This is a genomic window from Winogradskyella sp. MH6, assembly GCF_022810765.1.
Classification (GTDB): Bacteria; Bacteroidota; Bacteroidia; order Flavobacteriales; family Flavobacteriaceae; genus Winogradskyella.
This window is the reverse complement of sequence record NZ_CP094494.1, coordinates 1-57,671: the sequence shown is the minus strand read 5'-3', so window position 1 is coordinate 57,671 and position 57,671 is coordinate 1. Positions and strand designations below refer to the sequence as shown.

54 protein-coding genes, 4 tRNA genes and 3 rRNA genes (1 of these 61 running past the window's edge) are annotated in these 57,671 nt (G+C 34.7%); 30 read left to right on the top strand and 31 right to left on the bottom strand.

Going from position 1 to position 57,671, the window contains the following annotated elements; all coding sequences use genetic code 11:
- From MST30_RS00305 to MST30_RS00275, 7 genes are all read left to right on the top strand, one after another.
- Nucleotides 1-864, top strand: the 3' end of a protein-coding gene (locus MST30_RS00305; RefSeq protein WP_243472419.1) for a peptidylprolyl isomerase. The gene continues 1,083 nt to the left of window position 1, outside the view; only the last 864 of its 1,947 coding nucleotides appear in the window; its start codon lies beyond the left edge, outside the window; its stop codon occupies nucleotides 862-864.
- A gap of 6 nt (nucleotides 865-870) precedes the next feature.
- Nucleotides 871-1,722 (top strand): peptidyl-prolyl cis-trans isomerase, encoded by an 852-nt coding sequence (locus MST30_RS00300; RefSeq protein WP_243472418.1) that lies wholly within the window; start codon nucleotides 871-873, stop codon nucleotides 1,720-1,722.
- Nucleotides 1,685-3,127 (top strand): peptidylprolyl isomerase, encoded by a 1,443-nt coding sequence (locus MST30_RS00295; protein WP_243472417.1) that lies wholly within the window; start codon nucleotides 1,685-1,687, stop codon nucleotides 3,125-3,127. Before MST30_RS00300 ends, MST30_RS00295 begins: the two co-directional genes overlap by 38 nt.
- A gap of 3 nt (nucleotides 3,128-3,130) precedes the next feature.
- A complete protein-coding gene (locus MST30_RS00290) occupies nucleotides 3,131-4,084 on the top strand; it encodes an AAA family ATPase (RefSeq protein WP_243472416.1) in 954 nt (317 codons plus the stop codon).
- Nucleotides 4,085-4,334: 250 nt separating this feature from the next.
- Entirely contained in the window at nucleotides 4,335-6,602 is a 2,268-nt protein-coding gene (locus tag MST30_RS00285; RefSeq protein ID WP_243472415.1) for an aconitate hydratase, read from the top strand.
- A 128-nt stretch (nucleotides 6,603-6,730) separates the two neighbouring features.
- Nucleotides 6,731-7,402 carry a Crp/Fnr family transcriptional regulator gene (locus tag MST30_RS00280; RefSeq protein ID WP_243472414.1) on the top strand — a complete coding sequence of 224 codons (672 nt, stop codon included), beginning with the start codon at nucleotides 6,731-6,733 and terminating at the stop codon, nucleotides 7,400-7,402.
- A gap of 11 nt (nucleotides 7,403-7,413) precedes the next feature.
- Nucleotides 7,414-7,977, top strand: coding sequence for a TlpA family protein disulfide reductase (locus MST30_RS00275; protein ID WP_243472413.1), 564 nt, complete (start codon nucleotides 7,414-7,416; stop codon nucleotides 7,975-7,977).
- A gap of 1 nt (nucleotide 7,978) precedes the next feature.
- Here MST30_RS00275 and MST30_RS00270 read toward each other — a convergent pair whose 3' ends face one another.
- The 6 genes from MST30_RS00270 to MST30_RS00245 all read right to left on the bottom strand — a co-directional run bounded on the left by MST30_RS00270 (nucleotide 7,979) and on the right by MST30_RS00245 (nucleotide 12,021).
- Complete coding sequence (locus MST30_RS00270; RefSeq protein ID WP_243472412.1) at nucleotides 7,979-8,425, bottom strand: sterol desaturase family protein; 447 nt, start codon at nucleotides 8,423-8,425, stop codon at nucleotides 7,979-7,981.
- 17 nt (nucleotides 8,426-8,442) lie between these two features.
- Complete coding sequence (locus MST30_RS00265) at nucleotides 8,443-9,282, bottom strand: phytoene/squalene synthase family protein (RefSeq protein WP_243472411.1); 840 nt, start codon at nucleotides 9,280-9,282, stop codon at nucleotides 8,443-8,445.
- Between the two features lie 23 nt (nucleotides 9,283-9,305).
- Nucleotides 9,306-10,766, bottom strand: a complete 1,461-nt coding sequence (locus tag MST30_RS00260) for a bifunctional phytoene desaturase/3,4-desaturase (RefSeq protein ID WP_243472410.1) — start codon at nucleotides 10,764-10,766, stop codon at nucleotides 9,306-9,308.
- Nucleotides 10,766-11,668: a MerR family transcriptional regulator gene (locus MST30_RS00255; RefSeq protein ID WP_243472409.1), complete on the bottom strand. Its 903-nt coding sequence runs from the start codon at nucleotides 11,666-11,668 to the stop codon at nucleotides 10,766-10,768. Before MST30_RS00255 ends, MST30_RS00260 begins: the two co-directional genes overlap by 1 nt.
- 143 nt (nucleotides 11,669-11,811) lie before the next feature.
- Nucleotides 11,812-11,896 (bottom strand) — tRNA-Leu (locus tag MST30_RS00250).
- 52 nt (nucleotides 11,897-11,948) lie between these two features.
- A tRNA-Lys gene (locus tag MST30_RS00245) sits at nucleotides 11,949-12,021 on the bottom strand.
- 136 nt (nucleotides 12,022-12,157) lie between these two features.
- Between MST30_RS00245 and MST30_RS00240 the strand changes: the two genes are divergently transcribed.
- Entirely contained in the window at nucleotides 12,158-12,679 is a 522-nt protein-coding gene (locus MST30_RS00240) for a shikimate kinase (RefSeq protein WP_243472408.1), read from the top strand.
- Here MST30_RS00240 and MST30_RS00235 read toward each other — a convergent pair.
- Genes MST30_RS00235 through MST30_RS00225 form a run of 3 tightly spaced genes read right to left on the bottom strand, consistent with a single transcriptional unit; the run spans nucleotide 12,671 to nucleotide 14,153 of the window.
- A complete protein-coding gene (locus MST30_RS00235) occupies nucleotides 12,671-13,174 on the bottom strand; it encodes a phosphoribosyltransferase family protein (RefSeq protein ID WP_243472407.1) in 504 nt (167 codons plus the stop codon). The two genes, MST30_RS00240 and MST30_RS00235, sit on opposite strands and share 9 nt — an antisense overlap.
- A gap of 33 nt (nucleotides 13,175-13,207) precedes the next feature.
- Nucleotides 13,208-13,798, bottom strand: a complete 591-nt coding sequence (locus tag MST30_RS00230) for a methyltransferase (protein WP_243472406.1) — start codon at nucleotides 13,796-13,798, stop codon at nucleotides 13,208-13,210.
- Entirely contained in the window at nucleotides 13,785-14,153 is a 369-nt protein-coding gene (locus MST30_RS00225; RefSeq protein WP_243472405.1) for an Hsp15 family ribosome-associated heat shock protein, read from the bottom strand. The genes MST30_RS00230 and MST30_RS00225 overlap by 14 nt, the downstream gene beginning before the upstream one ends.
- Before the next feature lie 135 nt (nucleotides 14,154-14,288).
- Between MST30_RS00225 and MST30_RS00220 the strand changes: the two genes are divergently transcribed.
- The gene (locus MST30_RS00220; RefSeq protein WP_243472404.1) at nucleotides 14,289-15,326 is read left to right on the top strand and encodes a beta-barrel assembly machine lipoprotein BamM; all 1,038 of its coding nucleotides are present in this window, start codon (nucleotides 14,289-14,291) and stop codon (nucleotides 15,324-15,326) included.
- Nucleotides 15,327-15,408: 82 nt separating this feature from the next.
- On the opposite strand, the gene MST30_RS00215 is transcribed toward MST30_RS00220, so the two are convergent.
- The 3 genes from MST30_RS00215 to MST30_RS00205 are packed head-to-tail and all read right to left on the bottom strand — an operon-like array spanning nucleotide 15,409 to nucleotide 17,882.
- Nucleotides 15,409-16,008: an outer membrane beta-barrel protein gene (locus MST30_RS00215; RefSeq protein WP_243472403.1), complete on the bottom strand. Its 600-nt coding sequence runs from the start codon at nucleotides 16,006-16,008 to the stop codon at nucleotides 15,409-15,411.
- A gap of 54 nt (nucleotides 16,009-16,062) precedes the next feature.
- Nucleotides 16,063-17,016, bottom strand: a complete 954-nt coding sequence (locus MST30_RS00210) for a transketolase family protein (protein ID WP_243472402.1) — start codon at nucleotides 17,014-17,016, stop codon at nucleotides 16,063-16,065.
- Between the two features lie 20 nt (nucleotides 17,017-17,036).
- Entirely contained in the window at nucleotides 17,037-17,882 is an 846-nt protein-coding gene (locus MST30_RS00205; RefSeq protein ID WP_243472401.1) for a transketolase, read from the bottom strand.
- 166 nt (nucleotides 17,883-18,048) lie between these two features.
- On the opposite strand from MST30_RS00205, the gene tgt reads away from it, so the two are divergent.
- The 11 genes from tgt (at nucleotide 18,049) to MST30_RS00150 (ending at nucleotide 28,750) form a co-directional block, all read left to right on the top strand.
- Nucleotides 18,049-19,179, top strand: coding sequence for a tRNA guanosine(34) transglycosylase Tgt (gene tgt, locus MST30_RS00200; RefSeq protein ID WP_243472400.1), 1,131 nt, complete (start codon nucleotides 18,049-18,051; stop codon nucleotides 19,177-19,179).
- 3 nt (nucleotides 19,180-19,182) lie between these two features.
- Nucleotides 19,183-20,259, top strand: a complete 1,077-nt coding sequence (locus MST30_RS00195) for an LptF/LptG family permease (RefSeq protein WP_262914435.1) — start codon at nucleotides 19,183-19,185, stop codon at nucleotides 20,257-20,259.
- The gene (locus MST30_RS00190; RefSeq protein WP_243472399.1) at nucleotides 20,246-21,154 is read left to right on the top strand and encodes a DMT family transporter; all 909 of its coding nucleotides are present in this window, start codon (nucleotides 20,246-20,248) and stop codon (nucleotides 21,152-21,154) included. Before MST30_RS00195 ends, MST30_RS00190 begins: the two co-directional genes overlap by 14 nt.
- 49 nt (nucleotides 21,155-21,203) lie before the next feature.
- Nucleotides 21,204-22,157, top strand: a complete 954-nt coding sequence (locus MST30_RS00185; RefSeq protein WP_243472398.1) for an acetyl-CoA carboxylase carboxyltransferase subunit alpha — start codon at nucleotides 21,204-21,206, stop codon at nucleotides 22,155-22,157.
- A gap of 169 nt (nucleotides 22,158-22,326) precedes the next feature.
- Complete coding sequence (gene dnaB, locus MST30_RS00180) at nucleotides 22,327-23,856, top strand: replicative DNA helicase (protein ID WP_243472397.1); 1,530 nt, start codon at nucleotides 22,327-22,329, stop codon at nucleotides 23,854-23,856.
- A 72-nt stretch (nucleotides 23,857-23,928) separates the two neighbouring features.
- Complete coding sequence (locus MST30_RS00175) at nucleotides 23,929-24,963, top strand: AI-2E family transporter (protein WP_243472396.1); 1,035 nt, start codon at nucleotides 23,929-23,931, stop codon at nucleotides 24,961-24,963.
- Nucleotides 24,964-25,022: 59 nt separating this feature from the next.
- Nucleotides 25,023-25,940: an aminotransferase class IV gene (locus MST30_RS00170; protein WP_243472395.1), complete on the top strand. Its 918-nt coding sequence runs from the start codon at nucleotides 25,023-25,025 to the stop codon at nucleotides 25,938-25,940.
- Nucleotides 25,933-26,664, top strand: a complete 732-nt coding sequence (locus tag MST30_RS00165) for a sulfotransferase-like domain-containing protein (protein ID WP_243472394.1) — start codon at nucleotides 25,933-25,935, stop codon at nucleotides 26,662-26,664. The genes MST30_RS00170 and MST30_RS00165 overlap by 8 nt, the downstream gene beginning before the upstream one ends.
- 139 nt (nucleotides 26,665-26,803) lie before the next feature.
- Nucleotides 26,804-27,988, top strand: coding sequence for an asparagine synthetase B (locus MST30_RS00160; RefSeq protein WP_431111203.1), 1,185 nt, complete (start codon nucleotides 26,804-26,806; stop codon nucleotides 27,986-27,988).
- A 54-nt stretch (nucleotides 27,989-28,042) separates the two neighbouring features.
- The gene (locus MST30_RS00155; protein WP_243472392.1) at nucleotides 28,043-28,321 is read left to right on the top strand and encodes an EF-hand domain-containing protein; all 279 of its coding nucleotides are present in this window, start codon (nucleotides 28,043-28,045) and stop codon (nucleotides 28,319-28,321) included.
- Between the two features lie 6 nt (nucleotides 28,322-28,327).
- Complete coding sequence (locus MST30_RS00150) at nucleotides 28,328-28,750, top strand: secondary thiamine-phosphate synthase enzyme YjbQ (protein ID WP_243472391.1); 423 nt, start codon at nucleotides 28,328-28,330, stop codon at nucleotides 28,748-28,750.
- A 75-nt stretch (nucleotides 28,751-28,825) separates the two neighbouring features.
- On the opposite strand, the gene MST30_RS00145 is transcribed toward MST30_RS00150, so the two are convergent.
- From MST30_RS00145 to thrS, 5 genes are all read right to left on the bottom strand, one after another.
- Nucleotides 28,826-29,911, bottom strand: a complete 1,086-nt coding sequence (locus tag MST30_RS00145; RefSeq protein ID WP_243472390.1) for a hypothetical protein — start codon at nucleotides 29,909-29,911, stop codon at nucleotides 28,826-28,828.
- Between the two features lie 295 nt (nucleotides 29,912-30,206).
- Entirely contained in the window at nucleotides 30,207-30,551 is a 345-nt protein-coding gene (rplT, locus tag MST30_RS00140) for a 50S ribosomal protein L20 (protein ID WP_208155216.1), read from the bottom strand.
- Nucleotides 30,552-30,654: 103 nt separating this feature from the next.
- A complete protein-coding gene (gene rpmI, locus MST30_RS00135) occupies nucleotides 30,655-30,852 on the bottom strand; it encodes a 50S ribosomal protein L35 (protein WP_243472389.1) in 198 nt (65 codons plus the stop codon).
- A gap of 68 nt (nucleotides 30,853-30,920) precedes the next feature.
- Complete coding sequence (infC, locus tag MST30_RS00130) at nucleotides 30,921-31,472, bottom strand: translation initiation factor IF-3 (RefSeq protein ID WP_262914441.1); 552 nt, start codon at nucleotides 31,470-31,472, stop codon at nucleotides 30,921-30,923.
- A gap of 37 nt (nucleotides 31,473-31,509) precedes the next feature.
- Nucleotides 31,510-33,447, bottom strand: a complete 1,938-nt coding sequence (gene thrS / locus MST30_RS00125; protein ID WP_243472388.1) for a threonine--tRNA ligase — start codon at nucleotides 33,445-33,447, stop codon at nucleotides 31,510-31,512.
- A gap of 479 nt (nucleotides 33,448-33,926) precedes the next feature.
- Here thrS and MST30_RS00120 point away from each other — a divergent pair.
- The 5 genes from MST30_RS00120 (at nucleotide 33,927) to rrf (ending at nucleotide 38,899) form a co-directional block, all read left to right on the top strand.
- Nucleotides 33,927-35,452, top strand: a 16S ribosomal RNA gene (locus MST30_RS00120).
- Between the two features lie 95 nt (nucleotides 35,453-35,547).
- A tRNA-Ile gene (locus MST30_RS00115) sits at nucleotides 35,548-35,621 on the top strand.
- A 78-nt stretch (nucleotides 35,622-35,699) separates the two neighbouring features.
- A tRNA-Ala gene (locus MST30_RS00110) sits at nucleotides 35,700-35,773 on the top strand.
- Between the two features lie 127 nt (nucleotides 35,774-35,900).
- Nucleotides 35,901-38,712 (top strand): 23S ribosomal RNA (locus MST30_RS00105).
- A gap of 79 nt (nucleotides 38,713-38,791) precedes the next feature.
- Nucleotides 38,792-38,899 (top strand): 5S ribosomal RNA (gene rrf, locus MST30_RS00100).
- Together the 16S, 23S and 5S rRNA genes with 2 tRNA genes alongside form the textbook arrangement of a ribosomal RNA operon.
- A gap of 78 nt (nucleotides 38,900-38,977) precedes the next feature.
- On the opposite strand, the gene MST30_RS00095 is transcribed toward rrf, so the two are convergent.
- The 10 genes from MST30_RS00095 to MST30_RS00050 all read right to left on the bottom strand — a co-directional run bounded on the left by MST30_RS00095 (nucleotide 38,978) and on the right by MST30_RS00050 (nucleotide 49,419).
- Nucleotides 38,978-39,217, bottom strand: coding sequence for a DUF6095 family protein (locus MST30_RS00095; protein WP_243472387.1), 240 nt, complete (start codon nucleotides 39,215-39,217; stop codon nucleotides 38,978-38,980).
- The gene (gene murQ / locus MST30_RS00090; protein ID WP_243472386.1) at nucleotides 39,192-40,016 is read right to left on the bottom strand and encodes an N-acetylmuramic acid 6-phosphate etherase; all 825 of its coding nucleotides are present in this window, start codon (nucleotides 40,014-40,016) and stop codon (nucleotides 39,192-39,194) included. The genes MST30_RS00095 and murQ overlap by 26 nt, the downstream gene beginning before the upstream one ends.
- An 85-nt stretch (nucleotides 40,017-40,101) precedes the next feature.
- Entirely contained in the window at nucleotides 40,102-42,321 is a 2,220-nt protein-coding gene (locus MST30_RS00085) for an NADP-dependent isocitrate dehydrogenase (RefSeq protein ID WP_243472385.1), read from the bottom strand.
- A 151-nt stretch (nucleotides 42,322-42,472) separates the two neighbouring features.
- Nucleotides 42,473-43,045 (bottom strand): pentapeptide repeat-containing protein, encoded by a 573-nt coding sequence (locus MST30_RS00080; RefSeq protein WP_243472384.1) that lies wholly within the window; start codon nucleotides 43,043-43,045, stop codon nucleotides 42,473-42,475.
- A gap of 739 nt (nucleotides 43,046-43,784) precedes the next feature.
- Nucleotides 43,785-44,135: a 50S ribosomal protein L19 gene (rplS, locus tag MST30_RS00075; protein WP_243472383.1), complete on the bottom strand. Its 351-nt coding sequence runs from the start codon at nucleotides 44,133-44,135 to the stop codon at nucleotides 43,785-43,787.
- Nucleotides 44,136-44,263: 128 nt separating this feature from the next.
- Complete coding sequence (gene trmD / locus MST30_RS00070; protein WP_243472382.1) at nucleotides 44,264-44,941, bottom strand: tRNA (guanosine(37)-N1)-methyltransferase TrmD; 678 nt, start codon at nucleotides 44,939-44,941, stop codon at nucleotides 44,264-44,266.
- Nucleotides 44,942-45,023: 82 nt separating this feature from the next.
- A complete protein-coding gene (locus MST30_RS00065; protein WP_243472381.1) occupies nucleotides 45,024-45,485 on the bottom strand; it encodes a hypothetical protein in 462 nt (153 codons plus the stop codon).
- Between the two features lie 109 nt (nucleotides 45,486-45,594).
- A complete protein-coding gene (locus MST30_RS00060) occupies nucleotides 45,595-46,221 on the bottom strand; it encodes a tRNA (guanine-N1)-methyltransferase (RefSeq protein ID WP_243472380.1) in 627 nt (208 codons plus the stop codon).
- A gap of 204 nt (nucleotides 46,222-46,425) precedes the next feature.
- Complete coding sequence (locus MST30_RS00055; RefSeq protein ID WP_243472379.1) at nucleotides 46,426-47,874, bottom strand: glyceraldehyde-3-phosphate dehydrogenase; 1,449 nt, start codon at nucleotides 47,872-47,874, stop codon at nucleotides 46,426-46,428.
- A gap of 138 nt (nucleotides 47,875-48,012) precedes the next feature.
- Nucleotides 48,013-49,419: a trypsin-like peptidase domain-containing protein gene (locus tag MST30_RS00050; RefSeq protein ID WP_243472378.1), complete on the bottom strand. Its 1,407-nt coding sequence runs from the start codon at nucleotides 49,417-49,419 to the stop codon at nucleotides 48,013-48,015.
- Between the two features lie 150 nt (nucleotides 49,420-49,569).
- Between MST30_RS00050 and dapF the strand changes: the two genes are divergently transcribed.
- The 5 genes from dapF to MST30_RS00025 all read left to right on the top strand — a co-directional run bounded on the left by dapF (nucleotide 49,570) and on the right by MST30_RS00025 (nucleotide 53,597).
- Complete coding sequence (dapF, locus tag MST30_RS00045; protein WP_243472377.1) at nucleotides 49,570-50,349, top strand: diaminopimelate epimerase; 780 nt, start codon at nucleotides 49,570-49,572, stop codon at nucleotides 50,347-50,349.
- Complete coding sequence (locus tag MST30_RS00040) at nucleotides 50,343-50,867, top strand: GNAT family N-acetyltransferase (protein WP_243472376.1); 525 nt, start codon at nucleotides 50,343-50,345, stop codon at nucleotides 50,865-50,867. Before dapF ends, MST30_RS00040 begins: the two co-directional genes overlap by 7 nt.
- Nucleotides 50,868-50,870: 3 nt before the next feature.
- Nucleotides 50,871-51,914, top strand: coding sequence for an endolytic transglycosylase MltG (gene mltG / locus MST30_RS00035; protein WP_243472375.1), 1,044 nt, complete (start codon nucleotides 50,871-50,873; stop codon nucleotides 51,912-51,914).
- Nucleotides 51,915-51,917: 3 nt separating this feature from the next.
- Nucleotides 51,918-52,823 carry a DUF2279 domain-containing protein gene (locus MST30_RS00030; RefSeq protein ID WP_243472374.1) on the top strand — a complete coding sequence of 302 codons (906 nt, stop codon included), beginning with the start codon at nucleotides 51,918-51,920 and terminating at the stop codon, nucleotides 52,821-52,823.
- Between the two features lie 117 nt (nucleotides 52,824-52,940).
- Nucleotides 52,941-53,597, top strand: coding sequence for a peptidoglycan-binding protein LysM (locus tag MST30_RS00025; protein ID WP_243472373.1), 657 nt, complete (start codon nucleotides 52,941-52,943; stop codon nucleotides 53,595-53,597).
- Here the strand turns inward: MST30_RS00025 and MST30_RS00020 are convergent.
- The 4 genes from MST30_RS00020 to dnaA form a co-directional block, all read right to left on the bottom strand.
- Nucleotides 53,594-54,310 carry an SAM-dependent methyltransferase gene (locus MST30_RS00020; protein WP_243472372.1) on the bottom strand — a complete coding sequence of 239 codons (717 nt, stop codon included), beginning with the start codon at nucleotides 54,308-54,310 and terminating at the stop codon, nucleotides 53,594-53,596. The genes MST30_RS00025 and MST30_RS00020 overlap by 4 nt on opposite strands.
- A 1-nt stretch (nucleotide 54,311) precedes the next feature.
- Nucleotides 54,312-55,703 carry a PQQ-dependent sugar dehydrogenase gene (locus MST30_RS00015; protein ID WP_243472371.1) on the bottom strand — a complete coding sequence of 464 codons (1,392 nt, stop codon included), beginning with the start codon at nucleotides 55,701-55,703 and terminating at the stop codon, nucleotides 54,312-54,314.
- A 69-nt stretch (nucleotides 55,704-55,772) separates the two neighbouring features.
- Nucleotides 55,773-56,231: a low molecular weight protein-tyrosine-phosphatase gene (locus MST30_RS00010; RefSeq protein WP_243472370.1), complete on the bottom strand. Its 459-nt coding sequence runs from the start codon at nucleotides 56,229-56,231 to the stop codon at nucleotides 55,773-55,775.
- Between the two features lie 12 nt (nucleotides 56,232-56,243).
- Nucleotides 56,244-57,671, bottom strand: a complete 1,428-nt coding sequence (gene dnaA / locus MST30_RS00005) for a chromosomal replication initiator protein DnaA (protein WP_243472369.1) — start codon at nucleotides 57,669-57,671, stop codon at nucleotides 56,244-56,246.

Here is a 57,671-nt window from a genome sequence, read left to right as displayed (position 1 = left end):
CGTTATGAGATTTCATATAATTCAGAAGCTAAAAAATATTTTACACCACTTTTAGATAACAATTACTTTACGCGTTCTTGGAGATTACCAGAAGACTTTGATAAAGACAAAATTGTTTTCACTATAGGCAATCGCTCATTTACTTACGGAGAGTTTGGTCATCACCTTATGTCTGCTCAGCGTAACTATGCAAATAAAAAAGGTGATTTTTCCGTTATCGTAGATAATGAGTTTGATAAGTTTTTTGAGAATTCTATCCTTCAATACAGAGAAGATAATCTAGAACTAGAAAATGAGGATTTTGCTAATATTTTAAAAGAATATAGAGACGGTTTGTTGTTGTTTGATTTGATGGAAAAAGAAATTTGGAATAAAGCATCTAAAGATACTGTTGGTTTAGAAGCATTTTATCAAAAGCATAAAGCAAAGTACCAATGGAGTGACCGTGTAGATGTAGTAATAGCAACTTCTGCAAATGAGGATTATGCCAAAAAGGCTTTAAAAATGATGAAAAAAGGAAAATCTGAAGAAGAGATAAAGAAAGCCTTAGATACAGACAGTCAAAAAAACATCATTTTTACTAAAGGTGTTTTTAATACTAATGATCCCAAACTTCCAGCTAATCTTAAGATAGAACAAGGTGTATCTGAAATATATTCACACAACGATGCGTTTCATGTTATAGACGTTAAGTCTGTATTGCCAGCAGGAAACAAAACTTTAGAAGAGGCTAAAGGTAATGTGATAAATGATTACCAAACCGAGATTGAAGCTAATTGGATTAACAGTCTACACAAGCGTTTTAAGGTTGAGCTTAATGAGAAAGCGCTTGAGAAGGTAAAAACTAAAATTAAAAATCAATAAATTTTCTTGAAGAAGACGTTCTTTATACTGGTTGTTTGTTTGGGGTGTTTCAGCTGTGATTTTTTTAAAAAAACAGATGACAGAGAGCCTATAGCAAGAGTTAATGAAACGTATTTATACAAAGAAGATGTTGAGGGCTTAGTACCAGAAGGAACAAGCAAAGAAGATAGCTTGGTTATAGTAAATGGTTATATAAATAGATGGGCACGCCAATTACTGCTCATGGATGGAGCATTACTAAACCTATCTCAAGAAAAGCAAGAAGAGTTTTCTAAACTGGTAGAGCAGTACAAAAGTGATTTGTATACCAAAGCCTATTTAGAAGCCTTGGTAAAAAAGAATATTGATACAATAGTTAATACAGATGAGGCTGAAGTATTTTATGAAGCCAATAAAGAATCTTTCAAGCTTAATGATGATTTATTACAGTTACGATATATAAGTTTACCACTTAATCCCATAGATTTAGATACTATAAAAAATAGATTTAAACGTTATGAGGCTAAGGATAAGCGCTATTTAGATTCCATTTCAGTACAATTTAAATCGTATTCTCTTAATGATTCTCTTTGGGTAAAATTAAGTCAGGTTGTAGATAAAGTTCCTGTGGTAACTCAAGAAAGTAAAGACCAACTGTTAAAAAAATCTAATTTCTTACAGCTCAAAGATTCAATAAACCTATATTTGATGCATGTTAATGACATTCGTTTGCAGAATGATTATGCACCATTAGAGTATGTCGGCAAATCGATAAAACAAATTGTAATTAATAAGCGTAAACTAGAGCTTATTAAACAACTAGAAAAAGATATTTCAAAAGATGCAATTAAGAACAATAAATTTCAAATCTATAACTAAGACTTTAAGTCTTTGTTGTTTTCTGTATGTTGGTACCATTGGTGCTCAAGAGATTATTCAAGATGAAGTTGTAAAAGAAAAAGCAAAAGACTCTGTGGTTAATGCCACCAGAGTTAAAGCCGATGGTGTAGCTGCTGTTGTTGGAGACTATATTGTATTAGAGTCCGATTTAGACCGTGAGATTGCTCAGCTAGAAGCGCAAGGAGCAGACTTAAGTGGCGTTTCGCGCTGCGAACTTTTTGGTAGCCTTTTAGAGAAAAAGTTATATGCGCACCAGGCTATTCAAGATAGTATTATTGTAAATGAGTTGTATATTAAATCTCTTGTAGACCAACAAATACAAGGTATAATGGCACAAACCAGAGGCGACATGCAAGGTTTGTTGAATTTCTATAAAAAGGATTCTGAACAAGCTTTAAGAGATGAAATGTATGAGATAAATAAAAATGCTTACCTCGCTCAGGAAATGCAGAAAAAAGTAATTGACGATGTTGAAGTTACTCCAGAAGAGGTGAGAACCTTCTTTAATGACATACCAAAAGACGAAAGACCAACGTTTGGAACAGAACTAAAGGTTGCCCAAATTGTTGTAATACCAGAAGTTACAGAAGAAGCTAAACAAGCAGTAATTGATAGACTTAATGGGTTTAAGAAAGATGTAGAAAGCGGGTCATCTAAGTTTGCCACTAAGGCTCTATTTTATTCAGAAGATTCTGGTTCTAAGAACAATGGAGGTTTATTGCCAACCATGAACAGAAAGAAACCTAGAATGGTAAAAGAGTTTAGAGATGTTGCCTTTAATCTTCAAGAGGGTGAAATATCAGAGCCATTTGAAACAGATTTTGGTTTTCATATCATATACCTTGAAAAAATTAGAGGTCAAGAGTATGAAGTAAGACATATTTTATTGCGACCAGAATTATCTCAAGAGACCATTCAAAAAGCAAAAGAGGAAATTGAAAGAGTTAGAGATTTAATTGTTAGTGGCAAAACAACTTTTGCTGAAGCCGCAAGAGAGTTTAGTGATGAAGAAGAAACAAAGTATGAAGGAGGTAAATTAACAAATCCTACAACACAAGATTTCAATTTTGAGTTGACCAAAATGGATACGGAGATGTATACACAAATACAAAATCTTAAAGATGGTGAGGTGAGTCAAGTTATTCAAGATGAAGACAGAATAAACAATATTAAGTTTAAGATAATGACTGTAACAGATCGTATTGACGACCATGAAGCCGACTATGCTAGAGATTATTTAAAGATTAAAGAATTAGCACTTCAAGATAAGCAAGTAAGAGCCATAGAAAAATGGCAAAAAGAGGTAATCGCAGAGACCTATGTAAAGATAAATGGCGAATACAGAAATTGCGAATACCAGAGTAATTGGTTAAAAACACAATAGCCTATGTCTGATGTTGCTGTAATCGAAAACTTCGTAAACAAATACAAAACACTAAAGCAAGAAATAGCTAAGGTGATTATTGGTCAGGAAGATGTTGTAGACCAAATCTTAATTTCAATTTTTTCAGGTGGACATTCACTTTTAATAGGTGTACCAGGTTTAGCAAAAACCTTAATGGTAAATACAATTGCGCAAGCACTTGGCTTAGATTTTAAGCGCATTCAGTTTACACCAGATTTAATGCCTAGTGATATTTTAGGAAGTGAAATTTTAGATGAAGATCGTCACTTTAAATTTATAAAAGGTCCAATCTTCGCTAACATCATCCTCGCTGACGAGATTAACAGAACACCACCAAAAACTCAGGCTGCGCTCCTAGAAGCTATGCAAGAGAGAGCTGTAACTGTAGCAGGTCATCAATACAAGTTGAGTTTGCCTTACTTTGTGTTAGCAACACAAAACCCCATAGAACAAGAGGGAACTTATCCTTTACCAGAAGCACAGTTAGACCGTTTTATGTTTGCAATACGACTACAATACCCATCTTTTAAAGAAGAAGTTGAGGTTGTAAAAGCAACAACTACAGATATTCAAACTTCAGTTAATGCATTATTTTCAGCTCAAGAAATTATTGATTTTCAGAATGTGATACGTCGTATTCCTGTTGCAGATAATGTTATTGAGTATGCGGTTTCTTTGGTAGCTAAAACAAGACCAAATGAACAAACTGCCGCAGATATAGTAAAAGAGTTTGTAGATTGGGGAGCTGGTCCACGTGCCTCACAAAATTTAATTTTAGCAGCTAAAACTCATGCTGCTACAAAAGGAAAATTTTCACCAGATATTGAAGATATCCAAGCAGTTGCAATAGGTATTTTAAGACACAGAATTATTAAAAACTACAAAGCTGAAGCAGAAGGTGTAAGCGATGAGAAAATCATTGAAAGCCTTTTTTAATACCTTTTATTGTTCAAATTCTTTTTTAACTTTTAAAATTCAGAATTATTCTAAATAAGTCTAATTGTTAATTTTATATGTAAATGGCAATTAATGCGTTAATTTTTAGAATAATATATGTAAAAAAAGACTTTACGTGATTTATTTTCAGTGTTTTGCTGATTTCTTTACATATTTTCAAAAATCACTACTATTTTGTAAATTTGTGACACTTTAATTTAAAATAATTATCAACCTTTAAATATACTTTATGGCTTTTGACATTGATATGATAAAGAAGGTTTATGCTAACATGACTGAGCGCGTAGATGCAGCCAGAGATATTGTTGGAAAACCATTAACACTTTCAGAAAAAATATTATACGCTCATCTTTGGGATGGTAAACCTACAAAAGCGTTTACTAGAGGTAAGGATTATGTAGATTTTGCACCAGATAGAGTTGCTTGTCAAGATGCAACAGCACAGATGGCATTACTTCAGTTTATGCAAGCTGGTAAACCAAAAGTCGCTGTGCCAACCACTGTACACTGTGACCATTTAATTCAGGCAAAAGATGGTGCTGCTAGAGATTTAAAACATGCAAATAGTACTAGTAGCGAAGTGTTTAATTTCTTAGAATCAGTATCTAATAAATATGGTATTGGCTTCTGGAAACCAGGTGCAGGTATTATTCACCAGGTGGTATTAGAAAATTATGCATTTCCAGGTGGAATGATGATTGGTACCGATTCGCATACGGTTAACGCAGGCGGACTAGGAATGGTAGCTATTGGAGTTGGTGGAGCAGATGCCGTAGACGTAATGGCCGGAATGGCTTGGGAACTTAAATTTCCAAAATTGATTGGTGTAAGATTAACCGGAAAATTATCTGGATGGACAGCACCAAAAGATGTTATTCTAAAAGTAGCTGAAATTTTAACCGTAAAAGGTGGTACAGGTGCTATTGTTGAATATTTTGGACCTGGAGCAACATCGATGTCTTGTACTGGTAAAGGTACAATTTGTAACATGGGTGCTGAGATAGGAGCGACAACGTCTACGTTTGGATATGATGATTCAATGGAGCGTTACCTAAGAGCTACAGATAGAGAAGATGTAGCAGATGAAGCTAACAAAATTAGAGAATACCTTACTGCAGATGCTGAGGTTTATGCTAACCCTGAGCAGTATTTTGATCAAGTGATTGATATTGACTTGTCTGAATTAAGTCCGTTATTGAATGGTCCTTTTACGCCAGATTTATCAACACCTGCTGGTAAAGAAATGACAGAAAAGGCAACAGAAAATGATTGGCCTTTGGAGGTAGAATGGGGACTTATCGGTTCTTGTACTAACTCTTCATACGAAGATTTATCTAGAGCATCTTCTATAGCACAACAAGCTTTAGATAAAGGCTTAAAAACAAAAGCTGAGTTTGGTATCAATCCAGGTTCTGAGCAAGTACGTTATACAGCTGATAGAGATGGAATACTAGAAGTTTTTGAAAAATTAGACGCTAAGATATTTACTAATGCTTGTGGTCCTTGTATTGGGCAATGGGCTAGATATAGTGATCCAAAAAATGCACCTAAAAACAGTATAGTTCACTCGTTTAACAGAAACTTTGCTAAGCGTGCTGACGGGAATCCAAATACACATGCCTTTGTAGCATCACCAGAGATGGTAGCTGCTGTAGCTATTGCTGGTCGATTAGATTTCAATCCAATGACTGATAAGTTAATTAACGAGAATGGTGAAGAGGTAATGCTAGATGAACCAACAGGATGGGAATTACCACCAAAAGGTTTCGAAGTAAAAGAAAATGGATATTTAGAGCCAGTTGCTGATGGAAGTGGAGTAGAGGTTACTGTAAAGCCAGATTCTGAGAGATTACAATTATTAACACCATTTGAGCCTATTGGAGATTCTGTTACTGGTGCTAAATTGTTAATTAAGGCTTTTGGAAAATGTACTACAGACCATATTTCTATGGCTGGCCCTTGGTTACGTTTTAGAGGGCATTTAGATAACATTGCAAACAATACTTTAATTGGTGCTGTAAACGCCTTTAACAAGAAAACTAACTTTGTTAAAAACCAACTAACTGGTGAGTATGGTGGTGTGCCAGACACTCAGAGAGATTATAAAAAACATGGTATATGGTCTGTTGTTGTAGGAGATCATAACTATGGTGAAGGATCTTCTAGAGAGCATGCAGCTATGCAGCCTAGACACTTAGGTGTTGCAGCTGTAATTGTAAAATCTTTTGCTCGTATCCACGAGACAAACCTTAAAAAACAAGGTATGTTAGGTCTTACTTTTGCTAACGAAGCAGATTACGATTTAATTCAAGAAGATGATACATTTAACTTCTTAGATTTAAATGAGTTTGCACCAGATAAGCAACTACATGTTGAGGTTGTGCACTCAGATGGTTCTAAAGATGTTATTGCTTTAAACCATACATATAATGATGCACAAATTGAATGGTATAAAGAAGGTTCTGCACTTAATTTAATTAAGAAGCAAAATGCTTAAATAGCTAACTCTTTTGGAAATAGATAAAAACTCTCGGTTGTTAACTGAGAGTTTTTTTGTTTTTACTTTGAAAGGTATAGATAGATTTAACGACTTTTATTTTAACTCAATTAAATCTTTCTTTAGTCATGAATTCTATCTGGATACTTGAAGATGTGAATTTATTTAATTTGCTCTGCCCTCATAAGTTTAAACAGTATAAAGCGTGCCATACATTTGATGCTTATAAAAAAAGTGATTATATATATTTTGAAGAAGATGCTGCCAACAAGGTGTATTTAATAGAAAAAGGTAAAGTTAAGATAGGTTATTACAATGAGGATGGTACAGAAGTGGTTAAAGCAATTTTAAGAAAGGGAGAGTTGTTTGGAGAGAAAGCGATTTTAGGTGAAGAGAAGCGTGATGAATTTGCTCAATCTCTAGATAATCAAACCTCTATTTGTCCAGTTGGAGTAGATACAATGCATGATTTGATGAGAGATAACAAAACCTTTAGTCTGAGAATTTATAAGTTTATAGGTTTTAAGTTTAAAAAATTAGAACGTCGACTGCAGCTATTACTTTTTAAGGATTCTAAAACCAGACTATTAGAGTTTTTGAATGAGTTGTGTACAGATTATGGTTACGATTGTGAAAAAACAGGAGATCATGTTATTGATCATCCGTATACCCAAAAAGATATCGCATCACTAATAGGTGTTTCTCGTCCTACACTGAATATTTTAATGAACGAGCTAAAAGAAGCAGATGTCATTGATTTCAACCGTCGACAAATTAGGATTTTCAGTACTTCGGCTTAATTTTGTAATTGATGAAAAGAAAACTCAACAAAAGCAATATTGTTTTTTTAATAATAATATTGCTACTTATTATTCCACAGACAAGACAGCCTATACAGATATGGCTACATAAAGGATTAAGCTATATAAATCAATCAACTTTAATTGATAATGATGAAAGAGTGAAAATTACATATAGTAATTGGAAGCTGCAGTCAGATAATAATACAATTCTAGATTTTGAGTCTGCCAAAGGTGAAGTTGTACTCATTAACTTTTGGGCAACTTGGTGTCCACCTTGTATTGCAGAAATGCCAAGCCTTCAAGAGTTGTATAAAGATTATAATGATAAAGTGAAATTTTTGTTTGTGACTAATGACAATTTTGATGTTGTTAGTAGTTTTAAAATAAAAAAGGACTATACGTTCGAGGTTTATAATCCTATTAACAACGTTCCACATGCATTATTTACCAAATCTATTCCTCGAACTTTTATAATTAATAAAAAAGGTGAAATTGTTATAGATGAATCTGGTGCAGTAGATTGGAATAGTGATAATGTTCGCAGTCAATTAGATCAACTACTCTCAGAATAGACTATTTAAAGTATTTAAACGGAACAATGAGCATTCCAAAATTTTCACCATGCTCTTTGCCTAAGTGTTTGTGGTGAATTTTATGAGCACGTCTTACACCTCTTGCGTATTTATTGTCAATATTTCTTAACCATTTAAAACGTTGGTGAATAAAAATGTCGTGTACTACAAAGTAAGCGATACCATAAAATAATATGCCCAAACCTATGGGTAAGGTGTACCAAACGCCTTCGTAATTCCAAAGGTAGAAGCAGATCATACTTACAATAGCATAAAAAATAAAAAATGCGTCATTGCGCTCAAACCAGCTGTCGTGGTCTTTTTGGTGATGGTCTTTGTGTAAACTCCAAAGAAATCCATGCATAATATATTTATGGGTAAACCAAGCGTTAAACTCCATAATGAAGAATGTTCCAAAAAAGATTAAGATCCAATAAAAAGTTTGCATAATACTTTGGTTGTGAGTTATAATAAATTTAAATGAAATTTCACGTAACTGCGCGTAAGTAGCTCAATCTTTTTGTAATTAGGTACTCTAATTCTAGCCGATTTTATCTCTAAAGCAGGTGTCTGTTTTAATTTTTGAAGTAGTTTGTTGTAATAGCGATAAGCCATAAACACTCCAAAACGTGCTTCAAGAGGTAGACGTTTTATGCCCTGTAAACCTTTTGCGAAATCAGCTTCAATATCATCAATAATTGCTTTTTTTGAAGCTTCATCTAATTGATTTAAGTCTGTGTTAGGGAAATAGGTTCGACTCAAATCTTCAAAATCAGCTTTTAAGTCTCTTAGAAAATTTACTTTCTGAAAAGCGGAACCCAAACTCATGGCTGAGTCTTTAAGATCTTCATACTTTTCATTATCTCCTTTTACAAAAACTTTCAGACACATTAATCCTACAACATCAGCAGAGCCGTAGATGTAGTTTTTGTATTCTTCTTCGGTGAGATAGTCTTTTTTGTATAAGTCTAATCGCATGCTGTTCATAAAGGCTTCAACCAAATGCTTATCTATATTGTATTTGTGATAAGTGTCCTGAAAAGAGTTAAGGATTGGATTCAAGCTTATTCTATCCTGTAATGCAGCTTCTAAATCAGTTTCAAAATTGTTGAATAGCTTTTCTTTGTCGTAATCGTGAAACGTGTCTACAATCTCATCTGCAAAACGAACAAAACCATAAATATTGTAAATATCTTGTCTAATGCTATCTGAAAGCATCTTTGTTGCCATAGAAAATGACGTACTGTAAGCATTAGTTACTAACTTGCTACATTCTCTGGAAACACTGTCAAAAATTGATTTCATAATACGGTCTTTTTTCTATGCGATTAAACTTCGTTTTTAAGGATGAGATCAGAAACTAATTTTCCTGAAATTAAAGATGGAGGTACACCTGGACCAGGAACTGTTAATTGCCCTGTAAAGTATAATCCATCTACTTTTTTGCTTTTTAATTTTGGTCTTAAAAAAGCAGTCTGTCTTAAGGTATTTGCCATGCCATAGGCATTTCCTTTGTATGAATTGTATTCACTTATAAAATCGTTAACACAAAATGATTCTTTAAACAGAATACTGTCTTTTACATCTTGATATGTTAAGTTTTCAAAGCGATTTATGATGATATCAAAATATTGTTGTCTTAGTTCTGGTGTGTCCTCTAAACCTGGAGCGATAGGAATAAGAAAAAAACCTGTTTCACATCCTTCAGGCGCCATACTCTCATCCGTTACTGAAGGAAAGTTTACGTAAAACAGTGGGTTTTTAGGCCATTTTGGGTCATCATATATATCTTCTGCATGGTTTTCAAAATCTGTGTCAAAAAACAAATTATGATGTTCTATGTTTTTTAATTTTTTGTTGAAACCAACGTAAAATAGAAGAGAAGAAGGAGCAAAAGTGCGTTTGTCCCAATATGCTTCTGAGTATTGTCTATAGTTTTTATCTAATAAAGTTTCGGAATGATGATAATCTGCTCCACTCAAAACAACATTAGTGACTATCAAATTACCATTTACTGTGATACCTGTGGTTTTTCCGTTTTCGACATTAATTTTTTCAACATTACTATTGGTGTAAATTTTAACTCCTAAACTTTTCGCAAGACTTTCCATGGCTTTAATAATTTCATACATGCCGCCTTTTGGGTGCCATGTGCCTAAACCAAAGTCTGCGAAATTCATAAAGCTATAAAACGAAGGAGTTTGGTTGGGTTTAGCTCCTAAGAATAGTACAGGGAACTCTAAAGTGGAAACGAGTTTAGGATTTTTAAAGTTTTTTCTAACTTCAGAACTTATGGTTTTGAAAAAGCGATCAACTCTTGTAACTGTATCCTTAGTTACTAACTCAAATGGAGAAATGCCAGGTTTTAAGACTACTTTGTTAATTGCAATATCATAGTGGTCTTGGGCTTGAGCTATAAATTTACGGAGTGGTTTTGAGCTACCAGATTCTATGCGTTCAAATTCTTCGCAGATCTGATCCATGTGGTCACCAATCGTAATCACTTCATCAGAAAAGAAAATCTTATAAGCAGGACTTAATTTATCTAATTCATAATAATCACTAGTGCTTTTGTTAAAGTCATTAAAGAACTTTTCAAAGATATCTGGCATCCAATACCAACTAGGGCCAATATCAAAAGTAAAACCATCCTTAATGAGCTGTCTGGCTCTGCCACCCACACTATCGTTTTTTTCAAAAACAGATACATCATAACCAGCTTTTGCTAAGTAGCAAGCAGCAGAAAGAGAAGAAAAGCCTGAGCCAATTATGGATATTGTTTTACTCATTATTTGAGGTTACTTGTTAAGGATTTAATGCTTTTAAATGCTGATACGCCTTTAGGCAATTTTTCTATATCTAAGGCGTTCAGCATTTGACCTAAAATCCAAAGTTTTGTGTTTGAATCTTTAATTAATAATTGGTTAAAGTCTTCAATATATTTTTCGATGTCATCTTTTTCTGGTTTAACCGTAAAATAAGAGACGTAAATAAGCTCATCATAGTAATTTTTTAGATCAACCAAACTTTCAAGAGGAACGCTTAATCCCAGAAATATAGATTTATATCCCTTGCTAATTATTTGGTGATTTATAAATAATAGCCCTAACTCATGAATTTCATTTTCAGGTAAATAAAGGACAAATGTTTTATTAGAAATATTCTTTTGCTCAGACTGAGCTTTTTCTGTGTTGATTAAAATTTTTTGACGTATTAATGAGGACAGAAAATGCTCATGTGCTGGTGTAATAGTATCTGTTTGCCACAACAATCCTATCTCTGTTAAAAGTGGAATAAAAATATCATAGAATATATCTTCAAAATCTTTTTCATTTAGTAGAGCGTTGTATGTCTTGTAAAATAGAGCCTGATCAAAGTTTAGCATTGATAGTTTGAAAGCATTGATGGCGTGACTTTCCATATTGTTTTCTGAAGCAATCTCTCTAACTAACGTTGGTATTTTACTTTTTTCTATCGTGGCAATTTTAGAAATTTTGTAGCCATTATTATTCAAATAGCTAACATTTAATAATTTCTGAAAGCTAGCTAAGTCATAATATCGTATATTGGTATCAGTACGCTTAGGTTGTAATAAATTATAGCGTTTCTCCCATATTCTTATAGTGTGAGCTTTAATTCCAGTCAGGTTTTCTAAATCCTTAATACTAAACTGATCCTTAATATTGTTCATTGTTTTTTAAAAAAGTTTAAACAAAAATAAGCTTTTAACCAATAGTAAAAGCAGAATTAACAAAATTTAAATAAAAAATTGTTGTTAATAACCCTGAAATGGAGAAATAGAAAGAATATATTTAGGAAAATCGAAAGTAATTGTGCGCACGAGAAGACTCGAACTTCCACGACCTAAGCGGTCACTGGCCCCTCAAGCCAGCGCGTCTACCAATTCCGCCACGTGCGCAAAATGAAAAGTAAATATAAAAAAAAAGTTAAGCAATAACGCTTAACTTTTGTGACCGGGCTGGGGCTCGAACCCAGGACCCTCTCCTTAAAAGGGAGATGCTCTACCAACTGAGCTACCCGGTCTAACATTAAATGTGCTTCTCTAATGCGGGTGCAAATATATAATGTTTAATTAATAAAACAACACTTTTTTTATTTAAATTTTTGTTTTTTTGTGATGCACTAGCTTAGTTAATTAAAAATCAAAAAAATACGTCTTATGATAGTTGCTTTAATGGGATATATGGGGTCTGGTAAATCTACAATTGGTAAGAATTTGGCTACCATGTTGAATTACAATTTCTTAGACTTAGACGACTATATTTCTAATGAAGAAAATGCTCCAATTCCTGATTTATTTAAAAATAAAGGGGAGATCTACTTTAGAAAAAAAGAGACATACTATCTCAATAAAATTCTATATTCAAAAGACAATATTGTTTTAGCTTTGGGTGGCGGTACACCTTGTTATGGTAATAATATAGACCTACTTCTTAATGAGTCTAGTGTGAGATTGTTCTACTTAAAATTATCACTTCCGAATTTAGTAGAACGTTTATTTAAAGAAAAAAATAGCAGGCCTTTAATTAGTCATTTAAAAACTAAGGAAGACCTTACTGAGTTTATAGGTAAGCACCTGTTTGAACGTACTCAATATTACAATCAGGCTTCTTGTATTATTAACACAGATTATAAATCTGAGAAAGATATTGTTGAAGATATTTTAATGGCTTTAATCTAGATAAGCTTCGTAAGGTTGTTTGGATAGGTTGACATGTACATGTTCAAAAAGCGAAGTTGATAAAGAAATACCTTTAAAATCTGCTTTTACAGGATACTTTTTGTGGTTTCGATTAACCAATACCGCAGTTTTAAACTGTTTTAAAGGCACATCTAAAAAATGTTTGATACCATAAATTAAAGTACTGCCAGAGTTTAAAACGTCATCAATTAAAACAATAGACTTATTAGAGTAGTCCTCACTTTTTATTGACGTTTTAATTGGCTTAGTTGGTTCATCTTTATCAACTGTAACTTTGCAAAGTGTAGAGCTTATATCAGAAATCTTATCGAGTTGTGATTTAATTTTTTTAGCCAACACATATCCATTACTCTCAATACCAGCTATTATAATTTCAGTTTCATTTACGTTGCTTTCATAAATCTGATAAGCAATACGTCTTATTTTGTGCTCAATCTCTTTATGACTTAAAATGGTATTTTTAGTAAGTGCCATGGTGTGTGGTTTTGTTTTAATAAGTAAATTAAATTAAAGTCGTTCAAAGATAAAAAACAGTTCTTTACCTTGTCTTTCTTTGATAGAATTTGTTGCGCGTTGCAGTGTTTTAATTTTAAAGTATTTACTGAAGATAGCATTATATTCTTCTACACTTCCGCCAAAAGGTGGCCCAGATTCGGTTAATGGAAAATCGAAAAGCAAGCCAGCTAGTTTTCCATTAGGTTTTAATAGCTGAAACATTTTTTCTACATATTGCTTTCTCAAATCAGGATTTAATGCGCAGAAAAAAGTTTGCTCAATGATGAGGTCGTACTTTTGGTTAAGCTCAAAAAAATCGTCATGTAGCAGTTGTTCATCAGGAAAGCTCTCAACCCTTTTTTTTAAATTTTCTAGAGGTTGTTTGGCAATATCTAAAACAAAAGTATTTGCAAACCCTTTGTTCCATAACAATTCGGCTTCAAAACTATTGCCAGCACCTGGTATTAAAATAGAAGTCGATTTGTCTTTTAATTGTTCAATATATTCTTTTATCGGTGGTGATGCATATCCAATATTCCATCCGGTTTTATTCTCCTTATACCTATGATCCCAATAGGCTTTGTCAAATTTATTCTTCTTCATAAAAACTATCTATATCTCGTCTGTCTTTTTTAGTTGGTCGTCCTGTTCCTTTTTTACGGTAGTAATCTTTGCTATATTTCAAGAGTTCTTTGGCCTCAAAAGCTTCTTTTGGGGTCGTATCTGTTCTGTATATGTCCACAAGCTTTGCACCAACGCGATTAGGAGGTAGATCGTTAACCGTAAGCTGATAGGTAATCTGATCCTTTCTTAATTCTATTTTGTCGGTTGGGTAAATCTCTCTAGATGGCTTTGCTACAGCACCATTTATCTTTATTTGACCTTTTTTGCAAGCTTGGGTTGCTATACTACGTGTTTTGTAATAGCGCACACACCAAAGATATTTATCTATTCGCATATATTTTTTAACTAAAATCTACGTTAACCTTTTGGCATAAAAATATTAATTTAATGTATCTTGCGCCACATATTAAAGCAATAATGAACACTTGATAAGATTTGTGGTTAATCTTGTCAAAATAATAATTAGAATATGAAATCAATAAAGTTTATAGTTTATTTAGTATTTGTATCGGTTGTTGTAATTTCTTGTAAAGATGATGATGTTACTGTGCCGGATGTGGAAATTAGAGATAGAGGAGAGCAACAATTAGCGGATAGTGATTCGCTTATCGATTACCTGTCTACACATTATTACAATTCAGATTTTTTTCTGACAGGTATAAATCATAAGTATTCAGATATCATTATTACAGAACTGGCAGAAGGTGAGGATGTCCCTACAGGTCATACTTTACTTTTAGATGCTGTAGAAACGCATACAACGACTTATGAAGAAGAAGACTATGAATATTATGTTTTAAGATTGAATCAAGGAGGTGGCGATTCACCAAGATTTACTGACCAAGTTAGGGTAAATTATGAAGGGTCTTTAGTAGAGACAGGAGAGGTTTTTGATGGTGTTGTTACTCCTGTAGACCTTTTAATGCAAGGTGTTGGTTTTTCGGGAGGTGTTATAAGAGGTTGGCAATTAATCTTATCGCAGTTTTCAACATCTAGCGACTTTACATTGAATAATGGTATTGTAGAGTATAATGATTATGGTTTAGGGATGATGTTTTTACCTTCAGGATTGGCATATTTTTCAGGAACAGCCTCTGGAACTTTACCGGCTTACTCTAATCTAATTTTTAAGTTTGAGTTGTTGCAGTATAATGAAGTAGATCATGATGGTGATGGTATACCTTCTTACATAGAAGATATAGATGCTAACTTAGATGTTTTAGACGATGATACAGACGAAGATTTTGCTCCAAATTATGTTGATTTAGATGACGATGGAGATGGTGTTAATACTTTTGATGAATTAATGTCCAATACATATACAGTTGACACAAATATTAATGAAGAAGAGCCTGTCTTAGATGAAGGTGAATATGAGGTGAGTAGATCAGAAACGGCAGGTATCATTACAATTAATACTGTAAAGGTTGTAGATTCTGATAACAATGGTACACCAGATTATTTACAAGAAGATATCGCCATTAATTATAATGAAGAAAGCGAGTAGTAGAACTACAAATAAAAGCAATAAAAAAAGCCGCTAACTATAGCGGCTTTTTTTATTTAAAAGATTTTAAAGTTGTTTATACTTATAATGCAATAGATAGACTTAGTATCAATTGATCTGGTCTAGTATCAATCCTACTAGAAACACCTGAACCTAAATTATTATTAATGAATGTGGCTTCATTGTCATTAAAACCGCGTTCGTATCTCAAGTCTATTCCAATTTTGTTAAAGTTAAGTCCTATACCAAAGTTTAAGCCTACTGAGAAATCGTCTTCAACATTATCAATGTCAATACCTTCAAACTCGGTATCTAAAATGTATTGTAAAGAAGGACCGCCAAAGACACTAACAGGTCCTAAAACTTTTATTCCAACCAAAAGTGGAGCATCTATTTTCTTTATATTAAAGACATTATTATCGTAATCACTTTTGGTAGCTGTGTAAACGAGTTCTGGTCTAAAGTATAGTTGATTCCCAATTTTACCAAATAGGCCAATATGATAACCTATATTTCGGTCAGGGTTTTTAGCATTGTCACCAATAGACTCAAAATAATCTCCATTGGCACTATAATTTAAACCGCCTTTAAACCCAAAAGCACTTCCCTTTTGCGCATGAGCACTTAATCCAACAAATGCTAGAACTACAGCTAATAGAGCTGCTTTTTTCAAATTTTTCATAATGTTCGTTTTTAAGATTAGGTATCTAATATCAAAAACGCTGCCAAAATGAAGTTATTTTCTTTTAAGAACTTTTTTTGCGGCTTCTTGTATAGCAGAACTATTTAAACCGTACTTATCCATAAGCTGTGCAGGAGTACCAGATTCACCAAAAGTATCGTTAGTTGCAACAAACTCTTGTGGTGTTGGTTTGTGCTGTGCTAATACTCTGGCAACACTTTCTCCAAGACCACCTAAATAATTGTGCTCTTCTGCAGTAACAATACATCCTGTTTTAGAAATAGAGTCTAAAATAGCTTTGTCATCTAATGGCTTTATAGTGTGAATATTTATTACTTCAGCACTAATGCCATTATCATTTAAAGCTTTGGCAGCTTCAAGCGCTTCCCATACTAAGTGACCTGTTGCAACGATTGTAACATCGTTTCCATCGGTTAGTTTTACAGCTTTACCAATTTCAAATTTACCATTTTCTGGTGTAAAATTTGGTACTTTAGGACGACCAAATCTTAAATATACAGGACCGTTGTGTTTTGCAATAGCTAATGTAGCAGCCTTTGTTTGGTTATAATCACAAGTATTGATGACGGTCATTTCAGGTAGCATCTTCATTAGTCCAATATCTTCCAAAATTTGGTGTGTCGCTCCATCTTCACCCAATGTAACACCAGCATGTGAAGCACAAATTTTTACATTCTTATGTGAATATGCTACACTTTGACGAATTTGATCATAAACTCTACCAGTTGAGAAATTGGCAAATGTACCTGTAAAAGGAATTTTTCCTCCTATGGTCATACCAGCAGCCATACCAATCATGTTTGCTTCAGCAATACCAACCTGAAAGAAACGTTCGGGATGATTAGCTTTAAACTCATCCATTTTAAGCGATCCGGTGAGGTCGGCACAAAGTGCAACAACATTTTCGTTTGTTTGTCCTAACTCTGTTAAACCTGCTCCAAAACCAGAGCGTGTATCCTTATTTCCTGTATTTGTATATGTTTTCATTCTGTGATTTTGATTGCTGATTAATAATCTCCTAGAGTTTCTGCATTTTGAGCTAAACCTATAGCTAATTGCTCATCGTTTGGTGCTTTTCCGTGCCATGCGTGTGTGTGCATCATAAAGTCTACACCATTACCCATTACAGTTTTTAATAAGACGCACACAGGTTTACCATTTCCTGTTAAGGATTTTGCTTTTTGCATACCTTCTAATATGGCTTCAATGTTATTGCCTTTTTCTATTTCTAAAACAGTCCAACCAAAAGCTTCAAATTTTGCTTTAATATTACCCATTGGTAAAACGTTGTCTGTAGAGCCATCAATTTGCTGTCCGTTTAAATCTACAGTTGCAATAAGATTATCTACATTGTTTCCGGCAGCATACATTATAGCTTCCCAGTTTTGGCCTTCTTGTAATTCACCATCTCCATGAAGACTATAAATAAGATGATTGTCATTGTTTAATTTCTTGGTTTCTGCAGCACCTATAGCCACAGACATCCCTTGTCCTAAAGAACCAGATGCTATTCTGATACCAGGTAAACCTTCATGTGTGGTTGGATGACCTTGTAATCTAGAATCTATTAATCTAAATGTGTTCAATTCATCAACTGGAAAATAACCAGTTCTGGCAAGTACACTATAATATACAGGTGAAATATGACCGTTAGATAAGAAGAATAAATCTTCTCCTATGCCATCCATATCAAAACCTTCTTTGGTTTCCATTATTTCTTTGTAAAGGCAAACGAAAAATTCTGCACAACCTAACGATCCGCCTGGATGACCAGAATTTACTTTGTGTACCATGCGTAGAATATCTCTACGAACTTGAGTGGTTAAATCTTCTAATTGTTGAATATTAGACATGTTTTTGAGCTTAAATTAATGCTGCAAAAATAACTTTTTATAAGTCGCATTCAAAAGTCGAATACAGTCACTTATTAACGATTTTGATGAATTGCTAACAATTTTTGAATTTAATTAAGACTCCAATGTGTTAGAGTTAATTATATTTGCCACCAGACTTACTTTTATGAAATTTAATTGCTTAGCAAAAGATAAAGAAACCAAGGCAAGAGCTGGTGTTATTACGACAGATCATGGTGTTATTGAAACTCCTATTTTTATGCCAGTTGGTACGGTTGCCACTGTTAAGGGTGTACATCAGCGCGAGTTGAAAAATGATATTAATCCAGATATTATTCTAGGAAATACCTACCATTTATACCTAAGACCTCAAACACCAATTTTAGAAAAAGCTGGTGGACTTCATAAATTTATGAATTGGGATCGTAATATTTTAACCGATTCAGGTGGTTATCAGGTATATTCTTTATCGGCAAATAGAAAGATTAAAGAAGAAGGTGTAAAGTTTAAATCGCATATAGACGGAAGTTACCATGTGTTTACACCAGAAAATGTAATGGAAATTCAGCGTTCTATAGGTGCTGATATCATTATGGCATTTGATGAGTGTACACCTTACCCTTGCGATTACGACTATGCAAAGCGCTCTATGCATATGACGCATCGTTGGCTAGATCGATGTATATCGCATTTAGAAAAAGTACCATTTAAGTATGGATACGAGCAAACATTTTTCCCAATAGTACAAGGCAGTACTTACAAGGATTTAAGAATACAATCAGCCGAATATATAGCCAATGCAGGCGCACAAGGAAATGCTATAGGAGGCTTGTCTGTTGGTGAGCCAGCGGAAGAAATGTATGCCATGACCGAAGTAGTTTGCGATATTTTGCCAGAAGATAAACCACGATATTTAATGGGAGTGGGTACACCAATCAATATTTTAGAGAATATTGCGTTAGGTGTAGATATGTTTGATTGTGTTATGCCAACAAGAAATGCCAGAAATGGTATGTTGTTTACAGCGCATGGTACCATAAACATTAAAAATAAAAAATGGGCAGAAGATTTTTCGCCAATAGATGAAATGGGTATTACCTACGTAGATACAGAGTATAGCAAAGCATATCTTAAGCATTTATTCTCTGTAAATGAATTATTAGGAAAACAAATTGCTACAATTCATAATTTAGGATTTTATCTTTGGCTGGTAAGAGAAGCAAGAAAGCATATTTTGGAAGGAGATTTTAAAGCTTGGAAAGAAAAAATGGTAAAACAAATGGATAAAAGATTATAGTTAGTGAAAATCCTAGATTGGTACATACTAAAGCGCTATTTGTTAACATTTTTAATGATGTTGCTATTGTTTATTCCGATAGGAATTACGGTAGACTTGGCAGAGAAAGTAGGTAAGATATTAGAAAACAAAGCTCCATTTGGTGAAGTTACAGCTTACTATGTAGATTTTACGGTGTATTTTGCTAATCTTTTATTTCCACTTTTTTTATTTTTATCAGTTATATGGTTTACATCCAAACTTGCTAATAATACAGAGATAGTAGCTTTTTTAAGTTCAGGTGTGTCTTTTACTAGGTTTTTAAGGCCTTATATAATAGGAGCAACAATTGTCTCTACAGTGGCCTTGGTTTTAGGAATGTATTTATCTCCAATAGCAAGCCAAGGTTTTAATGAGTTTAAGTATAAATACTTAAAAAAGAACAAAAAAATTCAGGAAACCAGAGATGTATATCAACAAATCAATGATGACGATTATATATATGTTAGTAGTTTTATTCCTGAAAGTAAAACAGGAAGTAATTTCACCTACGAACATTTTGAAGGCAATGAATTGAAATACAAAATATTTGCTGATTACATTAAATATATAGAAAAAGATAGTAGTTACAGATTAACATCTTATGTTAAACGTACCTTTGATAATGGTACTGAAACTATAGAGAAGGAGAGAAGAAAAGATACCCTTTTTTCTTTTGAACTAGAGGACTTAACTCCTGTTGAATATGCTGCGGAAACAAAATCTTATAGTGACCTTTTGAGGTTTATTGAGTCAGAAAAACGTAAAGGTTCAAAAAATATTGGTAGATATGAAGTGGTAAAACTCAAAAAATGGAGTTTACCAGTTTCAATATTCATACTAACTATTATAGCAGTGGCAGTATCTTCCGTTAAGCGCAGAGGCGGTATGGGAGTTAACCTTGCATTTGGTATTGCTATAGCTATGATTTATGTCTTTTTTGATAAAATATTTGGTGTAATGGCAGAGCAGTCCAATTTTTCGCCTGTTATAGCAGTGTGGTTTCCTAATATAATATTTGGTATTTTAGCTGTATACCTTTTACAGAATGCCAAACGCTAGATTAAAGGATTACCTCCATTTACATTTTCTGGTTTTTATAGCTGGTTTTACAGCAATTCTAGGTAAAGAAATATCTACTGGAGCAACAGCAATTGTTTGGTATAGAATGGCAATTGCAGCTGTTTTAATGTTTATCTACATTAAAATTATAAAACTCAATATTAAGGTAAGTAAAAAAGCAATTATTAAGTTTTCTGTAGCTGGTGTCATAATTGCATTACATTGGATTACTTTTTTTGAATCCATAAAACAGTCCAATGTTTCTATTGCATTAGCGATGTTTTCTTCGGGTGCATTTTTTGCTTCTTTTATTGAGCCTCTCTTTTTTAAAAGACGCATTTTAGTTTATGAAATAGGTTTTGGCTTAATAGTAATTTTGGGAGTATTTTTAATTACAAGTAGCGAATTAAAATATATCAATGGTATTATACTAGGATTATTATCAGCTCTTTTTTCGACCTTATTTGCTGTTATTAACGGACGTTTCATAGAGCGATACAACGCAACGGTAATTTCATTTTATGAGTTTATAAGCGGTGTTGTTTTCTTAAGTTTGTTTGTACATTTTTCAGATATTCACTTTAATGAAGAATTCTTTGCGCTTTCTCAAATGGATTGGGTTTACATTTTCATTTTAGCGTCAATATGTACAGCGTATGCCTTTATTGGAGCTGTTGAGGTAATGCGATTTATAAGTCCATTTACGGTAATTTTAACTTATAACTTAGAGCCAATCTATGGTATAATATTAGCCCTTTTCCTTTTTCCAGAAACCGAACAGATGTCATCTCAGTTTTATCTTGGTGCTGCTTTAATAATAGTAACAGTACTCTTAGATGCGATATTAAAAAACATTAAAGCTCGAAAACGAAAAAAGATGCCTGTTAACAATTGAAGTTTGTATATTTGTAAACTTAACTAACAAAAATCTAACTTCAAATTGTATGGAATATTTAGAGTTTGAATTACCTATAAAAGAACTAGAAGAGCAGCTTGACAAATGCCAAATTATTGGAAAAGAGAGTGATGTAGATGTTACAGAGACCTGTAAACAGATTGAAAAAAAGCTCGCTGAAACCAAAAAAGAAATCTACAAAAACCTTACAGCTTGGCAACGTGTTCAGTTGTCTCGTCATCCTAACAGACCATATACTTTAGATCATATTAAGGCACTTTGCGGTGATTCTTTCTTAGAATTGCACGGGGACCGAAATGTAAAAGATGATAAAGCAATGATTGGTGGTTTGGGTAAAATTGGTGACCAAACATATATGTTTATTGGCCAGCAAAAAGGTTATAACACCAAGACCAGACAATACAGAAACTTCGGAATGTCTAATCCCGAAGGTTATCGTAAGGCATTACGTCTTATGAAGTCGGCTGAGAAATTCGGAATTCCTGTAGTAACTTTAATAGATACTCCAGGTGCTTACCCTGGTTTAGAAGCAGAAGAAAGAGGACAAGGAGAAGCTATTGCCAGAAACATTTTAGAAATGGCTCGTTTAAAAGTTCCAATCATCACAATCATCATTGGAGAAGGAGCTTCTGGTGGTGCATTAGGAATTGGAGTAGGTGACAAAGTAATGATGCTAGAAAACACATGGTACTCTGTAATCTCTCCTGAATCTTGTTCTTCAATTTTATGGAGAAGTTGGGAGTATAAAGAGCAAGCGGCAGAAGCCTTAAAGCTTACAGCAAAAGATATGAAGCGCATGAAGCTTGTAGATCAAATCATAAAAGAACCACTTGGTGGTGCCCATACAGACCGAGAAAAAACATTTTTAGCTGTAAGAGATGCAATCGTAAAGTCTTACGAAGAGTTAAAAAACTTATCACCAAAAGAACTCGTGAAAAATCGTATGAATAAATACGATGAAATGGGAGTCTATAAAGACTAAATCCACTAAACATAAGCAACTAAAAAAAACTGAAGTTGAGTCTTCGGTTTTTTTTATTGCTATTAACAATATAATCAAGTTATTAACAGTTAAATTGTTGAAGACCTGTTAAGATTGAAACTAAATTTTAATACAATTCATCATCACTATTTAACTACTTTTGTTACTTATGAAACAACCCAACCCAATACAAGGTTATAAAGTCGATAAAAGCACTATCATTAGTTTAGAGAAAGGTAAAATACCTCCGCAAGCTATTGATTTAGAGGAAGTTGTGCTTGGTGCAATGATGATTGATAAAAAAGGTGTTGATGAGGTTATTGATATTTTAAGCCCAGAAGCTTTTTATAAAGATGCTCATAAATATATCTTCGAAGCTATTTTCAAATTATTTGAAAATAGTGAACCAATTGACTTATTAACCGTTTCATCTCAATTAAAGAAAGATGAAAAACTAGAAATGGTTGGTGGTGATTTTTACCTCATTTCATTAACACAACGCGTATCTTCTTCAGCACATATTGAGTTTCATGCACGTATTATTCTTCAAAAATATATTCAAAGAAGTTTAATTAAAATTTCGAACGAAATTATCGAAGAAGCTTATGATGAAACTAAAGATGTTTTCGATCTGTTAGATAATGCAGAAGCTAAACTTTATGAAGTTACTCAAGGCAACGTTAAGAAATCCACAGAGACAGCACAAAGCTTAGTAATTCAAGCCAAAAAGAAGATTGAAGAAATTTCCAATAAAGAAGGATTAAGTGGTATACCAACAGGGTTTGACAAGTTAGATAAATTAACATCTGGTTGGCAACCTTCAGATTTAATTATCGTTGCAGCACGTCCAGGTATGGGTAAAACTGCTCTAACGCTTACCATGGCAAGAAATATTGCTGTAGATTTCAACCAACCTGTGGCGTTCTTCTCTCTAGAGATGTCTTCCGTACAGTTAATTACGCGTTTAATTTCCAGTGAAACAGGTTTATCTTCTGAAAAGTTAAGAACAGGTAAACTTGAAAAACACGAGTGGGAACAGCTTAATGTTAAAGTTAAAACTTTAGAAAAGGCACCGTTATATATTGATGATACACCATCGCTATCCATTTTCGATTTAAGAGCAAAGGCGCGTCGTTTGGCATCGCAGTATGGTATAAAGATGATTATGATTGATTATTTGCAGTTAATGACTGCAGGTGGAAGTCAAAAAGGTGGTAATCGTGAACAGGAAATTTCTATGATTTCGCGTAACCTGAAGGCTTTAGCAAAAGAGCTTAACGTTCCGGTAATTGCGTTATCTCAGTTATCGCGTGCTGTAGAAACACGTGGAGGTAGTAAAAGACCTTTATTATCAGATTTACGTGAATCTGGTGCGATTGAGCAAGATGCTGATATTGTGTCGTTCATATACAGACCTGAATATTATAAAATCGATGAGTGGGATGATGAAGAGCGTTCTCCAACAGAGGGTCAAGGTGAGTTTATTGTAGCAAAACACAGAAATGGTGGTTTAGAAAACATTAGATTGAAGTTTATCGGTCATTTAGGTAAGTTTGATAACCTTGATGATTTTGATACTCCTTTCGAGTTTCAATCTAAATTGAATGCGGCTGCAAATGATGATACTTTTAAGCCAGATAGTTTCCCTTCTGCCTCTGATGCCTTTGATGGTCCAGATGATGATGGAGTGCCTTTTTAACATCATTTTATAATTATAAAGCCTCTTTTTTAACCTATATTTACGCTTCGCTATTTAAGAAGAAATTGCCTCATGTTAGATCAAAGACGCACAACCAACCTACTGTTGTTAATTATCGCTATCCCTTTAGTATTTTATTTACTTAAAGTGCTATCTTTTATATTTATTCCGTTGATTTTTTCAATGTTTATTGCATTACTGTTTTTACCTCTAATGCGACAATTAGGAAGAAGAAAAGTTCCAAAATTTCTAAGCATATTGGTCGTATTGCTTTTAGTGACTGTAGGTGTATATCTGGGTATCGAATTAATTCAGTTATCCAGTAGAGAAATTTTGGCTACCAAATCAGAATTTGTCCCTAAGGCAGAAGAAAAAATAGCAGATTTAAAAGTATATCTATCCAATGGTTTTGGGATTGAATTTGAACAAGATAAAGGCTTTTTAGCCCAGTTTTTTGAAAAAGAAAACTTAGGAACTACATTCGGGTTTATACGCACCTTTTTTACAACACTTCTAATGACAGCCTTTTTTGTAGTGTTATGGTTAGGTGAGTCTATAAACGTTCATAATTTGCTTAACAATACAATATTAAGGCAAAAGCACACCTCTATAAAGGCTTTTATGAAGATTGAAAAAGATTTGATTAAATTTATAAAAGTAAAGGTATTGGTTAGTGCTTTAACTGGTTTGTTCACGGGTTTAATGTGTGTAATGTTCGATGTTAGTTTTCCAATATTTTGGGGCTTATTTGCCTTTGCTATCAACTTTGTGCAAATGGTAGGTTCTTTTATTTCGGTGATTTTACTTTCAATTTTTGCCTTTGTAGAATTAGACCCTACAAGTACATTGCTCTTCTTTATAGTTTCCATTTCAATGGTTCAGGTTGTTTTTGGTGCGATTTTAGAACCAATTTTTATGGGAAAATCTTTTTCAATAAATATCATTGCAGTGTTAGTTATGCTGATGTTCTGGGGATTTTTATGGGGAATTCCTGGTCTAATTATGGCAATTCCAATAACTGTTTTTATAAAGATTATTTTGGAACAGTTCCCTAGCACTAAAGTCATTGCGAGCCTTCTTTCAGGAAATGAGACCAAATTAGACTAACTTTTTTTGATTTATTAGACATTGTAATTTTAAGTATCTTCATACCATAAACTAAAAATATGGTTCACGGTACGCACAATGCTCAAGAAGATTCTAGAAATGACACTATTCTCATTTCCATAAATGATGAATTTTTTCCAAGAAATGAGGCGAAAATTTCTGTTTTTGATAGTGGTTATTTAGTGGGTGATGGGGTTTGGGAGGCTTTGAGATTACATAATGGTGTCTTGGTCTTTTTAGAAGATCATTTTAATAGGTTATGGCAATCAGCTAAAACAGTTGGTATGGCGTTACCATTTACAAAGAAGGAGCTAACCCAAAAAATCTGGGACATACTCAATGCTAATAAAATGAAAGATGGTGTACACGTTAGGATTATGGTAACACGTGGAATTAAAAAAACACCATCTCAAGATCCCAGATTAACTATTTCAGGACCTAATGTGGTAATCATTCCAGAGTATAAAAACGCATCAAAAGAATCAAAGGAAAAGGGCATAACTTTATTTACGAGTACCATCAGAAGAGGTTCTCCAGATTATCTTGATCCAAGGTTGAATTGTCATAGTAAACTTCATGAAGTTCAGGCGCTGATTCAAGCCATTGAGGCTGGTGCAGACGAAGCTTTAATGCTAGATGTTAATGGTTTTGTGGCAACCTGTAACGCTACCAATTTTTTTATGATTAAAAATGGAGAGGTATGGACGTCTACGAGTAAATATTGTATGAACGGTATTACCAGAGCTAAAGTTATAGAAGTCTGTAAAACCAACAATATGCCATGTTTTGAAAAAGATTTTTCTTTGTTTGATGTCTATGGAGCAGATGAGGCATTTGTTACTGGCACTTTTGGAGGCTTAACACCTGTTACAAAAATTGATGGTCGACAAATAGGCGATGGAAAGTACGGTAAGACGACTAGAAATTTGAGTAGTTTGTATGAAGGATTAATTGAAAGAACTGTTGCAAATGGATGATATAAAACGAATTTGTTTATGGTCTGGACCTAGAAATATTTCTACAGCTTTAATGTATTCTTTTGCCCAGCGCTCAGATACAAAAGTATTTGATGAACCACTTTATGCTTATTATTTAAAACATCATCGAGAAGCAAAAAGTTATCATCCAGGAGCAGATGAAATCATGAATACTATGGAGTCTGATGGAGAAAAGGTGGTAGAAATGATGTTGAATAATACTGAAAAGCCTGTATTATTTTTTAAACAGATGACACATCATCTTTTAGATTTAGATCGAAATTTTATGAAAGATACCGTCAATATTATTTTGACCAGAAATCCGGTAGAAATGTTACCATCTTTTGATAAAGTGATTCGAAATCCTACAATTGATGATGTAGGTTACCAACTTCATATAGATCTTTTGAATTATTTTGAAAGTCAAAATATTCCTTTTAAAGTTGTAAATTCTGAGCAGGTACTTAAAAATCCTGAAGAAATGCTCCAAAAATTGTGTGCCTTTGCAAAAATTCCTTTTGAAAAATCAATGCTATCTTGGAAGCCTCAAAAGCGTGATGAAGATGGTATTTGGGCTAATTATTGGTATCACAGTGTTCATAAATCTAGTGGATTTCAAAAATATAAGGCAAAAACAGAACCTTTTCCAACGCATCTAAATGCTCTTTTAGAGCAATGTTTACTGTGCTATAATCGATTGATGGAGTATAAATTTAGCTCTTAAAAGAATGATAAAATGGTCGTTTAAAGACTAAAATTTGGTTATATTTCGTTTTAAATCTATGAACTTGAAAAAATTAACATTCATAATAATTGCACTATTTCTAAGTGTTAGTGCCTATGCATCCTATATTTTAATTCCAATGGATGCAGAGTCACAAGAAAATCATCTTAAAGCTTATGGAGTAACCTTTTGGACTTTAGAGCGCGAGCTCAAAGTAAACTGGTTATTGAATTATAGAGGTGGTTCATTTTTGCTGCCAGATGCAGAAATTATTCAGCGAGAATGTCAGATTAGGGGTGTTTCGTTTGAAGTAATTTCTGATACCAAAGCAAAAGAAATATTAGATGAAATTGCAAGTCCAGCGGTAAATCAAGAAGCTGTTGTGTTAGAAAAGGCACCGAAGATTGCAGTCTACACACCTTACGGAAAGCAACCTTGGGATGATGCTGTAACTATGGTGTTGACTTATGCTGAAATTCCATATGAAACTATTTACGATGAAGAAGTTCTAAATGACGAACTATTACTTTATGATTGGTTACATCTGCATCACGAGGATTTTACTGGTCAATATGGCAAGTTTTACAGAACGTATCGTTCGGCAGCTTGGTATATAGAAGAGAAGAAAGCTGCAGAAGAATTAGCCAATAAGTTAGGTTATGATAAAGTGTCTGATGCAAAATTAGCTGTAGCCTTAAAAATTAGAGATTATGTTGTAGGTGGTGGGTTTATGTTTGCAATGTGTTCTGCAACTGATAGTTTTGATATTGCTTTATCAGCAGAGGGTGTTGATATTTGTGAGCCAATGTTCGATGGAGATGGAAGTGACCCAGGATATCAAAATAAGATAGATTACTCAAAAACTTTCGCATTTAAGGACTATGTATTAGAAAGGAGCCCTAATGTTTATGAGTTTTCTTCAATTGATATGACGTCTAAACGTCAAATACCATTTAAAACAGATTATTTTTCGTTGATGGAATATTCAGCAAAATGGGATCCAATTCCAACAATGTTAACTCAAAATCATACATCTTTGGTAAAAGGTTTTATGGGACAAACGACATCTTTTACAAGAGATGAAATAAAATCTAATGTATTAGTGATGGGAGAAAATAGAACTAATGGTGAAGCTAAATATATTCACGGAATTAAAGGAAAAGGTTTTTTTACATTTTATGGTGGGCACGATCCTGAAGATTATACACATAGAGTAGGAGACCCTAAAACAGAATTAGACTTACATCCTACATCTCCTGGTTACAGGTTAATCCTCAATAATGTATTGTTCCCAGCAGCAAAAAAGAAGAAACAAAAGACTTGATTATAAGTATTTTGAATGCTAAATTTAATCTAATCAATTTCAAAAGTTTTAAAAATGTCTACAAAAGAACAAATACTTAATAAAATTCAAATTTTAATAACAAACCACTTTAAAACACCAGAAGAAGCATTTGCCTTTTTTGATGAAGATGGTAATGGAAAGTTGTCAAGAAGCGAAATTAAAACATTGTTGAAAGAGGCAGATATAAGTGGTTTTCTTAGAGGTATTGTTTCGTCAAAACTCATTGAGGGTTATGATAAGTATGGAGATGAAATGATAGATTGGAAAGAATTCAAATTTGCTATTGATGAAATTTCTGATGAATCAAGATAACATCGAATGAAATTCTTTCAAAATGAAATAAAACTGGAAGCTTACTCAAGAGGATTTCATCTTATTACTACAAAAATAATAAATTCAATTCCCGAGATTGAACAGATTAATATTGGTCAGCTACAAGTGTTCATCAAACACACATCGGCTAGTTTAACCATCAATGAAAATGCTGACCCAACAGTAAGATTAGATTTTGAAAGCCATATAAATAAGCTGGTGCCAGAAAATCAGTCTTATTATAAACATACTTATGAAGGGTCAGATGATATGCCAGCACACATAAAAGCCTCTTTAATGGGCACTTCAGTTCAAATCCCAATTACAAACGGTAAACTGAATATGGGTATTTGGCAAGGTATTTACCTTTGTGAGCACAGAAATAATGCTTCAGGAAGAAATTTGGTTATAACCGCTTTTGGAAATTAAAATGAAATAAAAAAAGCCGTTTCAAAATGTGTTGAAACGGCTTTTTGCTATTTAAATTAATTTTTTATCTAACGTTTAATTCGCTGCATCATAGTGGAAGTATGTTGCCCAACTATTACCAGGGAAATCACACCCATCTCCCCAAGCGGTTTCACTACAGCCTGAAACACATGGAGCAGGGATTGTAATAAATATCGATTGTAAGTTGTTAGTAGGGATTATAATTATCACAACGTTCTCACCACAACTAGGAACAAAATCATTATGTTCTAGAGCCATAGATACTAGTAAATCTACTCTTTCAAGGTTAAATGGACCTGTAGCTGCACAATCTGTACAAACAAAATCATCTACTAAAGACCATATAGCTAATTGAATATCACCAAAAGTGAAATTACCTAACTCTGTGCTAGCTTGAGAATCAATAAGATCTTGATTCATTAACCAATTAACAGCACCAAAATTATCAGTTTGTTCAAATGCTCCACCAGGTAATGTCTCATAAGATGAATAAACATCTCCTACAAAACATTGTCCATTTTCTAGGTGTAAATCTGTATCCACACACCAAGCTTCATAAGAACCAGATAAACTATTGCCATCAGCAATTAAAACATCAAAATAGCTAGGATAAACTCCTTTTTCTGTTACACAAACATCTACTTGGTCTGGTAAGTCTAGAGCAAAAGATTCTGATGAAACATCACTTACACAATTAACAACTGCATGAGCTGCTATATAAGTACCTTCTATTGTAGGAACAGTATAAGATACTTCATTAGTACAATCATGAGAGTTGCTATATTCAAAATGCCCAATTTTTGGATTTCCACCACCGTTTAGTGGGAAATCTGAAGGAGTTTCTTCAACAGATAAATGGGTTTCTGTGATGCAGTAGTCATTATTGGTAAGACTGTAAGTAATCACATAGTTATCACCTTCAATTTCTACACTAACTTCACCAACTAAAATATTCTGACCAGCATATAAGTTAGTAGATTGGTTAGTTGAGCATTCTTGAGATAAATCAAAAGATACTGAACGACCTCTTCTTTTCTCAATAACATCATCTTGAGAATCGATTGTCTCATTTTCACAACTGTAAACAGCTAATGACACTAACAGTAAGTAAATACAATTTTTTAATAGATTTTTTTTCATAATACATATTTAAGTTTAAACACAAATTATGCTATTAATCAGTATCTAAATTGTAAAACAAATGTATTGAAAGGAAATCGTATTTATTTATAAAACTGACGAAATGTTTGGTTACTTGGTTGAAGTGTAAATACTTAATTAATCCGCTTGGCAATTTCATTGACTGCCAATACATTGAAAAAAGGTGTTGTTTTTATATGTAGTTTTACAACTTCAATTTATAGAACAAAAAACCCAACTTAAAATAAGTTGGGTTTTCATAAGCGAAATGTTGTTATTAATTTGGCTAAAAGCCTTACTTTACTTTGTTTACTATTGCTTCAAAAGCTTCTGGGTGATTCATTGCTAAATCTGCAAGAACTTTACGGTTCAATTCGATATTGTTAGCTTTTAATTTACCCATAAACTTAGAATAGCTCATTCCGTGTTGTCTTGCACCTGCATTAATACGCATAATCCATAACGCGCGGAATGTTCTTTTTTTGTTTCTACGGTCTCTGTACGAGTATTGCATCGCTTTGTCAACCGCATTTTTTGCTACTGTCCAAACGTTTTTACGACGTCCAAAGTAACCTTTTGCTTGCTTAAGAACCTTTTTTCTTCTGGCTCTCTTTGCAACTGAATTTACTGATCTTGGCATTTCTTTAATTGTTTTTTGTAGTAGGCGACCAAATTTTGGTACTTGCTAAATAACTTTGCCTAACTCCAGGGTTTATAAATTGTTTTAACCGATTAAAACGTTATTACTTTAAACGTAACATTGTTTTAATATTATCTTCGTCAGACTTATGTACTACTGTATCATGAGTTAACGCAAGCTTACGCTTTTTAGATTTCTTTGTTAAGATGTGACTCTTAAAAGCGTGCTTTCTTTTAATCTTACCAGTGCCAGTTAGTTTGAAACGTTTCTTAGCACTCGATTTAGTTTTCATTTTAGGCATTTTGTCCTAGTTTTAATTTACGTTTCGCTTATCTTTTATATTCTATTGAAAAAGCAACAGAATAATTTTTATTTTACTTTTTTTGGAGCAATGAACATAATCATACGTTTACCTTCAAGTTTTGGCATTTGTTCAACTTTACCATACTCTTCAAGGTCTTGTGCTAATCTTAGCAATAAGATTTGTCCTTGCTCTTTAAACACTATTGAGCGTCCTTTAAAGAATACAAAAGCTTTAAGCTTTGCACCATCTTTTAAGAACTTCTCAGCATGTTTCTTTTTAAATTCGTAATCATGGTCATCAGTTTGCGGACCAAATCGAATTTCTTTTACAACAACCTTAGAAGCTTTTGCTTTTAAAGCTTTTTCACGTTTCTTTTGTTCGTAAAGAAACTTCTTATAATCCATAATCTTACAAACAGGAGGATTTGCATTTGGCGAAATCTCAACAAGATCTAATCCTTGTTCATCAGCCATGGATAATGCTTTTTTTATAGGATAAACGCCTACTTCGACATTTTCTCCCACAACTCGAACTTCTTCGGTTCTAATTTTAGAATTTATACGATGTTTGTCCTCTTGGGCTTCTCGTCTGTTGTAACTCCTTTTGTTTCTACGTATTGCTATGGCTTATATTTTTTAATTAAACTTTATTTTACTAAAAGCTTTTTAAGCTTTCCTTTATCTTTTTATTAATCATTTCAGAAAAATCATTGACACTAATCGTACCAAGATCTTCACCACCGTGCTGTCTTACAGTAATAGTGTTGTCCTTTTCTTCTTGCTCGCCAACAACTATAATATAAGGATATTTTTGCATTTCTGCTTCTCTGATTTTCTTCCCTACAGTTTCGTTTCTGTTGTCTACGAGGGCGCGAATTTCGTTATTTTCTAGCAAATTTAAAACTTTTTCGGCGTATTTTTCATATTTCTCACTTACAGATAATATCATAACCTGTTCTGGCATAAGCCAAAGAGGGAAGTTTCCTCCAGTGTGTTCTAACAAAATTGCAACGAATCGTTCCATGCTTCCAAATGGCGCTCTATGTATCATTACTGGTCTGTGAAGCTCATTATCACTACCTTTATATGTTAAGTCAAAACGCTCAGGAAGGTTATAATCTACCTGGATAGTTCCTAATTGCCATTGACGTCCTAAAGCATCCTTAACCATAAAGTCAAGTTTTGGGCCATAAAAGGCAGCCTCACCTGTTTCTACCACATAATTTAAGCCTTTGTCCTTGGCTGCATTTAAGATGGCTTGTTCAGCTTTTTCCCAATTTTCATCACTACCAATATATTTTTCTGGGTTTTCAGGATCTCTTAGAGAAACTTGAGCTGTAAAGTTTTCGAACCCTAAAGAACCGAATACATATAATACCAAATCTATTACTTCCTTAAATTCGGTGTCTAATTGATCTGGTGTACAAAAGATATGGGCATCATCTTGGGTGAATCCTCTAACACGAGTTAAACCATGTAGTTCTCCACTTTGCTCATATCTATATACTGTTCCAAACTCAGCGAAACGTTTTGGTAATTCCTTATATGAGTATGGTCTGTTATTATAAATCTCACAATGATGTGGACAGTTCATTGGTTTTAAGAGAAACTCTTCACCTTCTGCAGGAGTATTTATTGGTTGAAAACTATCTTCACCATATTTAGCAAAGTGACCAGAAGTTACATATAAGTCTTTATTACCTATATGTGGGGTAACAACCATTTCATAACCAGCTTTCTTCTGAGCAGCTTTTAGGAAATTTTCTAATCGTTCTCTTAATGCAGCCCCTTTAGGCAACCATAAAGGTAATCCTTGTCCTACTTTTTGTGAAAAAGTAAACAGTTCTAATTCTTTCCCAAGCTTTCTGTGATCTCTTTTTTTAGCTTCTTCTAATAAGTGAAGATATTCGGTTAATTCCTTTTGTTTAGGGAATGAAATTCCATAAACTCTGGTTAATTGTTTTTCATTTTCATCACCTTTATAATATGCACCTGCTACACTCAGTATTTTTACAGCTTTAATGATACTAGTATTTGGTATGTGACCTCCACGGCATAAATCTGTAAAAGAAGAATGATCACAGAAACTTATGGTACCATCCTCAAGGTTTTCGATCAAATCTACTTTATATTCATTCTTACCTTTATAATATGAAATAGCATCCGCTTTAGAAACATCTCGCATTTTAAAATCATGTTTGCCGCGAGCTATTTCCATCATTTTATTTTCAATGGTTTTGAAATCTTTTTCCGAAATAGAATCTTCACCTAAGTCAACATCGTAGTAAAAACCATTTTCAATAGCAGGACCAACCCAAAGTTTCACATTTGGATAAAGTTCTTCTAGTGCCTGTGCTAAAACATGAGCTGAAGAATGCCAGAAGGCTTTCTTTCCTTCATCGTCTCTCCATGTATATAAGGTAAGGCTACCATCTGTAGTTAATGGAGTGGTGGTTTCAATAATAGTATTATTGAATTTTGCTGAAATAACATTACGCGCAAAACCTTCGCTAATATCTACAGCCACTTCATAAGGAGTTACATCTTTATCAAAAGATCTAACCGAACCATCAGGTAGAGTAATTTTTATCATTTAATTGTTTGTATAAATTTAGCCCACAAAGATATACCTATATATATAAAGGACAAAGTGAAGTTTTTAATAAAATTAAACTTGGTGTAATATGCTGAAATTTAGAGTAATAAAATTTTTCTCAAATAAAACACAAAAAAGTATTTGGTAGTAAAGAAAAGGGTTATATATTTGCAGCCCCTAAACGGACAGATTGTTCGAGAAACGGGGAAGTTCATTCACAGAAAAGGCATCGAAAAAAAATAAATTTAAATTTTTTCAAAAAGATGTTGTGGGAATAAAAAAAGGGTTTTATATTTGCACCCGCTTAACGAAATAAGGTTAAGAAAAAGTAAAGAAAAAGTTCATTAACATATTGAATTGACAGCGTAAAAACCAACTGGAAACGGTTGGTGAAAACAAGAGAATAGATCATTTAGAGTACTGAGATAATTCCTATTAAGTTGTTAAGAGAATAAGTCGTAAGACTTAAAAATTTAACGATGAAGAGTTTGATCCTGGCTCAGGATGAACGCTAGCGGCAGGCCTAACACATGCAAGTCGAACGGTAACAGGAAAAAGCTTGCTTTTTTGCTGACGAGTGGCGCACGGGTGCGTAACGCGTATACAATCTACCTTTTACTGGGGAATAGCCTTTGGAAACGAAGAATAATACCCCATAGTATCTAAATTTCGCATGTTATTTAGATTAAAGTTTCGGCGGTAAGAGATGAGTATGCGTTCTATTAGCTAGATGGTGTGGTAACGGCACACCATGGCAACGATAGATAGGGGCCCTGAGAGGGGGATCCCCCACACTGGTACTGAGACACGGACCAGACTCCTACGGGAGGCAGCAGTGAGGAATATTGGACAATGGGCGAAAGCCTGATCCAGCCATGCCGCGTGCAGGAAGACTGCCCTATGGGTTGTAAACTGCTTTTATACGGGAAGAAACCCATCTACGTGTAGGTGGCTGACGGTACCGTAAGAATAAGCATCGGCTAACTCCGTGCCAGCAGCCGCGGTAATACGGAGGATGCAAGCGTTATCCGGAATCATTGGGTTTAAAGGGTCCGTAGGTGGATTGGTAAGTCAGAGGTGAAAGCCTGCAGCTCAACTGTAGAACTGCCTTTGATACTGCTAGTCTTGAATTATTGTGAAGTGGTTAGAATATGTAGTGTAGCGGTGAAATGCATAGATATTACATAGAATACCAATTGCGAAGGCAGATCACTAACAATATATTGACACTGATGGACGAAAGCGTGGGGAGCGAACGGGATTAGATACCCCGGTAGTCCACGCCGTAAACGATGGTCACTAGCTGTTCGGATTTCGGTCTGAGTGGCTAAGCGAAAGTGATAAGTGACCCACCTGGGGAGTACGTTCGCAAGAATGAAACTCAAAGGAATTGACGGGGGCCCGCACAAGCGGTGGAGCATGTGGTTTAATTCGATGATACGCGAGGAACCTTACCAGGGCTTAAATGTAGATTGCATTAGCTAGAGATAGCTATTTCTTCGGACTATCTACAAGGTGCTGCATGGTTGTCGTCAGCTCGTGCCGTGAGGTGTCAGGTTAAGTCCTATAACGAGCGCAACCCCTGTTGTTAGTTGCCAGCGAGTAATGTCGGGAACTCTAGCAAGACTGCCGGTGCAAACCGTGAGGAAGGTGGGGATGACGTCAAATCATCACGGCCCTTACGTCCTGGGCTACACACGTGCTACAATGGTATAGACAATGAGCAGCCACTTCGCGAGAAGGAGCGAATCTACAAACTATATCTCAGTTCGGATCGGAGTCTGCAACTCGACTCCGTGAAGCTGGAATCGCTAGTAATCGGATATCAGCCATGATCCGGTGAATACGTTCCCGGGCCTTGTACACACCGCCCGTCAAGCCATGGAAGCTGGGAGTGCCTGAAGTCCGTCACCGCAAGGAGCGGCCTAGGGTAAAATCGGTAACTAGGGCTAAGTCGTAACAAGGTAGCCGTACCGGAAGGTGCGGCTGGAACACCTCCTTTCTAGAGAAAGACGACTGATAGGAAATCTATCACATAAAAGGAAATAAAAGGATTTATTCTCTTGCTGTTAATTTAAGATATCAATAATTAAGTAGAGTCTCATAGCTCAGCTGGTTAGAGCGCTACACTGATAATGTAGAGGTCGGCAGTTCGAGTCTGCCTGAGACTACTAAATTAAAGGAAATTCTAGAAGTTGAGTGGGTAGTTGGACTAACTACTAACTACTATATACTAACTACTAGTATATGGGGAATTAGCTCAGCTGGCTAGAGCGCCTGCCTTGCACGCAGGAGGTCACCGGTTCGACTCCGGTATTCTCCACAAGACCGAGAGGTTAAAAGTTCATTGACATATTGAAAAAAGATACATGAAAATTAGATAGAAATATTTAATAAAATTAAATTATTGTAACGAGCAATAATTGTAACTCATTAAAAAGACAAAAGTACAATAAGCTAAATAAGAGCGTATGGGGAATGCCTAGGCTCTCAGAGGCGATGAAGGACGTGATAAGCTGCGAAAAGCTGCGGGGATTGGCACATACAAATCGATCCGCAGATATCCGAATGGGGCAACCCAGCATGTTGAAGACATGTTATCCGAAAGGAAGCGAACCCGGAGAACTGAAACATCTAAGTACCCGGAGGAGAAGAAAACAAAAGTGATTCCGCTAGTAGTGGCGAGCGAACGCGGATTAGCCCAAACCAGTATTGTTACGGCAATGCTGGGGTTGTAGGACTGCGATATTCGATCTATAATGAACTAGAACTGTTTGGAAAGACAGGCCAGAGACGGTGATAGCCCGGTATAGGTAAAGATTAGAGAGATAGCAGTATCCTGAGTAGTGCGGGGCACGTGTAACCCTGTATGAATTTGTCGGGACCATCCGATAAGGCTAAATACTCCTGAGAGACCGATAGTGAACTAGTACCGTGAGGGAAAGGTGAAAAGAACCCTGAATAAGGGAGTGAAATAGAACCTGAAACCATACGCTTACAAGCGGTCGGAGCGGATTTATCCGTGACGGCGTGCCTTTTGCATAATGAGCCTACGAGTTACCGTTGCTAGCAAGGTTAAGCACTTCAGGTGCGGATCCGTAGCGAAAGCGAGTCTGAATAGGGCGCTTAGTTAGTAGTGGTAGACGCGAAACCGTGTGATCTACCCATGGGCAGGGTGAAGCTGTGGTAACACATAGTGGAGGCCCGAACCGGTTGACGTTGAAAAGTCTTCGGATGACCTGTGGGTAGGGGTGAAAGGCCAATCAAACTCGGAAATAGCTCGTACTCCCCGAAATGCATTTAGGTGCAGCGTTGATTTAGTTTTATAGAGGTAGAGCTACTGATTGGATGCGGGGGCTTCACCGCCTACCAATTCCTGACAAACTCCGAATGCTATAAAATGATGATCAGCAGTGAGGGCATGGGTGCTAAGGTCCATGTCCGAGAGGGAAAGAACCCAGACCATCAGCTAAGGTCCCCAAATGTATGTTAAGTTGAATAAACGAGGTTGAACTGCTTAGACAGCTAGGATGTTGGCTTGGAAGCAGCCATTCATTTAAAGAGTGCGTAACAGCTCACTAGTCGAGCGGTTCGGCATGGATAATAATCGGGCATAAACATACTACCGAAGCTATGGACTTGAAAAAGTGGTAGGGGAGCATTGTAGTGTCGTCGAAGGTGTACTGCGAGGTATGCTGGAGAAGCTACAAAAGAAAATGTAGGCATAAGTAACGATAATGCGGGCGAGAAACCCGCACACCGAAAGACTAAGGTTTCCTCAGCTATGCTAATCAGCTGAGGGTTAGTCGGGACCTAACGCGAACCCGAAAGGGGTAGTGGATGGACAACGGGTTAATATTCCCGTACCTGCTCACACTAAAAGTGACGGATCTCCGTGGTTGCTGCGTACTGACGGAATAGTACGTTGAAGCGCAAGCGATAGTACACTGAGGCTACGGCCAAGGTGATAATGCAGCGAAGGAGGTTCCAAGAAAAGCGAGTGAAGCAGCCCGTACCGTAAACCGACACAGGTAGTTGGGATGAGAATTCTAAGGTGCTCGAGAGATTCATGGCTAAGGAACTAGGCAAAATAGACGCGTAACTTCGGGAGAAGCGTCGCCCACCTCAGGGTGGGCCGCAGTGAAAAGGTCCAGGCGACTGTTTATCAAAAACACAGGGCTCTGCTAAATCGAAAGATGATGTATAGGGCCTGACACCTGCCCGGTGCTGGAAGGTTAAGTGGAGGGTTTAGAAGTTTACTTCGAAGATCTCAAATGAAGCCCCAGTAAACGGCGGCCGTAACTATAACGGTCCTAAGGTAGCGAAATTCCTTGTCGGGTAAGTTCCGACCTGCACGAATGGTGTAACGATCTGGACACTGTCTCAGCCATGAGCTCGGTGAAATTGTAGTATCGGTGAAGATGCCGATTACCCGCAGTGGGACGAAAAGACCCCGTGAACCTTTACTATAGCTTAGTATTGGCTTTGGATAAGTAATGTGTAGGATAGGTGGGAGACTTTGAAGCGGCGTCGCTAGGCGTTGTGGAGTCATTGTTGAAATACCACCCTTTGCTTATCTAGAGTCTAACTTCTTGCGAAGGACAGTGCTTGGTGGGTAGTTTGACTGGGGTGGTCGCCTCCAAAAGAGTAACGGAGGCTTCTAAAGGTTCCCTCAGCACGCTTGGTAACCGTGCGTAGAGTGCAATGGCATAAGGGGGCTTGACTGAGAGACATACAGGTCGATCAGGTACGAAAGTAGAGCATAGTGATCCGGTGGTTCCGCATGGAAGGGCCATCGCTCAAAGGATAAAAGGTACTCCGGGGATAACAGGCTGATCTCCCCCAAGAGCTCACATCGACGGGGGGGTTTGGCACCTCGATGTCGGCTCGTCACATCCTGGGGCTGGAGAAGGTCCCAAGGGTTGGGCTGTTCGCCCATTAAAGTGGCACGCGAGCTGGGTTCAGAACGTCGTGAGACAGTTCGGTCTCTATCTACTGTGGGCGTTAGAAATTTGAGTGGATCTGACTCTAGTACGAGAGGACCGAGTTGGACGAACCTCTAGTGTACCTGTTGTTCCGCCAGGGGCATTGCAGGGTAGCTACGTTCGGAAGGGATAAGCGCTGAAAGCATATAAGCGCGAAACCCACCACAAGATGAGATTTCTTTAAAGGGTCGTGGAAGATGACCACGTTGATAGGCTACAGGTGTAAAGGCAGTAATGTCATAGCCGAGTAGTACTAATAACCCATAGGCTTATTGTACGCCGCTCTTTTTATAAGTACAAATCATGTGACTTTTTTCAATATGTTATATTATACGGTTTAAACGACCGAAACAGTTTAAGGTGGTTATAGCGACGGGGCTCACCTCTTACCTTTCCGAACAGAGAAGTTAAGCCCGTTTGCGCCGATGGTACTACGTCTGTGGAAGAGTAGGTCGCCGCCTTTTTTGAAAACCCTTACCTATAATTGGTAAGGGTTTTTTGTTTTATCAATTTTTGATTTTAAATAAGGATGAATATTAAACTTAATTTTTCTTTTTAAACATACTATCCATTATTGTGTTTAGTCCTAAAAACAACATTACTATTGCTGAAATACAAAGAAGTATAGATACAATTAAGAGAGGGATATATAAAGGTTTGTCATCATTATTGAGAGTTAAGTGTAGAAGTGTAGGCCCGAGGAACATTAATACCAAGCAGATAGCTAATCGTTTTATACCCTTTTTTAAAATATCTTTATCTGTTCTGTTTTGTTCGTCCATGATTAATACTCTTTCTTACGCTTTTATGTGTATTTAGTAGTTTGCTTGCTTCTTCTTTAGATATGCTCAATTCATTCATAATCATTTTTATACCTCTTTCAACTAATTTATCATTACTTAGTTGCATATCTATCATCTTATTGCCTTTAACCTTGCCTAATTGTATCATTGACGTGGTGGTAATCATATTAAGAACTAATTTCTGAGCAGTTCCAGCTTTCATTCTTGAGCTACCTGTGAGAAATTCTGGACCTACGATAATTTCAATAGGATAATTTGCTTCTAAACTTAAAGGGCTATTTTTATTACAAGTAATACAACCAGTAATAATATTTGCTTGATTACATTTTTTTAAAGTACTAACAACATAGGGGGTAGTTCCTGATGCAGCGATTCCTATAACAATATCTTTTTTAGAGATATTAAATGCTTTTAAGTCTTCCCAACCTTGAGTTGTAGAGTCTTCGGCGTTTTCTACTGCCTTTCTTATGGCTTTATCTCCACCAGCTATTAAGCCTATAACTAAATCATGGGAAACTCCAAATGTCGGAGGGCATTCTGATGCATCTAAAATACCTAATCTACCACTCGTTCCTGCTCCAATATAAAATAGTCTTCCACCGTTTTTTAATTTGAAGGTAACTTGATTAATAAGAGCTTCAATTTGAGGTAATGCCTTTTCTACAGCTAACGGTACAGTTTTATCTTCTTTATTAATATTAGAAATAATATCTTTTACAGACATTGTTTCTAAGTCGTTGTATAAAGAATCTTGTTCTGTTGTTTTTATAAATGACATTTGCTGTTAGTTTTCAAAAAGAAATTATAAACTAAATGTATAAAAAAAGCTTCATTTTTCAATGAAGCTTTTTTTTAAGTTTAACTTAATTTAATATGGAATTGAGTGTTTTGCTTGGTCGCATTGCACTACTTGTTAATGTTTCGTTAGGGAAATAGTATCCTTCAATTTCTACAGGGCTTCCTTGACAATCTATAAGTTCTGCTACGATTTGCTCTTCTTTTGACGAAAGTGCATTATAAATTGTAGAAAACTCTTCTTTTAAAGCATTATCTTTATTTTGATTAGCTAAAGCTTCAGCCCAATATAACGCTAAATAGAAGTGACTACCTCTGTTGTCTAGTTCGTTTACTTTACGAGAAGGTCCTTTTTTATTTTCTAACAGCTTTTCAGTTGCTTCATCTAAAGTTTCACCTAACACACGAGCCTTAGCATTGTCATTAACTTCAGCAAAATGATCTAAAGATACTGCTAGAGCTAAAAATTCTCCAAGAGAATCCCATCTTAAATGATTTTCTTCAACAAATTGTTGTACGTGCTTTGGAGCAGATCCACCAGCACCAGTTTCAAATAAACCTCCACCATTCATTAATGGAACAATAGATAACATTTTTGCACTTGTTCCTAATTCTAAAATTGGAAATAAATCAGTAAGATAATCTCTAAGTACGTTTCCTGTAACAGAGATTGTATCTTTACCTTCTTTAATACGCTCTAACGTAAAGTTAGTTGCTTCTATAGGTGAAAGGATTCTAATATCTAAACCTTCGGTATCGTAATTTGGAAGGTATTTATTTACTTTTTTAATTAACTCAGAATCATGCGCTCTATCTTCATTTAACCAGAAAACAGCAGGTGTTTGAGAGGCTTTTGCACGTGTTACTGCTAGTTTAATCCAATCTTGCACAGGTGCATCTTTAACCTGGCACATTCTCCAGATATCACCACCTTCAACATCGTGACTTATCAAAACAGTTCCATTAGCATCAATAACTTCTACTTTGCCGTTAGAAGCAATTTCGAAAGTTTTATCGTGTGAACCATATTCTTCCGCTTTCTGAGCCATAAGACCAACATTTGGAACAGTTCCCATTGTTGTCGGATCAAAAGCACCATGTTTTTTACAGAAGTCTATTGTAGCTGTATAAACACCAGCATAACTACTATCTGGAATGATAGCTTTTGTGTCTTGTTGTTTACCATCTTTGTTCCACATTTGGCCAGAAGTACGAATCATTGCAGGCATAGAAGCATCAATAATAACGTCGCTTGGTACGTGTAAGTTGGTTATACCTTTATCTGAATTTACCATAGCCAAATCCGGACCTTCGTTAAAAGCAGCATCAATATCAGCTTGGATTTCTTTACGTTTTGCTTCTGGCAATTCTTCAAGGTTTTCTATTAAGTTTCCAAAACCATTATTTACATCCACACCAATTTTCTTAAAAGTATCAGCATGTTTTTCAAAAACAGGTTTGAAATAGGTTCTTACAGCATGACCGAAAATGATAGGGTCAGAAACCTTCATCATGGTAGCTTTCATGTGCAAAGACATTAATACGCCTTGTGCTTTGGCATCTTTTATTTCTCTTTCTAAGAAAGCTAAAAGCGCTTTTTTACTCATTACAGTAGCGTCGATAATTTCTTCGGCTTGTAATGCTAAGTTATCTTTTAATACAGTTGTATTGCCTTCTGTATCTGTATGAACTATTTTAACAGTAGTAGCAGCAGGAGTAGTGTACGATTTTTCATTGTGTGCAAAATCTCCTTCACTCATCGTTGCTACATGCGTTTTAGAATCTGACGACCAAGCTCCCATGCTGTGTGGGTTTTTCTTAGCGTAATTCTTAACAGCTTTTGGTGCGCGTCTGTCTGAGTTTCCTTCTCTTAATACTGGATTTACAGCGCTACCTTTTACTTTGTCGTAACGAGCCTTGATTTCTTTTTCAGTATCATTTTTTGGTTCATCTGGATAGTCTGGAAGGTTATATCCCTTAGCTTGAAGTTCTTCAATAGCAGCCTCTAATTGAGGAACTGAAGCACTAATATTAGGTAATTTAATAATATTAGCTTCTGGTTTTTTTGCTAATTCTCCTAGTTCTGTAAGTGCATCTGCTACTTTTTGATCTTCAGTTAAAAAATCTGGAAATACAGCTAAAATTCTTGCTGCTAATGAGATGTCTTTTGTTTCAATAGTTATACCTGAAGATTTGGTAAATGATTGAACTATTGGTAAAAAAGAACGTGTTGCTAAAGCTGGCGCTTCGTCTGTTTTTGTGTAAACAATCTTTGCTATTTTGGTCATAGGTTGTTAAATATAATGTGAATATGCTTAAGCTTATTTTTAAGCTGTGCAAATATACAAAATAGATAGGGTTTAGCGATTGCGAGATTGCTAGTAATTGATGGTAAATTTTGAGAATTTGTTGGGTTAAATACCTAAATAGTTAGATTCTTTATTTAATTTTTATTTTGAAGGTATTTAATAGCCCTTCAATATTATTTTTTGAAAACTGAGCACCTTTAAGATTGTTTTTAGCAGGATTGATATTGAAATTAAACGCTGTCGAAAAATCTGCTTTCTCAAGATTGGTGTTGTTGAAAATAGAATTCATTAAGTCGCACTGGGTAAACTCGGATTCTTTTGCTTCTGTATATGTAAAATCTACTTGATGTATTTTACAATCTGTAAAATGTGTTTTGTTGATGTTCATATCAGAAAACGAGCTAAGATTAAGATTACAATTACTAAAGTTGAAGTTTAGTAGAAATTCACTACAATCTTTAAAATTAATACCAACGAGCTTACAAGATTTAAAACTTACATCATTAAATGTAGTATGCTTTATATTGACATTACTAAAGTTACAATCCACAAATTCACATTCTAAAAAAACGTTGTTAGAAATGTCTGAATTTTCAAAATTACAGTTTGTAAAGGTGCAATAGCTGTATTCTGCTTTTGGAAGTAGGTTAGTGGTGTAGTTTTTATTACTGTAATTTTGATCAGATATGCTTTGTAAATTCATCTGGTAAATATAGTGATGATATTATTATTCTTGAGGTACTTAAGCAAAGTTCAGGAAGACAATTCTTAAGCCTGGAATTATAGATAAAAACAAAAAGCCATATCACTACAGTAAAACTGTTCTGACATGGCTTCTTTTTGAAACAGTACTAACGTGACCTATTTAGCTTTCACTAACTCAGCTGTATGATTTTCATCATCATCCTTTTCAGTTCAAGTGTTCCTACTTCAAGTGAAACGTTTCATACCTTTCAAAATGTATTGACCTGATACTACTCTGTTTCATAAGATTTGTTTTTCTTGATGTTTTCTTCTTTGTTCTTCACTTGCGTGTTCTACACCTCCAAAAACATTGCTCATCCTTTTCGCGTTCACTTTCGATTCCGTTACTTTTTCAAAGCTTTCCACTTACGCTTTATAATCTGCAAGCATACTATAAAACTTAAACTTCATGGTTAACTTTCCAACACTTGCCTACACAAGCGGTTCGCTAACCTCAAAAAACAATCTCATTAATTTTAAAGAACGTTACTTTAAACAATTAACATAAATCTAAAATTTCTTTTAAAACCAAACACTGTTTGTTGTTGATTGTTTAGCTAAAGTATATTTATATTCCGAATAAGCAAATTTTTTAACGATTTAGATATGCACAATTTATAAACTGCACTTATTAACAAAAGTTAATAACTAAAAAAGCCTTCAGTATTGAAGGCTTTTTTAATGTTATGTGCGTTAGATTATCTTCTAACTTCTTTAATTCTTGCTTTTTTACCAGTAAGACCTCTAAAGTAGAATATACGTGCTCTACGTACTTTACCGCGCTTGTTAACTTCAATTTTTTGTAAAGCTGGTAAGTTAATTGGGAAGATACGCTCTACACCAACAGTACCAGACATTTTACGGATTGTAAAAGTTTCTGAAGCACCACTTCCTTTACGTTGTAATACAACACCTTTAAAGAACTGTGTTCTTACTTTATCACCTTCTCTAATTTCGTAGTATACAGTAATTGTATCACCAGCACTAAAGTTTGGTAAGTCTTTTTTGGTTACAAATTCGTCTTGTACAAATTTTACTAAAGAATCCATGTTTTCTCTTTTATAATAGTTGTTTCAAATCAACATTCACGGTTTTCGCCAGAGGTTAATCCAAAAGTGGGTGCAAAGATAATTATTAATTGGTAATTGGCAATTAATAATTAATAATTTTAAGAAGATTATTCTTCCAGTAAATCTGGCCGTCTTTCTTTGGTACGTAGGTAGGCTTGTTCTTCGCGCCATTTTTCTATTTTACCAAAGTTACCGCTAAACAATACTTCAGGGACTTTCATGCCTTTATAGTCTCTCGGTCTTGTATAAATTGGTGGTGCTAACAGATTATCTTGAAACGAATCGGTTAGGGCAGAAGTCTCATTTCCCAAAACACCTGGTATTAATCTAATAACCGCATCGCATAGCACAGCTGCACCCAATTCGCCACCAGACAACACATAATCTCCAATTGAGATTTCTCTGGTGATAAATTTATCGCGCACGCGTTGGTCTACACCTTTATAATGACCACAAAGTATGATGATGTTTTCTTTTAATGATACTTGGTTGGCTATACTTTGGTTAAGACGCTCGCCATCTGGTGTCATATATATGATTTCGTCATAGTTACGCTCTGATTGCAAACCAGAAATACATTTATCTATGGGCTCTATCATCATTACCATACCAGCTCCACCACCAAATTGGTAATCGTCCACAGATTTATAATTGTCTGTGGTGTAATCTCTAAGGTTATGAAAATGAACTTCTACCAAATCTGCTTCTATGGCACGTTTAAGTATTGAAGCTTCAAACGGACTTTTTAAAAGTTCTGGTAAAACGGTTATGATATCTATGCGCATGGTCTTTCTAAATTGTGTGCAAAGGTAGGCTTATTAAAATAATTTAGTTGGGTGATTTAGAATAGTTATGCTATTTCGTAATTTATTCAGTTAATTGTTTTCCGTATGGACAATCCGTTTTTAAACTTTTTGAATAGCTTATTTTATTTGCCAAATCCATTTTTAAATACTTTGTTCCTTTGATTGAAATTTCAGCTAAATTTTCACTCCATTTTATGCTAATATCTTCAGTCTTAAGATTTTTTACGTAACTATACTCGTTAGCATACTTTTCAATTAATGGAGGTGGGTATCCAGATTCTTTATACTTTTCAAGGTCTATGTTATTGTCAAATGGATTTGTAACAGAGCACAAAAAGCCATCAAATTCAATACTTTCACGATCTTCTCTAACTACATATGCATAAACTGAATGCTCATCTTCTTCTATAATTAATAGACGACTGTTTATTGGACTTTCAGATTGTATAAAAATTTTTTCGGTTTTGATACTTATTGAGTTTGAGAAAAGTAGAAATAAAAAAAGGGTAATAACAGTTTTCATTTGAAGTTTATTAAGTCGTGTAAACTTAAATCTTTAATAATCATTATACAACAACAAAAAAATCCGCAATGCTAATTACGGATTTTCAATATTTATAAAAAGGTATTTGCTAAGCCTTATTCTTATTCAACTCATCTTGAAGTTGGCGTCTTACTTTTTGCTCGCGCTCTAAAGCGTTGCGTCTGTGTTCCTCAAACTCGCTTTCTACTTCTTCGAGTTTGTATTTTGCTTCTTTGGTTAGTGAGTTACTGTTTTTAAATTTGTATATAAAGAACAAAAGCAAAGCTGTTAGCGCTGCGATGATTGTCCACATAATGACATTATAATTGGTTTTGCTAGTTTGCATTCCCAATAATGCCATGTTATTTTTTTCTTCGTTTGTTTGGTCTAAAGTGGTTTGTGTGTTGCCAAGCTTTGCCTTTAGATCATCTATTTCTTTAACTTGGTTGGCAACTGTAGCTTCAGAATTGGCTAAATCTTTATAGGTTGTTTTTAGTGAATCTAATACATTGGCCTTTAATTTTAATAACCAAGCTTGTTTTACAGCTTCGTAAGGTTGCCCATTTGTACCTTTAAAGTTTCCGGATTTTCTAAAAACATATTCAAATTGACTATCTATATTGCCGCTATCTAAAGAGTATTGTTCATCAGCATCGTCTTGCTGAGTTTGTGCGGTTAAGGTTTGTAGGTTAAAGGTAACTATAAGAATTACAGTGACTTTAGCTAAAAACTTCATATTGTAATTATTTTGGTTGTGTTCGATTAATTAGGTGCCAAGATAATGATTTTATGGGCATTAGTTTCAATAATTTGTAAAACAAATGCATCATCAATTTTACTCAACAGTTCATATACGCACTTAGTGTTGCTTTGGATGTTTTTAAAACAAAAAAATCTTGCCAAACGACAAGATTTTTTCTTTTTTCCTTTTCAAAAGATTCTAATAATAAGTATAGCGTCTTACTTTAGAAACATATTTTGCAAGTCTAATAACTTGGTGGCTATAGCCATATTCGTTATCGTACCATATATATAAGATGACATTTTTACCGTCGGCTCTTACAATGGTTGCTTTACTATCGTAGATTGATGGTGCTGAGCTTCCAACAATATCACTAGAAACAAGTTCGTCACTCATTTCATATTTAATTTGCTCAACTAAATCACCTTCAAGCGCGTATTTTTTCATGATGGTATTCATGGTCTCTACAGAAGTTTCTTTTTCTAATTCTAAGTTAAGAATCGCTAAAGAACCATTTGGCACAGGAACTCTAATCGCATTAGAAGTTAATTTGCCATCTAATGAAGGTAATGCTTTACTCACTGCTTGTCCGGCACCAGTTTCTGTAATTACCATGTTAAGACCAGCAGCTCTACCACGTCTGTATTTTTTGTGGAAGTTATCTACCAAGTTCTGGTCGTTTGTATATGCGTGAATAGTTTCTAAATGTCCAGACTTTACACCAAAAGAATCTTCAACAGCTTTTAAAACAGGTGTAATAGCGTTAGTAGTACAAGAAGCCGCAGAGAAAATCTTAACTTCATCTGGGTTATGCTCTAAGTGGTTAACTCCATGTACGATATTAGGCACTCCTTTTCCAGGTGCAGTTAATAACACTTTTTCTACACCTTTAGATTTTAAATGTCTTCCTAAAGCTTTGTCATCTCTAAATGCTCCTGTATTGTCAATTACTAATGCATTGTTGATACCGTATTTTGTGTAGTCAATATCTTCTGGCGCATTTGCAGAAATGATATTAACCGTTGTACCATTAACAATTAAAGCACTGTTCTTAACATCTACGCTAACCGTACCAGAGAAATCTCCATGCACAGAATCGTTTCTCAATAAAGAAGCACGCTTTTCTAAAACAGTTTCGTTAATCTCACCACGGGTTACAATAGCTCTTAATCTTAGTTGGTTGCCTTTACCAGTACGTGTCATAAGTTCACGTGCTACTAATCTACCAATTCTACCAAAACCATAAAGAATAACATCTTTAGGTTCTAACTCTTTAGAGTTATAAGCATCTTTTAATTTAGCTGCAACAAAAGCTGTAGCATTATCGTACTTCTGATCTTCTAAGTGATACTCGTACGTTAATTTACCAATGTCTAATTTAGCAGGAGGTAAATTTAATTTTTTGATTGCCTGAGCAATTTCTACAGAATCAAAGATTGAAATTGGCTTTTGAACAAATTCGCCTGCATATTCGTGCAGATTTAAAATTTCGCTCACTTTTCTGTCGATTAATTGATTTCTGAATAAAACAAGCTCAATGGAATTGTCGTACCATAGGTCGCTTACTGTTTTAATAAATTCAACCGTTGCTCTGCGACGGTCTGCTTGAAACGCTAACTCTTTTTCGTAAGTGTCGTTAAAACCCATTTTTTATTGGTTTAGTGTTTTTTAATTTGGCGCAAAAATACATATTTCAAACGTTTTCGTAGCACTTTTTACCGAAAATAAAAACCCTTCAAAGAATTGTACTTTGAAGGGTGATTTTTAATGAGTTTTTAAGTTTTTTTATCTAAAATTATAAACAACCTTTTCTCCTTGACTATTTATAACTTCAATTTGAAGTGGTTCGTTCATATTTCTTGTTTTAATAGCATTTTGTGCATCATCAACAGTGTATAATTTTTTACCATTAATTCGTGTTATGATGCTGCCCTCTTTTATACCTTCTCTGTTCCAGTAGGCTTTGTAGCGCTCATCAAATTCATATATTTTTAGACCATAGTCAGTGTCAAATTTCTTTAAGTCCGTTTTGGAAGCATTTTTTACCATGCCAATAGTCTCTATTATGGTTTGAGAAGGTTTTAAAAGTGTAACAGGTACAATTTCTTCATTACCATCTCTTATCAGAGTTACGTTAACTTCGTCGTTTGGACTTTTAGTTTTTAGATAACCAGATAGGTCAGAGAACTTATTAATTTCAACATTGTCAATTTTTTTAATGATGTCTCCAGATTTAATTCCGGCTTTTTCTGCACCTGTATCTTCAGTAACATCGCTTACATAAAAACCTTCTGTAATGTTAGTTCCTAGTTCTTCTGCAGCTTTACTGTTAAGTGCACCACCAACTACACCAAGAATACCATTTTGTACATTGCCATATTCCATAATGTCGTTTACAATCTTACGAGCAATGTTGCTTGGTACTGCAAAGGAATACCCAATGTAAGAACCATCACGAGACGATATTGCGGTATTAATACCGATTAAATCTCCATTAGTATTTACTAATGCACCACCAGAATTACCTGGATTTACTGCAGCATCTGTTTGAATAAAAGACTGCGTGTTTCTACCACTTAAGTCTCTCGATTTTGCACTAATTATTCCAGCAGTTACAGTAGAATTTAAATTAAACGGATTACCAACGGCTAAAACCCATTCGCCAATTTTCGCACCATCAGAATCACCAAAAGCTAAGAATGGTAGATCTTCTTCGGCTTCAATTTTTATTAAGGCAATATCAGTAGCTTCATCGGTACCAACCAATTCTGCCATGTAAGTTTTATTATTGTTGAGTGTAATGCTAATTTCGTTAGCATTTTGGATAACGTGATTATTTGTAACAATGTAGCCTGTTGGCGAAATGATAACACCACTTCCAGTACCTACTTGTGCGCGAGGTTGCGATCTCCCAAAAAAGTAATCTCCCATAGTTATTGGAGCAGACACAATAGCTGTGTTTTTAACATGCACTACAGCATCTAGAGATTTCTCTGCGGCATCTACAAAGTTAGGTATTGTTGCAGCAGAATTGTTGATAGTTGTGTTTGTCGGTACATATACAGGTAAGTCGGAAACCTGTTCTACAGCTAATTGCTCTGGTTGTTCTTTTTCAATAAAAAGCTTGTAACCACCTAGGGTTAGCAGACCACCTAATACCGAAACACCGACTAATGATAGGATCTTCTTCATAATTTTCAGGATTTAAGTTTTTCTTTTTAACGTTTAAATTTAGATATATATTGAATTTTAATTTTCATTTTAACGACTATTTAACGTCAACTTTAACTGCCTTTTAACATCGCTTAATACGGTCTTTAATTCTTATATTTGCTCAGAATTATGACAATGACATTCTATAAATATCAAGGCACCGGAAACGATTTTATTATTGTTGATAATCGTTTACAACAAATAGACAAAAACAATACCAAACGTATTGCCGAATTATGTGACAGACGTTTTGGCATTGGTGCAGATGGTTTTATACTTTTAGAAAATGATTCATCTTCAGACTTTAAGATGGTATATTATAACTCAGATGGCAATCAAAGCACTATGTGTGGCAATGGAGGACGGTGTATTGTAGCATTTGCTAAATTTTTGGGAATTATAGAAAATGAAACCGAATTTTTAGCTATTGATGGTTTGCATAAGGCTAAGATTGAAGACCAAATTATTCATTTACATATGCAAAATGTAGATGTGGTTGTAGTTTTTGACAATCATTTGTTTTTAGATACAGGCTCACCACATCATGTAGAAATGGTAAGTGATATTAAAGGCTTAGATGTAAAATCAAAAGGATCTAAAATTAGATATGGTGAGCCATATAATGAAGCAGGAAGCAATGTTAATTTTGTTGAACAATTAGCAGACAATCGATTTGCAGTAAGAACCTATGAGCGTGGAGTAGAGGACGAGACCTTGTCTTGTGGTACAGGAGTTACTGCGGTAGCTTTAGCAATGCACAAGATTAATAAAACGATGCAAAACCAAGTTGAATTAAAAGTTGAAGGCGGAGAACTTAAAGTACATTTTACCAAGAACGATAATGGTTACGAAGATATCTGGCTTATTGGTCCTGCAGAGCAAGTTTTTAAAGGCGAAATAGAATGGTAAGTTTAAAAGGTAAACATATCTATTTGAGAGCTTTAGAGCCAGAAGATCTCGATTTTGTGTATGAGATAGAAAACGACACTTCACTTTGGGCTTTGAGCGATACTCAAACGCCATATTCAAGATTTTTAATAAAGCAATATTTAGAAAACGCTCAACAAGATATTTTTGAGGCCAAACAGTTACGGTTAGCTATTTGTACTCTTGAAGGTGTAGCTGTTGGATTAATAGATGTATTTGATTTTGATATTAAAAACAAGCGCGCAGGTATTGGCATTTTAATAAAAGATGAAGTAAATCGTTATAAAGGTTTCGGTAAAGAAGCTTTAGATTTATTGGTGACTTATTGTTTTAAAACGCTTCATTTGCATCAGGTTTATGCCAATATTTCAGAAACTAATTCGGCGAGTTTGAATTTGTTTGAAAACAATGGCTTCAAAAAAATAGGATTGAAAAGAGATTGGAGCTTTGATGGACAACAATTTTCCAACGAATATATGTTACAGCGTATTAATAATTAATATATGTATATAAAAAAGATACTTTGGGCAGTAGCCATAATCGGTTTGTTAATTTTTGGTGGTATTGCATACTATATTTATGGTGCTATGTTTCAGCCTAATACAAAATTTGAAAATGAAACAGCTTATATTTACATACCTACTGATGCTAATTACATTCAGGTAAGACAGCAATTAGAACCTTTATTAAAAGATATGGGTTCGTTTGATGCATTGGCCAAACAAAAAAAATATACATCTAACATAAAAGCAGGTCGTTTTGCGATTTCAAAAGGAATGAATAATAACGAGATTATTAATTCTATACGAAGCAAAAACTTACCAATAAAAATCGCATTCAACAATCAACATAGTTTAGAGGAATTAGCAGGAAGGATTAGTACTCAGATTGAAGCTGATAGTGTTTCATTGTTAAATTCTATGATAGATAATACATTCTTAGAGAAAAACGGCTTTACAAAAGCCACAGCATTAGGTATGTATTTGCCAAATAGCTATGAATTTTTTTGGAATACTTCTGCAGAAGGTTTTAGAGAAAAAATGCTTACAGAATACAATCGTTTTTGGAACGAAAGCAGATTAGAAAAAGCAAAGCAACTAAACTTATCTCCAGATGAGGTAATGACTTTAGCTTCCATTGTGCATGAAGAATCTAAACAAGCCGATGAGCAACCCAGAGTAGCTGGTGTTTACTTAAACAGGCTTAGAATAGGTATGCCTTTACAGGCAGATCCAACGCTAAAGTTTGCGGCTTATCAGTTACCAGAATATAAGGACACCGTGATTAGACGTGTTCTTAATGTTCATAAAGAAATAGAGTCGCCTTACAATACATACAAAAACTTAGGATTACCACCAGGACTTATAGCTATGCCAGATTTGTCTGCTATAAATGCAGTTTTAAATCCTGAAAAGCACAACTATCTTTATTTTGCGGCAGACGCAAAACGTTTAGGTTATCATAAGTTTGCAAAAACTTTGGCGCAACATAATAACAATGCCAGAGAATATCAGAGGTATTTATCGTCTCAAGGAATTAACCGTTAAGGATTGAAGTCTTCCCTCACGCATATCATTCTTCTGTTTTGTGTTTCGGGATCTCTTTTTGCACAATCCAAAATCAACCAATTTTTAAAACCTAGTGACTCTTTAAATATATCTCGACGAAATACCGTTCTTATTTCAGAAGTATCATTAGCTACTACTGCACTCATTGGTTTAGACCAGTTATGGTATGCTGATTATCCGCGTTCAAAATTCAAAACTATTAACGATAGTGGAGAATGGTTACAAATGGATAAGTTGGGTCATGTGTTTTCTTCGTATCAACTAAGTCGATTAGGTGCTAATACACTTAATTGGGCAGGAGTTGGTAAAAAAAATCAAATCATATACGGTTCTGCATTAGGCTTAGGATTTTTAACAGCTGTTGAGGTGATGGATGGCTTTTCTGAAGAATGGGGATTTTCATGGACAGATATGGCTGCCAATACTCTCGGTACAGGACTTTTTGTAGGCCAGGAATTATTTTGGGAAGAGCAACGTATACTTTTAAAGTACTCGTTTCATCAAACACGATATGCAAAACAACGACCAGATAAGTTAGGAGATGGATTGGCTGAGGAGTTTTTAAAAGATTACAATGGGCAAACGTATTGGTTGAGTGCTAATATTAATTCGTTCTTAAAAATAGATGGTTTTCCAAATTGGTTAAACCTGGCATTTGGTTATGGTGCGGATGGTATGTTAACAGGCGAACCTAATGATCCGTTCTTCATAAATCAAAACAGAACAAGGCAATACTACCTAAGCTTAGATATAGATTTGAGTAGAATAAAAACAAAATCTCATGTATTGAAAACTATTTTTGACGTTTTGAACGTAATTAAGGTGCCTTTTCCTGCATTGGAATTAAATAGTAAAGGTCGGTTAAAGATGCATTATTTCTACTATTGACAACTTTTAACAAACCTTAACGAATTGATTTTCAGTATTTAAATAAATTTTGTATATTTGCACGCGATTTTGATAGATACTTATGGGGAAAGTTTTATCAGTTAAAAATTGGCTGTTATGATAAAAAATAGCGTTAAGAATTACTTGTTGCCATTTTCAATTTGCTTAGTAATTGCATTGGCACTTTATCCAAATTCCTCTTTAAATACAGACTTGTATTCTACAGATGGATTAGATTTAAACTACAATATTAAGTCTGATTTGGCTATGTCCCAAGGGGCAAATACATCTAATTCAGACATTTTTACTCCACACTTAGGAAAATCTTTTGAAGGCTTTAAAGAAGCGCTAGCTTTTAAAGAATCAAGAGGTGACTATTTTACAGTAAATACATTAGGTTATTTAGGAAAGTACCAGTTTGGTGCAGAAACTTTAAAATTAATTGGAGTATACAATCCTAATCAGTTTTTATACAATCCAGAATTACAGGAAAAAGCATTTATGGCAAATGCATCTCGTAATAAATGGATTTTAAGAAAAGACATTAAACGCTTTGAAGGTAAATACATTGCTGGTGTAAAAGTAACTGAATCTGGTATTTTAGCTGCTGCGCATTTGGCAGGACCTGGTACCGTGAAAAAGTTTTTACGTAGCTATGGCGATTACAACCTTTCTGATGCTTATGGTTCTACTGTAAAGTATTACATGAAAAAGTTTTCGGGTTACGATACTACGATCGTTAAGCCTAACAAGAAAGCTAAAGCAAAAATCTAACTTTTTTGAATAATAAAGATAGCAGGCCTTTTGTGTAGGTCTTCTTTATTGTGTTTCCAATCCTTTGCTGGTTGTGTTTTTATAAATTCAGTTGGTAGTGTAAGATCGCAAGCTACACAGACTCTTGTATCTGGATGTAAAACATTTGCTAAATCCTCTAACATTTTCATGTTTCTGTACGGAGTTTCTATAAATATTTGAGCTTGGTTGTGTTCCGAAGATAAGCGTTCTAAGCTTTTTAGTTTAGATTTTCGTTCTGCTTTATCTATTGGCAAATAGCCATTAAAACAAAAACTTTGTCCGTTCATTCCAGAAGCCATCAATGCCAATATAATAGAAGAAGGACCAACTAATGGCACTACTTTTATATCCATGCTATGCGCCAAACTCACAATATCAGAACCTGGATCTGCAATAGCTGGGCAACCAGCCTCGGAAAGTAACCCAATGGTATGACCTTCTAAACATGGATTTAAAAAGGTGTTACGTTCCTCTTCGGTTGTATATTTGTTGAGCACACTCAATTTAAGAGAAGGTTGAGATTTGCTTGGAGAAACTCGTTTTATAAACCGACGAGCAGTTTTTTCGTTTTCAACAATATAATAGTCAATTTCCTCTATAACTTTTTTTATTGAAATAGGTAAGACTTCCAATGGAGGATTGTCTCCAAGTCTTGTTGGGATGAGATAAAGTTGACCTTTTGAGCTTGTCATTTTAGTTTATTACGAATTTTTGAGTGGCTTTTTCACCATCTTCAGACTTAATTTTGAGGATGTAAAAACCGCTTTTTAAGTCTGAAATATTTATGCTCGTAAAGGTATCAATATTATCTTTTAAAATTGACTTTATTAGCTTTCCTTGAATATCAAAAATGTTAATCGTAGTTGAATTTGTAATGGCAGTACCCAAAAAATCTATATTCAAAACGGTATTAGCAGGATTTGGATAAATTGATATGGTGTTTTGAGTATTCTCATCAATACTAAGAAGCGCATCTGAAATCTTAAAAATACTACCACTAAGGTTAGATACATAAAGTTCACCATTTATGTCTTCACCAAAAGCAACCCAATTTCCAGAGAAACTTTCAAAGGTTGAATTCCAACTTCCATTTTCAAATTTTAGATAACCAATTTCTTGAGAACATACATCACCAAACAAATAAGACCCAACCAAATTAGGATAGGTTGAACCTCTATAAACATAGCCACCAGTAATGGAGCATCTTCCTCCAGAATGGGAATATTCAGATACAGGGAAAGTCATAGTGCTACTACTAGGGCAACCGCTTAAGTTATAAGAACTGTTACCTTCGTAACATCTCCAGCCATAATTGAGTCCAGCAGCAGTTGAAGCTATTTGATTAATTTCCTCTCTGGCATTTTGGCCTACGTCTGCAATCCATAAATCATCATTTGCGCTGTCAAAAGAAAATTTCCAAGGGTTACGCAATCCATAAGCCCAAATCTCATCTCTTGCAGAAGCATTACCAACAAAAGGGTTGTCTGCAGGTATTGCGTAAGGGTTTGAAGCTGAAGAATTATTAACATCTATCCGAAGTAATTTTCCTAGCAAGCTGTTGAGGTTTTGACTATTGTTTTGTGGATCTCCACCAGAACCTCCATCACCACTAGAAATATATAAATAACCATCAGGCCCAAACTGCAGTTCGCCACCATTATGATTAGTGTAAGGTTGTGAATAGGTGAGTATTATTAATTCTGAATTTGGATCTGCAATTGTTGGGTCAACACCAATTCTAGAAAATCTAGAAATTACAGTATCACCAGAATTATTGGTGTAATTAACAAAGAAGTAACCGTTAGTTGCAAAATCTGGATGAAAAGCCAAGCCTAGCAATCCTTGTTCATTACCTATGCTACCAACTATGTTATCAATATCTAGAAAGTTGGTAGTTTCAACTGTTCCATCTGAATTTACAATTTTAATAATACCATCTTGCTCAACCACGAACAGCCTGTCATCACCAGCATGTTTTATGTTCACGGGACGGTTAAATCCGGAAGCAAAAGATTCCAACTCTAGGTCTTGAGCAAAACAAAAGGTAAGGCAAGAGATGCAAAAAAGGGTAATAAGTTTTTTCATAGCGTTAGTTTTGGAAGTGTTAACTTCTCTAAGTTACGAAAAATCAAAGAATTGGTTTGAAGCTTTTATTTAATCTTCAAGTAGTTGTTTGGCAATAATAGCGGAAGTCGTTTCAATCAAATCAAAAACATATTCAAAATCATTCATATCTCCATAATAAGGATCAGGTACATTTTTGTTAGAAATATTTGGGTTTTCCTCTAAAAATAACTTCACTTTACCAATGTCTGAATTGTTTCTTGCTAGACTAATAATGTTAGTGTAATTAGAAGAGTCCATAGCATAGATGTTATCAAACAAATCAAAGTCTGAAGTCTTAAATTGCCTTGCAGTTTGATGGCTAATATCTATACCATTATTTCTCGCAACTTTAATTGAACGATGATCTGGTTGATGGCCAACATGATAGGCTGCTGTACCAGCAGAATCAACATAAAATTCGGAAGTATTAAGTTTAGATTCTAAGATACCATGAGCCAATGGCGAACGACAAATATTGCCAAGACACACCATTAAAATTCGAGTCATGATTTCAGAAGTTTAAAGCGATAATTTTTTAGCTAAATCCTCAACGTATTTTCTGAACTGTTTATCAGTAGAAGATAAGTTGTCAACGGTTTTACATGCATGTAAAACAGTAGCATGATCGCGTTGTCCAATTTGAGAGCCAATACTTGCTAAAGAAGCTTTGGTGTATTTTTTTGCAAAAAACATGGCTAACTGACGTGCTTGTACAATATGACGTTTACGTGTCTTTGATTGAAGCGTACTAACATCCATTTGGAAATAATCTGAAACGACTTTTTGAATATAGTCTATAGATACTTCGCGCTTAGTGTTCTTTACAAATTTATCTACAATATCCTTAGCAAGGTTTATTGTAATTTCTTTTTTATTAAAAGACGACTGTGCTATCAAAGAAATTATGGCACCTTCCAGTTCTCTAACATTAGTTTTTATATGCTTAGCAACATACTCTACAATTTCATCTGGCATTTCTACGCCATCTCTGTAAAGTTTGTTTTTAAGGATAGAAACTCTGGTTTCAAAATCTGGAGTTTGCAACTCGGCAGAAAGTCCCCATTTAAAACGAGATAATAAACGTTGTTCAATATCTTGCATATCAACAGGCGCCTTATCACTTGTTAATACAACTTGTTTACCATTTTGGTGTAAGTGGTTAAAGATATGGAAGAATACATCTTGCGTACCTGTTTTACCAGATAGGAATTGTACGTCGTCTATAATTAAAACATCAATGATTTGATAAAAGTGAATAAAATCATTTCTGTTGTTCTTTTTCACAGAATCAATATACTGTTGCGTAAATTTTTCAGCAGAAATGTAAAGAACTGTCTTTTCAGGATATTTGTCTTTTATATCTACACCAATAGCATGAGCTAAGTGTGTTTTTCCTAAACCAACACCACCAAAAATTAAAAGTGGATTAAAAGACGTTCCACCAGGTTTGTTAGCTACTGCAATTCCTGCATTTCTAGCTAAACGGTTAGAGTCTCCTTCTAAAAAATTCTCAAAAGTATAACTTGGATTAAGTTGAGATTCAATTTTTACGTTTCTAATTCCAGGAATTATAAAAGGATTCTTTAATTCTGGACTTTTATTATTAAACGGAACATCAACGTCTTGTGACTTTACAGGTGTTCTGTTGGCACTTGGAATCTTTTCTGTAAAAGGTTGTTTGTTGCCATAAGTATTTTCCATTTTAATGACGTATACCAATTTGGCATCATCACCTAACTCTTTAGTAAGGGCAACTTTTAGGATTTTAACGTAATGTTCTTCTAACCACTCATAGAAAAATTTACTTGGTACCTGAATGCTCAATGCATTGCCGGCAATTTTTACAGCTTGTATGGGTTCAAACCATGTTTTATAGGCTTGAGGTTGTATGTTATCTTTAATAAAATCGAGACAATTACTCCATACAGATTCCGCTGTGATCTCCAT

What these genes read in the sequence shown, in the direction of transcription:
- MST30_RS00295 (WP_243472417.1), top strand. Translation starts at nt 1,685, where the DNA reads ATGCAATTAAGAACAATAAATTTCAAATCTATAACTAAGACTTTAAGT.
- MST30_RS00290 (WP_243472416.1), top strand. Translation starts at nt 3,131, where the DNA reads ATGTCTGATGTTGCTGTAATCGAAAACTTCGTAAACAAATACAAAACA.
- MST30_RS00285 (WP_243472415.1), top strand. Translation starts at nt 4,335, where the DNA reads ATGGCTTTTGACATTGATATGATAAAGAAGGTTTATGCTAACATGACT.
- MST30_RS00280 (WP_243472414.1), top strand. Translation starts at nt 6,731, where the DNA reads ATGAATTCTATCTGGATACTTGAAGATGTGAATTTATTTAATTTGCTC.
- MST30_RS00275 (WP_243472413.1), top strand. Translation starts at nt 7,414, where the DNA reads ATGAAAAGAAAACTCAACAAAAGCAATATTGTTTTTTTAATAATAATA.
- MST30_RS00270 (WP_243472412.1), bottom strand. Translation starts at nt 8,425, where the DNA reads ATGCAAACTTTTTATTGGATCTTAATCTTTTTTGGAACATTCTTCATT.
- MST30_RS00265 (WP_243472411.1), bottom strand. Translation starts at nt 9,282, where the DNA reads ATGAAATCAATTTTTGACAGTGTTTCCAGAGAATGTAGCAAGTTAGTA.
- MST30_RS00260 (WP_243472410.1), bottom strand. Translation starts at nt 10,766, where the DNA reads ATGAGTAAAACAATATCCATAATTGGCTCAGGCTTTTCTTCTCTTTCT.
- MST30_RS00255 (WP_243472409.1), bottom strand. Translation starts at nt 11,668, where the DNA reads ATGAACAATATTAAGGATCAGTTTAGTATTAAGGATTTAGAAAACCTG.
- MST30_RS00240 (WP_243472408.1), top strand. Translation starts at nt 12,158, where the DNA reads ATGATAGTTGCTTTAATGGGATATATGGGGTCTGGTAAATCTACAATT.
- MST30_RS00235 (WP_243472407.1), bottom strand. Translation starts at nt 13,174, where the DNA reads ATGGCACTTACTAAAAATACCATTTTAAGTCATAAAGAGATTGAGCAC.
- MST30_RS00230 (WP_243472406.1), bottom strand. Translation starts at nt 13,798, where the DNA reads ATGAAGAAGAATAAATTTGACAAAGCCTATTGGGATCATAGGTATAAG.
- MST30_RS00225 (WP_243472405.1), bottom strand. Translation starts at nt 14,153, where the DNA reads ATGCGAATAGATAAATATCTTTGGTGTGTGCGCTATTACAAAACACGT.
- MST30_RS00220 (WP_243472404.1), top strand. Translation starts at nt 14,289, where the DNA reads ATGAAATCAATAAAGTTTATAGTTTATTTAGTATTTGTATCGGTTGTT.
- MST30_RS00215 (WP_243472403.1), bottom strand. Translation starts at nt 16,008, where the DNA reads ATGAAAAATTTGAAAAAAGCAGCTCTATTAGCTGTAGTTCTAGCATTT.
- MST30_RS00210 (WP_243472402.1), bottom strand. Translation starts at nt 17,016, where the DNA reads ATGAAAACATATACAAATACAGGAAATAAGGATACACGCTCTGGTTTT.
- MST30_RS00205 (WP_243472401.1), bottom strand. Translation starts at nt 17,882, where the DNA reads ATGTCTAATATTCAACAATTAGAAGATTTAACCACTCAAGTTCGTAGA.
- tgt (WP_243472400.1), top strand. Translation starts at nt 18,049, where the DNA reads ATGAAATTTAATTGCTTAGCAAAAGATAAAGAAACCAAGGCAAGAGCT.
- MST30_RS00190 (WP_243472399.1), top strand. Translation starts at nt 20,246, where the DNA reads ATGCCAAACGCTAGATTAAAGGATTACCTCCATTTACATTTTCTGGTT.
- MST30_RS00185 (WP_243472398.1), top strand. Translation starts at nt 21,204, where the DNA reads ATGGAATATTTAGAGTTTGAATTACCTATAAAAGAACTAGAAGAGCAG.
- dnaB (WP_243472397.1), top strand. Translation starts at nt 22,327, where the DNA reads ATGAAACAACCCAACCCAATACAAGGTTATAAAGTCGATAAAAGCACT.
- MST30_RS00175 (WP_243472396.1), top strand. Translation starts at nt 23,929, where the DNA reads ATGTTAGATCAAAGACGCACAACCAACCTACTGTTGTTAATTATCGCT.
- MST30_RS00170 (WP_243472395.1), top strand. Translation starts at nt 25,023, where the DNA reads ATGGTTCACGGTACGCACAATGCTCAAGAAGATTCTAGAAATGACACT.
- MST30_RS00165 (WP_243472394.1), top strand. Translation starts at nt 25,933, where the DNA reads ATGGATGATATAAAACGAATTTGTTTATGGTCTGGACCTAGAAATATT.
- MST30_RS00160 (WP_431111203.1), top strand. Translation starts at nt 26,804, where the DNA reads ATGGATGCAGAGTCACAAGAAAATCATCTTAAAGCTTATGGAGTAACC.
- MST30_RS00155 (WP_243472392.1), top strand. Translation starts at nt 28,043, where the DNA reads ATGTCTACAAAAGAACAAATACTTAATAAAATTCAAATTTTAATAACA.
- MST30_RS00150 (WP_243472391.1), top strand. Translation starts at nt 28,328, where the DNA reads ATGAAATTCTTTCAAAATGAAATAAAACTGGAAGCTTACTCAAGAGGA.
- MST30_RS00145 (WP_243472390.1), bottom strand. Translation starts at nt 29,911, where the DNA reads ATGAAAAAAAATCTATTAAAAAATTGTATTTACTTACTGTTAGTGTCA.
- rplT (WP_208155216.1), bottom strand. Translation starts at nt 30,551, where the DNA reads ATGCCAAGATCAGTAAATTCAGTTGCAAAGAGAGCCAGAAGAAAAAAG.
- rpmI (WP_243472389.1), bottom strand. Translation starts at nt 30,852, where the DNA reads ATGCCTAAAATGAAAACTAAATCGAGTGCTAAGAAACGTTTCAAACTA.
- thrS (WP_243472388.1), bottom strand. Translation starts at nt 33,447, where the DNA reads ATGATAAAAATTACTCTACCTGATGGTTCGGTTAGATCTTTTGATAAA.
- MST30_RS00095 (WP_243472387.1), bottom strand. Translation starts at nt 39,217, where the DNA reads ATGGACGAACAAAACAGAACAGATAAAGATATTTTAAAAAAGGGTATA.
- murQ (WP_243472386.1), bottom strand. Translation starts at nt 40,016, where the DNA reads ATGTCATTTATAAAAACAACAGAACAAGATTCTTTATACAACGACTTA.
- MST30_RS00085 (WP_243472385.1), bottom strand. Translation starts at nt 42,321, where the DNA reads ATGACCAAAATAGCAAAGATTGTTTACACAAAAACAGACGAAGCGCCA.
- MST30_RS00080 (WP_243472384.1), bottom strand. Translation starts at nt 43,045, where the DNA reads ATGAATTTACAAAGCATATCTGATCAAAATTACAGTAATAAAAACTAC.
- rplS (WP_243472383.1), bottom strand. Translation starts at nt 44,135, where the DNA reads ATGGATTCTTTAGTAAAATTTGTACAAGACGAATTTGTAACCAAAAAA.
- trmD (WP_243472382.1), bottom strand. Translation starts at nt 44,941, where the DNA reads ATGCGCATAGATATCATAACCGTTTTACCAGAACTTTTAAAAAGTCCG.
- MST30_RS00065 (WP_243472381.1), bottom strand. Translation starts at nt 45,485, where the DNA reads ATGAAAACTGTTATTACCCTTTTTTTATTTCTACTTTTCTCAAACTCA.
- MST30_RS00060 (WP_243472380.1), bottom strand. Translation starts at nt 46,221, where the DNA reads ATGAAGTTTTTAGCTAAAGTCACTGTAATTCTTATAGTTACCTTTAAC.
- MST30_RS00055 (WP_243472379.1), bottom strand. Translation starts at nt 47,874, where the DNA reads ATGGGTTTTAACGACACTTACGAAAAAGAGTTAGCGTTTCAAGCAGAC.
- MST30_RS00050 (WP_243472378.1), bottom strand. Translation starts at nt 49,419, where the DNA reads ATGAAGAAGATCCTATCATTAGTCGGTGTTTCGGTATTAGGTGGTCTG.
- dapF (WP_243472377.1), top strand. Translation starts at nt 49,570, where the DNA reads ATGACAATGACATTCTATAAATATCAAGGCACCGGAAACGATTTTATT.
- MST30_RS00040 (WP_243472376.1), top strand. Translation starts at nt 50,343, where the DNA reads ATGGTAAGTTTAAAAGGTAAACATATCTATTTGAGAGCTTTAGAGCCA.
- mltG (WP_243472375.1), top strand. Translation starts at nt 50,871, where the DNA reads ATGTATATAAAAAAGATACTTTGGGCAGTAGCCATAATCGGTTTGTTA.
- MST30_RS00025 (WP_243472373.1), top strand. Translation starts at nt 52,941, where the DNA reads ATGATAAAAAATAGCGTTAAGAATTACTTGTTGCCATTTTCAATTTGC.
- MST30_RS00020 (WP_243472372.1), bottom strand. Translation starts at nt 54,310, where the DNA reads ATGACAAGCTCAAAAGGTCAACTTTATCTCATCCCAACAAGACTTGGA.
- MST30_RS00015 (WP_243472371.1), bottom strand. Translation starts at nt 55,703, where the DNA reads ATGAAAAAACTTATTACCCTTTTTTGCATCTCTTGCCTTACCTTTTGT.
- MST30_RS00010 (WP_243472370.1), bottom strand. Translation starts at nt 56,231, where the DNA reads ATGACTCGAATTTTAATGGTGTGTCTTGGCAATATTTGTCGTTCGCCA.
- dnaA (WP_243472369.1), bottom strand. Translation starts at nt 57,671, where the DNA reads ATGGAGATCACAGCGGAATCTGTATGGAGTAATTGTCTCGATTTTATT.